General features: G+C 42.8%; 46 protein-coding genes and 2 tRNA genes. 29 read left to right on the top strand and 19 right to left on the bottom strand.

The features are described 5' to 3' along the window. Positions 1–315 precede the first annotated feature (315 nt). Entirely contained in the window at positions 316–2,328 is a 2,013-nt protein-coding gene (locus Q0993_RS03340) for a putative porin (protein WP_299529714.1), read from the bottom strand. Between the two features lie 234 nt (positions 2,329–2,562). On the opposite strand from Q0993_RS03340, the gene Q0993_RS03335 reads away from it, so the two are divergent. The 4 genes from Q0993_RS03335 (at position 2,563) to Q0993_RS03320 (ending at position 7,946) form a co-directional block, all read left to right on the top strand. Continuing rightward, positions 2,563–3,159 (top strand): ribonuclease HII, encoded by a 597-nt coding sequence (locus Q0993_RS03335; protein WP_299529712.1) that lies wholly within the window; start codon positions 2,563–2,565, stop codon positions 3,157–3,159. 28 nt (positions 3,160–3,187) lie between these two features. Then, a complete protein-coding gene (locus Q0993_RS03330; RefSeq protein WP_299529711.1) occupies positions 3,188–5,650 on the top strand; it encodes a ribonuclease HII in 2,463 nt (820 codons plus the stop codon). A 249-nt stretch (positions 5,651–5,899) separates the two neighbouring features. Further along, entirely contained in the window at positions 5,900–7,231 is a 1,332-nt protein-coding gene (locus Q0993_RS03325) for an OmpA family protein (protein ID WP_299529710.1), read from the top strand. 19 nt (positions 7,232–7,250) lie between these two features. Continuing rightward, positions 7,251–7,946: a hypothetical protein gene (locus Q0993_RS03320; protein ID WP_299529709.1), complete on the top strand. Its 696-nt coding sequence runs from the start codon at positions 7,251–7,253 to the stop codon at positions 7,944–7,946. Between the two features lie 34 nt (positions 7,947–7,980). Here the strand turns inward: Q0993_RS03320 and lipB are convergent, their stop codons facing one another. Further along, positions 7,981–8,697 (bottom strand): lipoyl(octanoyl) transferase LipB, encoded by a 717-nt coding sequence (gene lipB / locus Q0993_RS03315; RefSeq protein ID WP_299529708.1) that lies wholly within the window; start codon positions 8,695–8,697, stop codon positions 7,981–7,983. Positions 8,698–8,769: 72 nt separating this feature from the next. Next, a complete protein-coding gene (locus tag Q0993_RS03310) occupies positions 8,770–8,925 on the bottom strand; it encodes a YqaE/Pmp3 family membrane protein (protein WP_299529707.1) in 156 nt (51 codons plus the stop codon). On the opposite strand from Q0993_RS03310, the gene Q0993_RS03305 reads away from it, so the two are divergent. From Q0993_RS03305 to Q0993_RS03265, 9 genes are all read left to right on the top strand, one after another. Next, on the top strand, positions 8,897–10,081 hold the full coding sequence (locus Q0993_RS03305) for a LuxR C-terminal-related transcriptional regulator (RefSeq protein WP_299529706.1): 1,185 nt from the start codon (positions 8,897–8,899) through the stop codon (positions 10,079–10,081). The genes Q0993_RS03310 and Q0993_RS03305 overlap by 29 nt on opposite strands. A gap of 98 nt (positions 10,082–10,179) precedes the next feature. Then, complete coding sequence (locus Q0993_RS03300; RefSeq protein ID WP_299529705.1) at positions 10,180–10,725, top strand: thioredoxin family protein; 546 nt, start codon at positions 10,180–10,182, stop codon at positions 10,723–10,725. A gap of 110 nt (positions 10,726–10,835) precedes the next feature. Further along, complete coding sequence (locus tag Q0993_RS03295) at positions 10,836–11,570, top strand: SGNH/GDSL hydrolase family protein (protein WP_299529704.1); 735 nt, start codon at positions 10,836–10,838, stop codon at positions 11,568–11,570. Between the two features lie 38 nt (positions 11,571–11,608). Next, positions 11,609–13,300, top strand: coding sequence for a lysine--tRNA ligase (lysS, locus tag Q0993_RS03290; protein ID WP_299529703.1), 1,692 nt, complete (start codon positions 11,609–11,611; stop codon positions 13,298–13,300). A gap of 114 nt (positions 13,301–13,414) precedes the next feature. Then, positions 13,415–16,156 (top strand): PSD1 and planctomycete cytochrome C domain-containing protein, encoded by a 2,742-nt coding sequence (locus tag Q0993_RS03285; RefSeq protein WP_299529702.1) that lies wholly within the window; start codon positions 13,415–13,417, stop codon positions 16,154–16,156. A gap of 4 nt (positions 16,157–16,160) precedes the next feature. Beyond that, positions 16,161–17,672 carry a DUF1501 domain-containing protein gene (locus tag Q0993_RS03280; RefSeq protein ID WP_299529701.1) on the top strand — a complete coding sequence of 504 codons (1,512 nt, stop codon included), beginning with the start codon at positions 16,161–16,163 and terminating at the stop codon, positions 17,670–17,672. 84 nt (positions 17,673–17,756) lie between these two features. Continuing rightward, positions 17,757–18,632 (top strand): sugar phosphate isomerase/epimerase, encoded by an 876-nt coding sequence (locus Q0993_RS03275; RefSeq protein WP_299529700.1) that lies wholly within the window; start codon positions 17,757–17,759, stop codon positions 18,630–18,632. A gap of 12 nt (positions 18,633–18,644) precedes the next feature. Next, the gene (locus Q0993_RS03270; protein ID WP_299529699.1) at positions 18,645–20,039 is read left to right on the top strand and encodes a c-type cytochrome domain-containing protein; all 1,395 of its coding nucleotides are present in this window, start codon (positions 18,645–18,647) and stop codon (positions 20,037–20,039) included. Between the two features lie 101 nt (positions 20,040–20,140). Beyond that, on the top strand, positions 20,141–21,571 hold the full coding sequence (locus tag Q0993_RS03265) for a DASS family sodium-coupled anion symporter (RefSeq protein WP_299529698.1): 1,431 nt from the start codon (positions 20,141–20,143) through the stop codon (positions 21,569–21,571). Between the two features lie 56 nt (positions 21,572–21,627). On the opposite strand, the gene Q0993_RS03260 is transcribed toward Q0993_RS03265, so the two are convergent. Beyond that, positions 21,628–22,026, bottom strand: coding sequence for a hypothetical protein (locus tag Q0993_RS03260; protein WP_299529697.1), 399 nt, complete (start codon positions 22,024–22,026; stop codon positions 21,628–21,630). Between the two features lie 595 nt (positions 22,027–22,621). Here Q0993_RS03260 and Q0993_RS03255 point away from each other — a divergent pair. Together Q0993_RS03255 and Q0993_RS03250 are read left to right on the top strand one after the other, a co-directional pair. Then, positions 22,622–22,798, top strand: a complete 177-nt coding sequence (locus tag Q0993_RS03255) for a hypothetical protein (RefSeq protein WP_299529696.1) — start codon at positions 22,622–22,624, stop codon at positions 22,796–22,798. Positions 22,799–22,968: 170 nt separating this feature from the next. Then, positions 22,969–23,412 (top strand): Spy/CpxP family protein refolding chaperone, encoded by a 444-nt coding sequence (locus Q0993_RS03250; RefSeq protein ID WP_299529695.1) that lies wholly within the window; start codon positions 22,969–22,971, stop codon positions 23,410–23,412. A 70-nt stretch (positions 23,413–23,482) separates the two neighbouring features. Here the strand turns inward: Q0993_RS03250 and Q0993_RS03245 are convergent, their stop codons facing one another. After that, the gene (locus tag Q0993_RS03245; protein ID WP_299529694.1) at positions 23,483–25,219 is read right to left on the bottom strand and encodes an alkaline phosphatase D family protein; all 1,737 of its coding nucleotides are present in this window, start codon (positions 25,217–25,219) and stop codon (positions 23,483–23,485) included. 245 nt (positions 25,220–25,464) lie between these two features. On the opposite strand from Q0993_RS03245, the gene aqpZ reads away from it, so the two are divergent. Continuing rightward, positions 25,465–26,151 carry an aquaporin Z gene (aqpZ, locus tag Q0993_RS03240; protein ID WP_299529693.1) on the top strand — a complete coding sequence of 229 codons (687 nt, stop codon included), beginning with the start codon at positions 25,465–25,467 and terminating at the stop codon, positions 26,149–26,151. 124 nt (positions 26,152–26,275) lie between these two features. Here aqpZ and hemL read toward each other — a convergent pair whose 3' ends face one another. From hemL to Q0993_RS03220, 4 genes are read right to left on the bottom strand one after another with little or no spacing between them, the layout of a single operon-like run. After that, entirely contained in the window at positions 26,276–27,556 is a 1,281-nt protein-coding gene (gene hemL, locus Q0993_RS03235) for a glutamate-1-semialdehyde 2,1-aminomutase (RefSeq protein ID WP_299529692.1), read from the bottom strand. Further along, positions 27,556–28,395: a glucosaminidase domain-containing protein gene (locus Q0993_RS03230; protein ID WP_299529691.1), complete on the bottom strand. Its 840-nt coding sequence runs from the start codon at positions 28,393–28,395 to the stop codon at positions 27,556–27,558. Before Q0993_RS03230 ends, hemL begins: the two co-directional genes overlap by 1 nt. An 11-nt stretch (positions 28,396–28,406) precedes the next feature. Continuing rightward, positions 28,407–29,318, bottom strand: coding sequence for a 1-aminocyclopropane-1-carboxylate deaminase/D-cysteine desulfhydrase (locus Q0993_RS03225; protein ID WP_299529690.1), 912 nt, complete (start codon positions 29,316–29,318; stop codon positions 28,407–28,409). Between the two features lie 9 nt (positions 29,319–29,327). Continuing rightward, positions 29,328–29,660 carry a hypothetical protein gene (locus tag Q0993_RS03220; protein ID WP_299529689.1) on the bottom strand — a complete coding sequence of 111 codons (333 nt, stop codon included), beginning with the start codon at positions 29,658–29,660 and terminating at the stop codon, positions 29,328–29,330. Between the two features lie 207 nt (positions 29,661–29,867). Between Q0993_RS03220 and Q0993_RS03215 the strand changes: the two genes are divergently transcribed. The 4 genes from Q0993_RS03215 (at position 29,868) to Q0993_RS03200 (ending at position 33,823) form a co-directional block, all read left to right on the top strand. Further along, the gene (locus Q0993_RS03215) at positions 29,868–30,026 is read left to right on the top strand and encodes a DUF5522 domain-containing protein (RefSeq protein ID WP_299529688.1); all 159 of its coding nucleotides are present in this window, start codon (positions 29,868–29,870) and stop codon (positions 30,024–30,026) included. A gap of 79 nt (positions 30,027–30,105) precedes the next feature. Continuing rightward, positions 30,106–30,684: a DUF4136 domain-containing protein gene (locus Q0993_RS03210; protein ID WP_299529687.1), complete on the top strand. Its 579-nt coding sequence runs from the start codon at positions 30,106–30,108 to the stop codon at positions 30,682–30,684. A gap of 116 nt (positions 30,685–30,800) precedes the next feature. Further along, positions 30,801–32,552, top strand: coding sequence for an aromatic amino acid hydroxylase (locus Q0993_RS03205; RefSeq protein ID WP_299529716.1), 1,752 nt, complete (start codon positions 30,801–30,803; stop codon positions 32,550–32,552). A 2-nt stretch (positions 32,553–32,554) separates the two neighbouring features. Next, the gene (locus tag Q0993_RS03200; protein ID WP_299529686.1) at positions 32,555–33,823 is read left to right on the top strand and encodes an acetylxylan esterase; all 1,269 of its coding nucleotides are present in this window, start codon (positions 32,555–32,557) and stop codon (positions 33,821–33,823) included. A 2-nt stretch (positions 33,824–33,825) separates the two neighbouring features. Here the strand turns inward: Q0993_RS03200 and Q0993_RS03195 are convergent, their stop codons facing one another. From Q0993_RS03195 to Q0993_RS03185, 3 genes are all read right to left on the bottom strand, one after another. Next, a complete protein-coding gene (locus Q0993_RS03195) occupies positions 33,826–34,470 on the bottom strand; it encodes a DinB family protein (protein WP_299529685.1) in 645 nt (214 codons plus the stop codon). Positions 34,471–34,540: 70 nt separating this feature from the next. Then, the gene (locus Q0993_RS03190; protein WP_299529684.1) at positions 34,541–35,155 is read right to left on the bottom strand and encodes a DUF4230 domain-containing protein; all 615 of its coding nucleotides are present in this window, start codon (positions 35,153–35,155) and stop codon (positions 34,541–34,543) included. A gap of 28 nt (positions 35,156–35,183) precedes the next feature. Continuing rightward, positions 35,184–36,140 carry a GSCFA domain-containing protein gene (locus Q0993_RS03185; protein ID WP_299529683.1) on the bottom strand — a complete coding sequence of 319 codons (957 nt, stop codon included), beginning with the start codon at positions 36,138–36,140 and terminating at the stop codon, positions 35,184–35,186. Positions 36,141–36,373: 233 nt separating this feature from the next. Here Q0993_RS03185 and Q0993_RS03180 point away from each other — a divergent pair, with 233 nt between their 5' ends. After that, the gene (locus Q0993_RS03180) at positions 36,374–37,198 is read left to right on the top strand and encodes a prolyl oligopeptidase family serine peptidase (RefSeq protein WP_299529682.1); all 825 of its coding nucleotides are present in this window, start codon (positions 36,374–36,376) and stop codon (positions 37,196–37,198) included. A 21-nt stretch (positions 37,199–37,219) separates the two neighbouring features. On the opposite strand, the gene Q0993_RS03175 is transcribed toward Q0993_RS03180, so the two are convergent. Further along, on the bottom strand, positions 37,220–37,879 hold the full coding sequence (locus Q0993_RS03175) for a hypothetical protein (protein ID WP_299529681.1): 660 nt from the start codon (positions 37,877–37,879) through the stop codon (positions 37,220–37,222). A 1-nt stretch (position 37,880) separates the two neighbouring features. After that, entirely contained in the window at positions 37,881–40,520 is a 2,640-nt protein-coding gene (gene alaS / locus Q0993_RS03170) for an alanine--tRNA ligase (RefSeq protein WP_299529680.1), read from the bottom strand. A gap of 103 nt (positions 40,521–40,623) precedes the next feature. On the opposite strand from alaS, the gene Q0993_RS03165 reads away from it, so the two are divergent. From Q0993_RS03165 to Q0993_RS03145, 5 genes are read left to right on the top strand one after another with little or no spacing between them, the layout of a single operon-like run. Further along, on the top strand, positions 40,624–41,601 hold the full coding sequence (locus Q0993_RS03165; protein ID WP_299529679.1) for a M23 family metallopeptidase: 978 nt from the start codon (positions 40,624–40,626) through the stop codon (positions 41,599–41,601). Next, complete coding sequence (locus Q0993_RS03160) at positions 41,601–41,930, top strand: MerR family transcriptional regulator (RefSeq protein WP_299529678.1); 330 nt, start codon at positions 41,601–41,603, stop codon at positions 41,928–41,930. The genes Q0993_RS03165 and Q0993_RS03160 overlap by 1 nt, the downstream gene beginning before the upstream one ends. 22 nt (positions 41,931–41,952) lie before the next feature. Next, complete coding sequence (locus Q0993_RS03155; protein ID WP_299529677.1) at positions 41,953–42,552, top strand: LemA family protein; 600 nt, start codon at positions 41,953–41,955, stop codon at positions 42,550–42,552. Positions 42,553–42,556: 4 nt separating this feature from the next. Next, positions 42,557–42,994 carry a TPM domain-containing protein gene (locus tag Q0993_RS03150; RefSeq protein ID WP_299529676.1) on the top strand — a complete coding sequence of 146 codons (438 nt, stop codon included), beginning with the start codon at positions 42,557–42,559 and terminating at the stop codon, positions 42,992–42,994. After that, positions 42,975–43,784, top strand: a complete 810-nt coding sequence (locus Q0993_RS03145; RefSeq protein WP_299529675.1) for a YgcG family protein — start codon at positions 42,975–42,977, stop codon at positions 43,782–43,784. The genes Q0993_RS03150 and Q0993_RS03145 overlap by 20 nt, the downstream gene beginning before the upstream one ends. Before the next feature lie 163 nt (positions 43,785–43,947). On the opposite strand, the gene Q0993_RS03140 is transcribed toward Q0993_RS03145, so the two are convergent. After that, positions 43,948–45,780, bottom strand: a complete 1,833-nt coding sequence (locus Q0993_RS03140) for a metallophosphoesterase (protein WP_299529674.1) — start codon at positions 45,778–45,780, stop codon at positions 43,948–43,950. A gap of 147 nt (positions 45,781–45,927) precedes the next feature. Further along, entirely contained in the window at positions 45,928–47,232 is a 1,305-nt protein-coding gene (gene der, locus Q0993_RS03135) for a ribosome biogenesis GTPase Der (RefSeq protein ID WP_299529673.1), read from the bottom strand. A 78-nt stretch (positions 47,233–47,310) separates the two neighbouring features. On the opposite strand from der, the gene Q0993_RS03130 reads away from it, so the two are divergent. Then, complete coding sequence (locus tag Q0993_RS03130; RefSeq protein ID WP_299529672.1) at positions 47,311–47,802, top strand: GTP-binding protein; 492 nt, start codon at positions 47,311–47,313, stop codon at positions 47,800–47,802. 44 nt (positions 47,803–47,846) lie between these two features. Here the strand turns inward: Q0993_RS03130 and Q0993_RS03125 are convergent, their stop codons facing one another. The 3 genes from Q0993_RS03125 to Q0993_RS03115 form a co-directional block, all read right to left on the bottom strand. Continuing rightward, entirely contained in the window at positions 47,847–49,382 is a 1,536-nt protein-coding gene (locus Q0993_RS03125; protein WP_299529671.1) for a choice-of-anchor I family protein, read from the bottom strand. A gap of 128 nt (positions 49,383–49,510) precedes the next feature. Further along, on the bottom strand, positions 49,511–50,395 hold the full coding sequence (era, locus tag Q0993_RS03120; protein ID WP_299529670.1) for a GTPase Era: 885 nt from the start codon (positions 50,393–50,395) through the stop codon (positions 49,511–49,513). Next, complete coding sequence (locus tag Q0993_RS03115) at positions 50,382–51,749, bottom strand: sodium:alanine symporter family protein (RefSeq protein WP_299529669.1); 1,368 nt, start codon at positions 51,747–51,749, stop codon at positions 50,382–50,384. Before Q0993_RS03115 ends, era begins: the two co-directional genes overlap by 14 nt. Positions 51,750–51,976: 227 nt before the next feature. On the opposite strand from Q0993_RS03115, the gene Q0993_RS03110 reads away from it, so the two are divergent. After that, a tRNA-Met gene (locus Q0993_RS03110) sits at positions 51,977–52,049 on the top strand. A 41-nt stretch (positions 52,050–52,090) separates the two neighbouring features. Then, positions 52,091–52,164 (top strand) — tRNA-Arg (locus Q0993_RS03105). The last annotated feature ends 284 nt before the right edge of the window (positions 52,165–52,448 follow it).

Here is a 52,448-nt window from a genome sequence, read left to right as displayed (position 1 = left end):
ATCAAAGGCCTCGCTCCGCGTCTCCACAATATGTTAATGAACTTCATCAAAGCCCCGGGACTTACCCCCAAAGCGGCTGCAAATATAAACCGGTTTTTTTGTTTGTACAACCCCTAGGCAATTTTTTTTGAAAAGGTTAGGAATATTCATTTTATGAGGTCTAGGGCAAATGCCCAAAAAGCACCTGTTTAAAGCATGTAACGCTCTACTACCACCTTTCTAAATTGATAAAAATAACACTCAAGAAAATCCTATATACCCATGTTATAGTATAAGGCAATACTGGAAAAAGTATTGAAATTGGAAGAAATTCTTCTAAGAAAAGAAATTCCAGACCAAACCAAAACGAATTACAAAGTCCCGATAGGGATAGTTTGGAGCCGAATAAAAATCAAAGTTTCCTCCAAAAGAAGAGTTAAAATGCTCGGCTTTGAGATATATCCTGGTCTGCTTTACCCGGGCATTGATGAAAAAATCCAGTAGTGGATATCCTCCAAAACTTTCGGTATTTTGAATATAGAATTCCCCAAGGAGCGGATTATACCCATCCATGTTATACGCCGTGAAATACTTAAACGTAATACCCGTCTGCAAGTACATGGCCTTTTTAAACACATCGGAAGAGAAATACAAGGTATTCCTCGTTACCAACTGAGGAACATTGAGCACACTATTAGTTTGCGAAACATTCTGGTACATCACGGTATTGTTTAGTGCAAAACCTCCCAATCTAAATTCCTTGTTATATTTTATTTTCAAGTGGTTTACGCTATTACCTTCTTGAAAGGGCCTTATATTGCCTAATTCCATTCCTTCATCTACCGGAGTTCCCGAATCGGATGTGAAGTAGGTATAGTTATCCAAAGTGGTGTACTTGGCCGTTATATTGCCCCAAAACCCAGAATTAAAATTAACCTGAATGTTATTCACCCTTTGATTTTCAAATATGGCGGTATTCTGCCAGTTGTAATTCTCATATTCACTTTGATAAAGCAAAAAATTGAAGTTTGGCATCCTGGATGAGGAATGGATAGAAACCCTTAGATTATTATTTTCGTTAAACCGATAACTGGCAGAGGCATCTAGAATACTACCGGTCAAACTTCCAGATACGTTGTATTTCATATCTCCCTTTACCTGAAAACCTCCAATTTGTTTTTCATACTTGGCCCCAACTGCGATTTCCTCTCCTTTTAACTGATTATTAATTTGCTGTGTATCATTTATCAGGATACTATTAAAGAAGTAATTGTAATTGTACAGACTAATATTCCCTTGAAGCCGCCCCAGAATTGTATTGAAGAATTCCGCACTAAATTCATTAAACATGGTCTTAAGATTGGCCTTATCGTTGACATCGGAAAGAAAGGCATTCCCAAAGTAATCATTATTGGCCGTTTGTATGTACTGGTAATACTTGGTTTCATAATTGAATTTGTGACCAATGGTCAAAGACGTGGCTTCCACCATTGAAGAGTCTCGATTGCTTCTCAACAACTTATATTGATGATCCAAGAAATAACGTTTCCCCAATATCTTGTTGTTGGCATCGGTAAATCTGACATCAATCCTAGAACGATCCCTAAATTCATCGTCCTCACCACCGGTTTCAAATTGTTCCCTGTTCAGCAATCCCCCGTTCTCCTCCGTCTCTATATCCTGTGCAGCAATATGCGCCCGTAAGTTATATCGTCCATTTTCAGTGATGTAATTGGTAGTCGTCCTGAAGTTTCCAGACTCCGCCTGATCAAAAGCATACTTTCCCAAAGATCTAAAACCTTTATAGGCAATGGAAAAATTGAGTCTCCTGGAGGTATTAAAGGTTAGCATGGCATCCAAAAGTTGGCCTTGTTCAAAAGTTGTCTTGAAAAAGAGATCGGTCATGGGAGTAGGGACATCATAATACATAATGTCCTCCATCTCCATATAATTAAAGTGAAGCGCTTCCGCCCCCAACAAAGGATATAGGTTCCTACGATCAAAATCGACGCCCAATTTATTATAGGGTTGGCCTACATTGGAAAAAGGCATAAGTTCAAAATCGTCCTTTCTTAAATAATTATAGCGGTATTCCTTTTGTATGGTCAAAGTGGTATCCACAAAAGTGGTGTCCCGTGCGTATGAAATTATCTTATAATCCTTAATGGTCAATTCCTGGACAGGGGCTTCCATATTTTCGTTTCCCGGTTTTATCATCCTTTCCCCCAAACGAGAAGTATCCAGTTCCTTGGGCGGCGGAATGGAATCTTCCTGTCCATAGAAAGAGAGTCCGAAAAACAGTAAGAACAGGAGTGGAAAATATTTCATTAAATCCGATGACTGCCCCATCAAAGAAGCATTAAACAGGTCCCGTTATAAGCCGGGATTACTACAATGAACCATTTTGGCAACTGCATGAACCAGTATATCAAAACAAGTTTCGCGGACAAAGTTAATTTTTTTGTTCGTAATGAAATGTGAAAGTTTTCCCAGTCTGCGCGGGATAACCTTAAAGTCGGCACAAATAATTTTCCATTAAAATTTACTATACTTGTAGAGTACCTTGACCAAAACCTTTGTCCATTGTTAGAGCCCTTTTACCACGACATTGATGAAATCGGTACCGACGAAGCTGGTAGGGGTTGTCTGGCCGGTCCGGTTACCGCTGCCGCGATACTTCTTCCAGAGGGTTTCAAAAATGACGTTTTAAATGATTCCAAACAGCTTTCACATGGTAAGCGAAACACTTTGAGGCCAATCTTGGAAAAGGGTTGCATCTGCTATGGTGTGGCCCACATATATCCCGAAAAAATTGACGAAATCAATATTCTTAATGCTTCCATCTTGGCTATGCACAAAGCCATTGATTCATTGCCAGTTACACCAAAGTTCATCATAGTTGATGGGAATCGGTTCAAGGCTTATAAAAATATTCCGCACAAAAGCATCGTAAAAGGAGACAGCAAGTATATGAGCATTGCAGCGGCATCCATATTAGCCAAGACCTACAGGGACGCCTATATGGAAAAGTTGCATAAAGAATTTCCCATGTACAACTGGAAAAAGAACAAAGGTTATCCGACCCGTGAACATCGGCAAGCCATCCTTAAATACGGCACTACGAAATACCACAGAAAAAGTTTTAGGTTATTACCAGATCAATTGACCTTAGAGTTTTAAAAGTTTACTTTTACGGTAAAGTATTTTCATGAAGTCCAAAATCCTTATCCTTGGTTTTCTTTTTCTGATTTTCGGCTGCCAAAAAGAGAATAAAACCGCTTCGTCCTTTTTGGAACTTGTTCCTGTTAATCCGTCGCTGCTCATCAAAATTAATTCTTTTGATAGCTTTAAGGAAAGTCTTAAGAACAACGATTTCCTAAAACGTTTTGAGTCTTCAAAGACTTACAAGGGTATAGCCGAAATTGTAGATAATCTCAACTATGTCCAACCCCAAACTTCGGGTTTACTTGCTTTTTCAGAATCCATTGATAAGGAATGGGGGTATACTTTCATCACCGATTTTAGTCCGAATGTAATACACTTGGACAGCATAAAAAACAAGACGGTAGAGAGCTTTGCCCAAGGCAGGGAAGAGATAGATAGGTACACTATAGATGGAACTGTATTTTTTGCATCTCGCTTGGACGATAAAATAGCAATAAGTTCATCACAGGCAGTATTGGAGGATTTATTGGAGAATTTTGGAAAGGTCGAAATTCCCAAGGAACTGCAAAGGCTGTATAGAGCTTCGGGAGTTACAAAACCTGCTTCCCTTTTTATGGATATGGATGAAAACGCAGAGCTTCTTGAATCTATTTTGAAAGACAATCCTGGAATTGATATAACAAATTTTTCGGATTGGCTAGCCTTGGATATTGACCTGCAATTAGATCAAATCAATTTAAGGGGAATGAGTATGGTTCGGGATTCGACCCAAAACTACCTGGACCTTTTTAGGAATACTACTCCCTTGGTCAATACTATTCAAAATTTTGCTCCAAAAAATAGCGAGGCCATTCTGTCCTATACATTTAATGACTACCGGACGTTTGCCAAGAACAAACAGGGATATTTAGGATATTCCATACCCGAGGATTCCTTATTTACCACGGTAGAGGAAATTGGGCTTATCTATCTTAATTCCAAAAAAGCGGTACTGCTGAATACTTTTGGGTCCGAAACCATTGCGGAATTTTTAGGAGAGATGCAGGTAGGGTCCCTTGATTTTCAAGGCAACGAAATTCTGGAATTGGGCCAAAGTGATTTTTTAGAAAAATTGCTTTCTCCACTTGTCAAGGATTTTGATGCACATTATGTCACGGTTCTAGACAACGCCTTCATTTTTGCAGGGGAAAAAGAAATTTTACAAACTGTTATCCGAAGTTATAAAAACAACAACACCTTTAGAGACACCCCCGTCTATGAGACAGCTGTGGAAAATATTGCATCAGAATCCACGGTTTTATATATCTCTGATTCCAAGGGCATAAAGAATCTGCTGGATACTCATTTTTCGAAAACCTTCGTTCAGGATTTTGCCAAATCAAAGCTCCAATCCACGGTATATGCGGCGCAGGTGGTAGCCGATAAGGACATTTTTCATACGAACGCCGTTGTACGTAATATAACACCCAAAAGATCCAATAGGCGCATTTCCAAGTCGTTTTCTAAAAACCTGGAAAGTGAAATTGCCACAAATCCGCAATTTGTTGTCAATCATAATACCAAAACAAAGGAAATTGTTGTTCAAGATGAGGACAACACCCTACATCTTATTTCGAGGAACGGCCAGACACTTTGGAGCAAAAAATTGGATGGCCGTATCCAAGGCCAGGTGCATCAAGTAGATATTTATAAGAATGGTCGCCTACAGCTTGCTTTTACCACCAACAATCAATTTTTGATTTTGGATAGAAATGGAAAGGAGGTTAGGCCTTTTGTAAAATCATTTGAGGGTGGAAACTTGAGACCCCTTGCGGTCTTTGATTATGATGGAAATAAGGATTATCGATTTGTGGTGGTGCAAAACGAAAAAATCTTTATGTACAACAACAAAGGGGACATCGTAACCGGCTTCACCTATACCAGAGCTGAACATTCTGTTCTCAACGCTCCGAAGCATTTTAGAATAGGGAAAAAGGATTATTTGACATTTAAGCTTTCCGACGGCAGTCTAAAGATTTTAAGTCGTGTAGGTAAGGTCCGGGTAAAGGTGGATAAAAAGATAGATTTTTCGGAAAACGAAATATATGTGTACAAGAATAAGTTTATTGCCACGGATAAAAAGGGGATTTTGTACCAAATTGATGAAAGGGGAAAGACGACCGAGGCCAATCTGAATCTAAATGAGGATCACGGCCTGGATGCCACCAACAAAACCCTTGCGCTCATAAACAACAACGAACTCAGTATAAAGGGGAACAAGGTAGAACTAGATCTGGGTGTATATCTGCCCCCAAAAATCTTTTATATCTATGATAAGATATATGTTACCCTTACCGATATTCAAAACCAAAGGGTTTATCTTTTTGACAGTAACGCGAAGCCCATTCCCAATTTTCCGATTATAGGTACTTCTCCCATAGATTTAGGCGATGTGGACAATAACCGGAGATTGGAAGTTGTCGTAAAGGACCAGGACAATTCCTTTATCATGTACAGTATGAATTGATCACTTCAATCCCCATTTATACAGCATTTCCTACCAACCATACATATCTTTCTCTTTGGACAAGGATGGTTTTTAAATTTAAATGAACACAAAAAAATCCCCTGAATCTTCTCAATTTTAATGAAGCGTTAAAAATACGATATGCGGTACTGAAAAGTCCAGACCTAAAAATGCTCCGTAAGTATAAACGCACATCCAAGGTGAAGGATATTTTGTATTTTTAAAAGGCATCAATTTAGTACTAGAATTATGAAAAAATTAAGCAAAATCATCAAAATAGCAGCGACCTTTTTCCTTTTTTTAGGGTTTGCGCAAACCGCAAATGCCCAATTTCTGAAAAAACTTGGTAAACGCGCAGAGAGAGCGGCTGAAAGGGCCGTAGAGCGAAGGGTTGACAAAGAGACTACGGAAAAAACCGATCAGGTATTGGACAGTATCCTAGAACCAGGTTCCAAGGGAAGTGGTCAGGGAGGAAGCCCCATACCACAAAGTACGGAACCCAATTCGGGTTCCAATTCTGGTGGTACCAGTGATGGTAATCCAGGAATGGGGCAAACCGCCGAAAAATCGATTACCGTTTATAGCAAGTTCGATTTTGTCCCTGGGGACAAAATGCTATTTTTTGATGATTTCGCAAACGACTTCATTGGGGATTTTCCCTCAAAGTGGAACACCAATGCCGGAGGGGAAATTATCACTATGGGCGATTCTCCCCAAAAATGGCTCGAACTTAAGTCAGGATACAACATTTATTATGTGCCCGATGTACCAAAATTGCCGGAGGAATATACTATTGAATTTGATATAGGTGCCGTGGGCCTGGATAAACAAACCTCTTCAACTTCCCAACTTAGGATTACCCTAAGTGATGACGACAAATTTAAGGAGGGAACAAACTATGGTTTCGCCGAAATCCCCTTTTGTCAGTATGCCGCAATTGGGGTTACCGTTGAAAACAGAATCAATGGAAAAAGGGAAATACGCAGTACGGTCAAAGCTGATTTACGTGATGAAATCCTAGATATGCCACACGTATCGATAGCCGCCAACAAACAGCGCTTCAGGCTCTGGATCAATGAGGTGAAATATTTGGATGTACCCAGACTGTTACCCGCTGGAGCTGTGTTACATACCGTGAAATTTCACGTGAACAATCTTAAGGACGGGAAAGAAAGGGTCTTTATTACCAACCTTAAAGTGGCCGAGGGGGGTGTGGACCTACGCCGTAAGTTAATCTCAGAGGGCAAAATATCGACCAATGCAATTTTGTTCGAATCGGGTTCGGCCAATCTAAAACCGCAATCCATGGGGGTTATTCGGCAAATATCCCAAGTCCTTCAGCAGGAGACCGCCATGAAACTCAAAATTGTGGGGCATACCGATGCCGATGGTAACGATGCTTCCAATATGGAGCTTTCCAAAAAGAGGGCGGACGCCGTAAAAAGCGCCTTGGTATCCGTGTATAACGTTTCTTCCGATCGTTTAATGACCGAAGGCAAAGGTGAGACCGAGCCCGTAGGGGATAATGGCACTGTAGACGGAAAGGCCCAAAATAGGAGGGTAGAATTTATTAAGCAATAATTTATTACGTTACTTAGCTATGAAAAAGACCATATTAGGGTTGACCTTTGCTTTACTGTTTGGAACATATACGGTGGTATCCCAAGATAGCTGCAGTAAATACTATCCCCTAGTTGAGGGAACCACGTTTCAATATACCATGTACAATAAAAAGGGGAAGAGCGAGGGTGTTACCGACTATACGATTACCAATGTAGACAATTCCGGAGGTGAGACGCGTGCAACGATGTCCATGAAGTTTGCCGATAAAAAGGGAAAGGAAGTTTTTACCTCGGATTACACCTATACCTGTACCGGAAATGGGATTAAAATTGACTATAATTCCCTACTACCGGAGGCCATGACCAGTCAGTTCAAGGATATGGAATATGAAATAACCGGTACGGATATTGAGCTACCGAACAACTTAAGCGTAGGCCAAAGCTTGGATGATGCCAACGTAACCATGGCCATCAGCATGGCCGGTATGAGCATGAATATTGAGGTGAACATGATCAATCGTAAAGTGGAGAAAAAAGAAAACGTTACCACTCCTGCAGGCACTTTCGATTGTTATGTGCTTTATAATGATACCCAGTCCAAGACCATGGGCGCCACCCAGACCTTTCCATCCAGATTATGGGTGGCAGAAGACATCGGTATGGTCAAACAAGAAACCTATGATAGAAATGGAGCCGTCACCAATAGTATGGCACTTACGCAGTTGAGCAAGTAAAAGAAAACAATATCGATTTGATGAAAGGCCAGGCTTACACCCTGGCTTTTTGTTGGATTAATTCCGCTTCAAAGAGCGCCGCAAAATGCTTGAGCAATTTTGGTTTTACCTGCTCCATATCCACGTCGCTTTTTCCCAATTCCACATTTAAGGAAGTAACGGCCTTATCCTGTATACCACAGGGAATCATATGGTCAAAATAACCTAGATCCGCGTTTATATTCAATGCAAAACCATGCATGGTAACCCATCGGCTGGCTCTAACACCCATGGCGCAGATTTTACGAACATAAGGAGTACCTACATCCAACCATACCCCGGTCTCCCCTTCGGAACGTTCCCCCTTTAGCCCGTATTCGGCCAGGGTTAAAATGACCATTTCCTCCAAAAATCGAAGATACTTATGAATATCGGTAAAGAAGTTGTCCAAATCAAGGATGGGATAGCCCACAATCTGTCCGGGACCGTGATAGGTGATGTCACCTCCCCGATTTATCCTGTAGAACTTGGCTCCTTTTTCAGCCAGTTGTTTTTCGTCCACCAGCAAATTATCGATGTTCCCACTCTTGCCCAAGGTATACACATGGGGGTGCTCAACGAACAAAAAATGATTGGGGGTATTTAATGTGGTTCCTTGTCTTCTATTTTTGATTTTTAGGTCCACGATTTCTTGAAAAAGTGTTTCCTGATACTCCCAGGTCTTTTTATAATCCTGAAATCCCAAATCTTGTATTGCCACCTTTTTGTTCATACCGGCAAAGATACGATGATAACGTAACTTTTTCGTCTCCCTTGAATAGATCGGAACAGCCTAGGAGAACTTCTAATTAGGATTATTTAAAATCACAAGTGCTGCGATAACCCCGGGAACCCATCCACATAAGGTGAGTAAAAAGACAATAAGAATAGAGCCGCATCCCTGATCGATGACGGACAAAGGTGGGAATAAAATGGCCAATAAGACTCTAAAACAACCCATTTTCAAATTTCTTTTGATTGATGTACCTATAGGACGCAATTTTACGCCATTTGTTACGCAAAACCTGTATTTTTATTCTGTATTCGACGCATATTATATGTCAACAAAAACACTGTTTTTTTTACTATTTTTCATAATCCTTAAAAGCCAGGGGCAGTATCGTTTTGATGGACAAATAAACCTAGATGAAGGTAAGACGGTATATCTCTCCTACATTGAGGATTATAGAAAGCTTTCCAGAATCTATATAGATCAAATCATCCGGAAAACGGAGGTTGACTCATTAGGCAGGTTCAGTTTCAAGGGAACCAATCTTCCGGAAGAAAATCGAATTTATAGACTACATCTGGATGGTTGCGATGTGGAGTCCAAACCAAATCCTCACATACTTGGGGTCTGTGATTTTAGTCAGAGTGTACTCTTTATAGCAAACAACTCGGATACCCTAAACTTTTCAAAATCGCCCAATGGACAAACATTTTGTCAAATTGCTTCTACGAACCCTTCTTCCGACGACCTCTTACAAATAGAATCCCTGAAAGAGGAGATGATTGTCGATTTTAATGATTTTAATAGTGAAGCCAACAGAAAAATCAATTCGGAGAAATGGTTTACAAGCTTACAGGAATTTGGTTTACGTCTTAATGAGCCCTTGGCAGAACTTTTTATTTATGACTTCTTATCGGACAGAAGAAATGAAACTTATTCCTACTACTTAAAAGACCTCAACGACAACCTATATTATGACCATCTACTTGAACGTCTCAAAAAGGGATATCCCGAAACGGCATATACGCAGTTGTACGAAAATGAAATCCATCTGGACGAACAAATTGCTTCGGGCAAGGACACAGCTATTTTTACATGGAAATGGATTTTGGCCTTTATCCTAGCGCTTTCCTTGTTGCTGAACCTGTATTTGTTGTTCCAAAGAAAAAGATCTAGAGAAATAATAAAGAAGGGTATCTTGGAAAAACTCACGTTTCAGGAGCAGAAAATTGTACATGAAATTCTAAAGGAAAAGACCAACAAGGAAATCGCGACAGACCTTTTTATTAGTGTGAGCACTGTAAAAACACATATTAACAATCTGTACAAAAAACTGAATGTTTCCAAAAGAGAGGACATTAAGGGGTTATTCGAGAATCAAAATTAAAAATCCACCTGGGGTCTAGTCCCTATTTCCAACACCACTTCCTATTCATCTAATTATTTATGCATGATTTTCGAAATCTAAACTTTAAATCGAAATTCATGAAAACTAGTGTATTCTTATTTTTCACAGTGTTGGCTACCGGCCTCTTTGGTCAAAATCAAGAAGTCTTTCTTAAAGATGGAAGGCCATTCCTTTTGGGGAAAATTACGTTGGAAGCCTTCGAAAAGGAGCCCTACCGGAATTGGTATCAGAAATCGTACCTGGATTATGGCGTAGATGAGACGCTAATACGCCTTTTTAAGTTGAAACTGGCCGATTGTCGAATACAACTCTTTTTAGGCACCTGGTGCGGGGATAGCAAGCGTGAGGTACCCCGATTTATCAAAATCCTGAGAGAAGCCGATTTCCCTCTGGAAAATTTGGAAATCATTGCATTGGATCGTAGAAAAGAGTGGTACAAAAAAAGTCCCGGGGGAGAAGAAAAGGGTAAGAACATCAAAAAGGTGCCGACAATGCTTTTCCTAAAAAACGGAACAGAAATAAACAGAATTGTAGAAAGTCCTGTGGAGTCATTGGAAGAAGATATGGCACTCATTTTAAATGGGGACAAGTACGTGCCCAACTACGCCGTAAAAAAACAATAGCACCTTACCTCAATTATCTTTCAATAGTCCTTCTATATAGTAGTCTGGCACAAAACTAATTTTTCGGCGTATTTTTGCTATTTGTGCCGATGTCCAATTAAGAATACAAAATGTTGGGTAGACTATTGAAAGGTAATCTTCTTTTAATTGCATTTGTCGCGGTGCTTGGGCCTGCCTGTAGTACGGATGCCATGATGGATTCCGAAAGCATGGAACCCGAAAGGAACAGGCAATCCAGCGCATCCATAGGGTACCTTGCGTTAGGCGATAGCTACACGGCAGGAACCGGTATAGATCCCCAAAAAAGCTTCCCTAAACAACTACAACAGGCCTTGGCCCAAGAACTCAACAATGGGGTTACACTGCAAGTAGTCGCGAGGGCAGGATGGCGTACTGATAACCTAATTGATGCCTTGGCAGAGGAAACACCGGCAGATAGTTACGATTTGGTTACTTTATTGATCGGGGTGAACAATCAATTTCAAAATCGTCCCTTTGCGCAATACGAGGACGAATTTCCAAAACTTCTGGACAAGGCACTGAATTTGGTAGGCAACGACCCAGAGCGGGTAACGGTAATTTCCATCCCGGATTATTTCTTTACCCCATTTGGACAAGATCTTGGTTTTGAGAACATATCCGAGGAAATCGATAATTATAACAATTTCGCAAGCGCCATAGCCGAGCAGAATGGTATTCCATTTGTGGATATTACCGACATTTCCCGCAATGGTCTTGAAGATACTTCCCTGGTCGCAGGAGACAACCTTCATCTTTCCGAAAAGGCCTATCAAATGTTCCTGGATCGAATTGTTCCAGGTGTCGTGTCCAAATTGAAAGATTGACGCAAACAGTCTATATTTGCAGCCTTAACTACATACAAATGCAACTTTCGGAGCAAGAAATCATAAGAAGGGAGAAATTGGACAAGTTGAGGGAGATGGGTATAGACCCATATCCTGCCGCATTGTATCCTGTAAATGCTACCTCAAAATACATCAAAGAAGCGTATGAGGAAGGAAAAAAGGTAGTTATTTCCGGGCGATTGATGTCGCGCCGTATCCAAGGAAAAGCTTCTTTTGCGGAATTACAGGATAGCCTAGGCCGAATCCAAGTATACTTCAATCGCGATGAAATTTGCCCTGGGGAGGACAAGACCCTATACAACGAGGTGTACAAAAAGTTGTTGGACATAGGGGACATTATTGGTGTGGAAGGGGAACTTTTCACCACCAAAGTGGGGGAAAAAACGGTGATGGTAAAGGATTTCACGGTATTGAGCAAAGCATTGCGTCCCCTACCCTTACCAAAAAAAGATGCTGAGGGAAACACTTACGATGAATTTAACGATCCGGAATTACGTTATCGCCAACGCTACGTGGACCTAGTGGTAAATCCGTCCGTTAAGGAGACCTTCATCAAAAGAACCAAAATAACCAATAGTATTCGGGAATTTTATAACAACAAAGGGTATTTGGAAGTGGAAACCCCTATTCTACAGCCCATTCCGGGTGGAGCGGCCGCGCGTCCATTCCTTACCCATCACAATGCTTTGAATATTCCATTATACTTGCGCATCGCCAACGAGTTGTATTTAAAGCGCCTTATCGTAGGTGGTTTTGATGGAGTCTATGAATTTTCCAAGGACTTCAGGAACGAGGGGATGGACCGTACCCATAATCCGGAATTCACCGTAATGGAGCTTTACGTGGCCTACAAGGATTACAATTGGATGATGGATATTACGGAAGAATTGTTGGAAAAAGTAGCCTTGGACGCCAATGGCACTACAAAAGTAAAAGTGGGTGAAAAGCAAATTGAATTTAAGGCACCTTATCCCCGAGTTCCCATTTTGGAAGCCATCAAGATTCACACGGGTTTTGATGTTGCCGGGATGGATGAGACCCAATTGAGGGAAGTGGCCCAGAAATTGCAGATAGAGGTAGATGAAACCATGGGAGTAGGTAAATTGATCGATGAGATTTTTGGCTCAAACTGTGAGCATCATTATGTACAACCTACCTTTATTATCGATTATCCAAAGGAGATGAGCCCTTTGACCAAGGAGCATCGTAACAACCCGGCCTTAACGGAGCGCTTTGAGCTAATCATCAATGGCAAAGAAGTTGCCAACGCCTATTCTGAATTGAACGATCCCATTGATCAGCGCGAACGCTTTGAAGAGCAGCTAAGATTATCCGAAAAAGGGGACGATGAGGCCATGTTCATTGACCAGGATTTTCTAAGGGCCCTGGAATACGGTATGCCCCCCACCTCCGGTATCGGTATCGGTATTGACCGTTTGGTAATGCTCCTGACCGATAATTCCTCCATCCAGGAAGTGTTGTTCTTTCCGCAGATGCGGCCCGAGAAAAAGCAAGTAGAATTATCCGAGGAAGAAAAGACCATAGTAGCCCTTTTACAACCGGAAGGAAGTATGGATTTGAATGAGCTTAAATCCCAAGCCGGCCTTAGTGGCAAAAAATGGGACAGATCCATGAAAGCACTTTCCAAAAATGGAATCGTACAAGTCGTGGTGGAAGGCGAATCCAAAATCGTAACCCTTAAAGATTGAAATCCTGTCCTGGTTGAAAATCAGGTTTTAGTTGCACAGTGTTGCGTAATTTTAAAACCCGATTTTTCAAAATATGCCTATATTTATAAGCCTTTCCAAATCATTGGATTGTAAATGAAAAGGAAGATTTATATAGGAGCAGGTATTGGTATGGCCATGGGTGCCCTTGCCCTTCTTTGGAATTCGTTAAAGCCTACCGAAAAAGTTGACTTCAGCACACAGATAAAACCCATTCTCAATAACAAGTGCATTACTTGCCACGGAGGTGTTAAAAAAAATGGAGGGTTTAGCCTCTTATTCGAAGAGGAAGCCTTTGCCGTTACCGAATCCGGTAAGCCGGCCATTATTCCCGGGGATGCCTCAGGTAGCGAGTTCATAAAACGCTTGAAGGAAGAAGATCCCGAACTTCGCATGCCTTATGAGAAAGCCAAACTATCCGATGAGGAGATAGACCTCCTAACACGCTGGATAGACCAGGGAGCCAAATGGGGGGAACATTGGGCGTATTCGCTTCCCGAAAAAGTGGACGTCCCCACCTGGACCAACGAGGCGGGTTTTACCTTTGAAAAATCGTCCGAGTTTCTTCAGAACAACATTGATAATTTTGTCCTTGCCCGTTTGGAAAGTGAGCAAGTGGGCCCCAATCCCCCGGCCCAGAAAAGTGTTATTGCCCGAAGACTCGCCCTGGACCTTACCGGTTTACCTCCTAGTGGGAAACTGTTGCTAGAGTTCGAAAATGGGGCACTTTCCTATGAAGCTTTGGCGGATACCCTATTGGCACAAAAGTCCTACGGGGAAAAGTGGGCAACCTGGTGGTTGGACCTCGCCCGCTATGCGGATTCAAAAGGTTATGAAAAGGATATGGGCCGATCCATTTGGAAATATCGGGATTGGGTTATCGATGCCTTTAACGAAGATCTGCCCTATGACCAGTTTACTTTGGAACAATTGGCAGGGGACCTTTTACCTGATCCAAGTACTGACCAGTTAATCGCCACGGCCTTTCATCGAAACACCATGAACAATGATGAGGGCGGTACAGATGATGAGGAATATCGAATTGCCACCGTCATCGATAGGGTGAATACCACTTTTGAGGTCTGGCAGAGCACCACCATAGGCTGCGTACAGTGCCATGGCCATCCTTATGACCCGTTTAAGCATGAGGAGTATTTTAAGCTTATGGCCTTTTTCAACAACACTAGGGACGAAGACACCCCAAGTGAAGGCCCGGTACTCAAATTCTTTGATTCTGAGCAGCGGCAGGATGTAGACAAGGTACTCAATTGGATTTCGAAAAATGGCACTCCAAAACAGCACAAAACCTACAAAGACTTCATGCAGTTCACCGAACCGGTGTATAAATCGCACTTTTTTCAAGAAATTACCAATGGGTCCTACGATGACCATGCCTCCGTGGTACTTTGGGACGATGGCAACTGCATTCTGGAAAACGGTTACACCAACAATGCAGGCCATGTATATTTAAATTATCGTTCGCATTATGACGGGACCCGGATGATCATACGTGAAGGGGATGCCAACGGACCTATTTTAGGGCAGTTTACCATTAATAAAGCGAAGAACAATACAACCTCCCAATTTCCGATAAAGAAGATAGATCACAAGGCCAATCTCTATATTGAGATACAAAATAATTCAGCGGCTAAAGAGGCCAACATTATCAATATCTATTGGATTGCGTTTTTGGAGGATATGCCAGGACAGGACAAACCCGGATGGTATGGGATAAACAAGGCTTTTTTGAAAACCTTGAATACCAACACGGCTGTCACTGTACCTATTTTGGCCGAAAACCCATCCTATATGCAGCGTACCACCCAGGTTTTTGATCGGGGTAGCTGGCTATCCAAGACCGATACGGTTCAACCAAGTACTCCCGGAAGCCTAAGCGAATGGAACCCGGAATGGCCCAAAAATCGATTGGGCCTCTCCAAATGGATTGTTGACAAAAAAAATCCTTTGACCGCCCGTACATTGGTAAATAGGATATGGCACCAAATTTATGGCAGGGGCTTGGTGGCCACGATTGAGGATATCGGTTCACAGTCCGATGCCCCTTCCCATCCTGCCCTTTTGGATTGGCTCTCGCTTCGTTTCATGAACGAGCATAACTGGAGCATGAAGGCGTTGATAAAGGAAATTGTTCTTTCGGGTACTTATCGTCAAAGTTCAAAGAGTACCCCGGAAATGCATCAGAAAGATCCGCACAACGAATTGTATGCCAGAGGTCCCAGGGTTCGATTGGGGGCAGAGGCCATTCGCGATCAGGCATTGGCTGTTTCCGGACTTTTGAGTGAAAAAATGTACGGCCCCGGGGTAATGCCACCTCAACCCGATGGCGTCTGGCAAACCGTTTACAATGGGGCCCAATGGGAAGAAAGCAAAGGTGAGGACCGCTACAGAAGAGGGGTCTATACCTATTTGAAACGGACGAGCCCCTACCCTTCATTTTTAACCTTCGATGCCGGTAGTAGGGAGGTCTGTACCATTCGCCGAATCGTCACCAACACACCCCTACAGGCCTTAGTGACCCTAAACGATCCGGTGTATTTGGAAGCATCCTATGCGCTTGCCAAGAATACCAGGGTTGTGGATGACATCGATAAGAGTATCGCCCAAAGTTATAAAAGGGCTACCTATAGCGATATTTCGCCGAACAAATTGGAAGCATTAAAGGCATTGTACCAGGAATCATTATTGGAGTTCCAGGAAAATGAAGAGGCCAATACACTTTTTTTGCATTTTGATGATAAACCAACTCCAGAATTAAGTGCCTTGACCGTAGTGGCCAATGCCATTATGAATTTGGATGAATTTTTAACAAAAGCCTAGTTCCATGCAAGACCATGTCCAAAGATTGATCCAAGAAAAAGTTGTCCGGGAAACACAGGCCAAAACCCGAAGGCACTTTATAAAAAGTTGTACCCAGGGCATGGGAGGTTTGGCGTTAAGCTCCATTTTTATGGGATGCGACCCTTTGGAAAAACCCAAGGCCAAAAATCCTATGGCATTTTCCGAACGTGACCTGAACCCTTTGGCAACCTTGGCTCCCCCATTTGCCCCAAAGGTAAAGTCGGTCATTTATCTACACATGGCCGGAGCACCCTCGCAACTCGAAATGTTCGATTACAAACCACAACTCCAAAAATATCATGGGCAGGACTGTCCCCAGTCTTTGTTGGAAGGAAAGAAATTTGCCTTTATCAAGGGCACCCCAAAACTGATGGGGCCCCAGGCCGAATTCAAGCAAGAGGGCGAATCGGGTAATTGGGTCTCCAATTTTATGCCTCATTTTAAGAAAGTTGTGGATGAAGTCGCTTTTTTAAAAGCGGTACATACCGATCAATTCAATCATGGCCCCGCGCAGCTGTTTATGCATACAGGCAGTGCTCGATTAGGCAGGCCAAGTATCGGTGCTTGGGCCACCTACGGATTGGGCTCTCCAAATCAAAATCTTCCCGGTTTTGTGGTATTAACCTCCGGGGGCAATACCCCGGATGCCGGGAAAAGTGTTTGGGGTAGCGGATTCCTACCATCCGTTTACCAGGGTGTTCAATGTCGTTCCAAAGGAGATCCTGTACTCTATATAGAAGATCCGGAGGGTATGACCCGAGATCTAAAAAAAAGTACTATTGATGCTATTAACAAAATCAACAAGGAAGAATACACCAAGTATGCGGATCCGGAAATCTTGGCCCGCATCAACCAATATGAAATGGCCTACCGCATGCAAATCGCGGTACCAGAGGTGATGAATATCAATAATGAACCTGAAAATGTCCAACAGATGTACGGTGTTGAGCCGGGCAAGGAGTCCTTTGCCAACAACTGTCTCTTGGCACGTAAACTAGTGGAGGATGGGGTACGTTTTGTACAACTTTTTGATTGGGGATGGGATACCCACGGGAATGTTCGAGAGGGATCAATTGATTTAGGCCTACGTAATAAGTGTCGGGAAATAGACCGGCCCATTGCGGCATTGATCTTGGACCTTAAACAAAGAGGACTGCTGGATGAAACCCTGGTGGTCTGGGGCGGTGAGTTCGGCCGAACCCCTATGCAGGAAAACCGGGGCAATAAAAAAATGGCTTATAAGGGCCGAGATCATCATGGGGACGCCTTTACCATGTGGATGGCCGGAGGCGGTATCAAAAAAGGCGTTTGCCATGGCAAAACGGACGATATTGGGTTCTCCGGTATAGAAGGCCGGGTTTCCGTACATGATATCCATGCCACCATTCTACATCTACTGGGCTTTGATCACGAACAATTTACCTATGAATTTCAAGGGAGACATTTTCGATTGACCGATGTGGAGGGAGAACTTATCAAAGAGATTTTAGCATAAAGGATAGCAGGTTAACTATGGGAGAATTAGGATGCAAAAGGTAAGCCGGACCAACAAGCTCAAAATAAACAACCAAACCAACAAATGAAAATACGTTTTCTCCTTGCTCTTTTTTTTATAGCGCTTACCACACATCCACAACAGAAAAAACAGCTTGAATTCTTTCAGACCGACTGGGGAAGAAATGTTTCTTGGGATTCCTTTTGCGAACGTGCCAAGGCATCCGGTTACGATGGAATAGAGACTTGGTTTCCCTACACGGAAAAGAGTCGAACCGAATTAAAAGCGGCATTAAAAAACTATGGATTGAAAGTTGGATTTTTAAATGGTACGCGCAAATCTCTTCCTTTCGAAGAGAGCCTAAAATCCTACAGGGAACATTTCAAGATTTTGCTATCCTGGAAACCCGCCTATATCAACTGTCATACAGGCAGCGACTTTTATACTTTTGAGCAGAACAAGGCCTTTATCGATGTCGCCAATACCTTGGCCGAGGAAAGTGGCATCCCAATTTACCATGAGACACATAGGGGCCGGTTCAGTTTTAACCTTCCGGATACGAGGGCCTATTTAAAAGCAATCCCCAATCTGAAATTGACCTTGGACATCAGCCATTGGATGGTTGTCCATGAATCGCTCTTAGAAAATCAAAATACGGAATTAAAGGAGGTCATTGAGCGATCTCATCATATCCATGCCCGCATAGGGCACGCAGAGGGACCCCAAGTCAATGATCCGGAAGCCCCAGAATGGAAAAAGGCTTTGGACAGACACCTGGATATCTGGGAAAAGGTAATACGCAAAAAATGGGAAACAGAGGATATGTATACTATAACCACTGAGTTCGGCCCGGCCGACTACATGCCAACTTTACCCTATACCCGAGTTCCGGTAGCGGACCAATGGAAAGCAAACCTATATATGATGATGCAATTAAAAGAACGTTTGAATATTGATTAAGCAAAAGAACTTATGGACGTTCTAAAACAGGTACTGGGCAGACTTCACCCCCTAATTGTACATCTGCCGATAGGGTTTATTATTCTTGGGTTGTTGTTGCAGTGGTACGATCGAAAGCGGAAAGAATACGGCAAAGTTATTCCATTGGTGTATCTCTGGGGCGGAATCAGCGCAGCCTTGGCCTGTGTTACCGGGTATTTACAATACCTTGGTGAAGGCTATGCGTTTGATACCGTGAAGTGGCATTTATGGTCAGGCATCGCCACGGCCTTATTTGCCTTTTTGATGTATGCCAGGTTAAAAGAAATACGACAAGTCGATTTTTTGAGCAAGGTTCCCATCGTAGTATTATCGGCGTTCTTTTTTGTTTTGATTTCCTTTACTGGTCATAAAGGCGGCAACATTACGCACGGCGAGGATTATTTGGTAGAGCCCCTTCCCAATCACATAAAATCGGCGCTGGGTTTTGAGACCTTTGAAGAAAAGGTAATTGCCCTGAACGAGGAAAATTGGCAAGACGCTGTTATGTACGATGATATCATAAATCCTATTTTGAACAACAACTGTGTGAGTTGTCATGGGCCAAAAAAAACCAAGGGGGAATTGCAATTGCATAATCCAGAGGTAATCCTAAAAGGCGGGGAAAATGGGGAGATCATCGTTACCGGCAATTCGGAAACTAGCGAGTTGTATACCCGACTGGTGTTACCTAAGAACGATGAGGATCATATGCCTCCCAAGGATAAAAGGCAACCGACCCCGGAAGAAATCGAGTTGATCCGAGCTTGGTTGAACATTGGAAACCCTTTTGAGGGGACTATTGGAGATCTCGGTATTGAGAAGGAGCTGTTCCTATCGTTTTTCCCGAAAAAACATGACGCCGACTATCCCGATATACAAATTTCGGCCGCTTCGCAGGACACCATTAACGGTATAAAAAACAAAGGATTTCATGTGGAGAACATTAGCAAGGCATCCAATTTTCTGGAGGTTTCCTGCATTAATATGCCTTCCTTTACTGATTCCGATTTTGAATTCATACTCCCTATCCGGGAGCAAATTGCCATATTAGATCTTGGAGGAACCCAAATTACCGATGCGATTTTTGAAAAATTAGCGACCCTTCCCAACTTGACCGTATTGAAATTGGATGCCACCGCAATCACTGGGAAAGACATGGAATTGCTCGCTTCATTGGAACATCTCAAATCCATTAATTTTACAGGATCCCTTTTGGAGGAAATTTATCTACATAACTTAGTTGAATTCAAAAAATTGGAAGTCGCCTACGTCTTCGGCACCCAAATACAAGGAGAGGGTGTACGAACGCTTAACGAAGGTCAGATTATCATCGACTATGGGAATTATGAACTCCCGCCCATACCTTCGGATTCTATAATCTATTAAATCCTAAGTGGTTGTCTCCAAGGAAAAAGCAAGGTTCCGCTCAAATACAAATTTTCAAAACCAAAAGAAAAAACATAGTTTAGGGGCTTTAATCCACTTTCATGGAAATCAGTAGAAAACTCGGTCTTTTTTTAGGGCCAATTTTATTTTTTGGTGTAATCAATTTACCTTTTCAACTGGTTTCCCAACAGGGAGATGCCGTCATTGGCGTAGCGGTTTGGATGGTCATCTGGTGGATTACCGAATCGGTATCCATTTCGGTGACGGCCCTCCTGCCCTTGCTACTGTTCCCCTTGCTCAAGATAATGCCGATGGCCGATGTCGGGGCCAATTACGGTAGCCCTATAGTATTCCTTTTCTTTGGTGGCTTTGTTATGGCCTTGGCCCTGGAAAAGGTGAACTTACATAAACGTATTGCGCTGAATATTATTAAGGTAACGGGAACTACCCCAAACAAAGTGGTCCTGGGGTTTATGATCGCTACGGCATCCTTAAGTATGTGGATCAGCAATACGGCCAGTACTGTGGTGATGTTACCTATTGCCATGTCCGTAATTGGATTATTGATCAACGATGCCGATGGCTTTACCAAAAACGATCAGAATTTTGCCCTAAGTGTTATGCTGGGTATTGCCTTTTCTGCCAACGCGGGCGGTATTGCCACCGTAATCGGAACACCTCCCAATTCGGTGTTGATCGGGCTTTTGGAAAATGAATACAACATTGAAATATCCTTTTTGAAATGGATGATCATAGGGCTTCCCTTTTCATTCGTTATGATCGCTATTAGTTATTTGGTATTGGTGAAATGGATGTTTCCCAACAAACAGTTGAAATTTATGGCATCTCGGGAAGTTATCAATTCCGAACTTCAAAAACTGGGCCCTACAAGTGGCAAGGAAAAAATGGTTCTGGTCATTTTTGGGATTACCGTTTTTCTGTGGATTTTCAGAACGCTTATCAATAAAGTATTTCCCGCCCTGGGTCTTACGGACACCATTATCAGCATGTTCGCGGCCATCTCCCTTTTTGCTATACCCTATAATTTGAAAAAAGGTGATTTCTTAATCCATTGGAACGACACTTCAAGATTGGCCTGGGGTATTCTTATTCTCTTTGGTGGAGGATTGGCCTTGGCGAAAGGGATGTCCGTTAGTGGTATCGTGGATATGGTGGCCAGTGCCATAGCTGCCAGTGAAATTTCCATTTTGCTTACGGCGGCCCTACTTATTTTTTTGATGCTTTTTATGACCGAATTAATGAGCAACGTAGCTCTGGTAGCCGTTTTGGCCCCGGTAGTGGCCGGTATTGCCATAGGTCTGGAAATTCCTATTCTTTATTTGCTAATTCCGGTAACCATTGCAAGCAGTTGTGCCTTTATGCTTCCCATGGCCACTCCGCCCAACGCGATCGTCTTTGCAAGTGGGTACATAAGGGTACATCAAATGGCACGGGTAGGAATAGTGCTCAATCTTATTGCTGTTGGACTTTTAATTCTGATGTTCCAATTTGTATTGCCTTTTCTTTTTTGAAAAAGAAAGCCCTGGACAGATTGTTCAGGGCCCGTTCATCTATTTCTAATGCATTCTTATTTCCTCTGGTAGACGTTAAAATTTTCAGGTAAATATTCCGCCGTGTCGAAATCCATTTCAATTACATCACTGGAATCCATGTAATTGATCCCGTCTACCGAACTTGGATCGGCATAGGCATCAAAGTCAGCAGGGAGATAAACCCTTAACTCCTCTAGCTGTGGAAGCTCCTCTTCTTCCATATAAGAAACGGAATTCAGGTCAAAATATACGGTATACGGGTCGAAGCCTTCCGGTAAATAATCCGCTGTATCAAAACCGAGGTCAATCTCGATTTCTTCTTCGATATAGGTAATACTGTTAATGTCAAATTCTTGTTCTGGTCGGTTTGCCAACATCCCATTGGCAAATAATAGACCGATTGCGATACTTAAAGTTACTCTTTTAAAACTCATAACGATATGGTTAATTGTATGAAAGGATATAACGCGCTAAAAACCAATTATTGCCTGTTTTAAGCCCTGGACAGATTCCCAAAAAATATCCAGAAATTGGGTTGTCAATGGAAGGGCTTATTCTTTGCCAACCTCTTACCCCAGTCTAATTTTTTTTGCGTTCTTATCAATTTTACACCCTAATTTTTGCTAAATGGCGTTTATCCATTTTTGCGTTATTTTTTTGTTAATTTCCAAGATCTCCATTTCAAGTGGGTATTGTTTCGTCAATTCCGGAAAAAAGGGGCCGGCTGTTAGGCCAGCCCTTTTTTGACTAATTCAAATTAACTCTAAAAATGAAGATTCTCTGTCTATAAGACTACCCTCAATTCAAAGTGTTACGCTTTTATGAAAACTTTAAGTCTTTCTGGTTCTTCTAGACCAAAAGACTAAAAAACCCGATTAGAGGGGTGGAAACCGGATCATTTAAAAGTCAAGGTTTTGGCTACCACAGAATTTGGCCAATTCACCCATCAAGTTATGTATTTCACAACATTGGTTCTTTTGGCGGATTTCCTTTGGGTATCTTAGAGGAAGAATCAAAAAAACAATAATTATGTCCCCCAAAATCAAAAGTTTACTGTATTTTATCTGCTTCATGGTTTCTACCGCTATTTATTATGTTTACGAGCCAGAAGACTTGCAAAATCAAAAAGAGTCCGCGGAATTAGTTGAAGCCGATATAGAGAATTATACCCTTCAAGCTGAAATATTTGAGGATACCCAGAAATAATCAACCAAAATCAATATGTTTTATTCGAAGGTGTGGCCAAAATCCACACCTTTTTCTTTTCATATATCCGTATAGCCCAATTCGTTAAAAAAAACACAAACTTCAATGCAATCATTAAACCTCTCCGTAATCCTGAAGTCCTACTCCTGAAAATCATAAAATTTAAAGACATGAAAAAAATTGTAGTATTAGTAACGCTATTGACAGGAGTAACTGTTATGGCACAGGAGGGACGAAAAAATCATCATAGGGCGGCTATGAAAGATCTTACCCCGGAGCAAATAGCCACCTTGCACACCAAAAAAATGACCTTGGCCCTGGACCTTACCGAAGTGCAACAAAAACAGATCCAAGTATTGAGCCTAGAGAATGCCAAACTTCGGAAGGCCAAAATGGAAGAACGCAAGGCGAAGAGGGAAAGTGGTGAATCCAAGAAACCTACATCTGAGGAACGTTACACAATGCAACTGGAACGTTTGGACCATCAAATTGCCCATAAGGCCGAAATGAAAGCTATCCTTTCTCCGGAACAATATGAGAAATGGGAGAAATTACACTTTCACAAAAGAAAGCATCGCGGAAAAGAAAAGCATGAAGGAAAGAGGGGAAAATAATAATATCTGTTTTTACAACACAAGAAATGCCTAAAAATCCAGGGTTTTTAGGCATTCTCTATCTATACCACTAAGCAATGTACATTTTGGTGCTCCCTTCCATTACAGAATAGGAAGGAGATGCAATAGTGTTCACAAAACGATAGGAAGCCGTAGCCGAGCCCTCGGAGAATTCGGCCAACACATAACCTCGTTGTGAAGCATCAAAATAATTTAGGTTATCAATCAAAAGGGTAAAAGCTTGCTCTATTCCTTGGATGGTTGCCGGATCGTCACCAAAAATTCCTTCAAAACCAGGAGAGGTTACCGAAGCACATGCGAATTCCTCCCCGATGCTGTTTCCTGAGGCATCCCTAAGGGTGTTGTTCCACGCATTATGGGTATCCCCGGCCAGTACCACCGTATTCTTGCCATTCAAAATTGCGTACAAACGCTCACGTTCTATGGGGTATCCGTCCCAAGCGTCCAGGTTATAGGGTACCACAAAGGCCAATCGCGCCAATTCTGCCTCGGTCAAGGTGGGATCACCGGCCAGTGCCCTACCTTTTAAGACAGAAAGTTCGCCAATGGCAGTCTGCAATGCACCCAAGGTCTCTTGAGCGGTATCGCCCCCGGCAACTTGGCCAATCAAAATCAATAGTTCTGCAGGAACCGTCATAGCACCCATTAGTACCTGCTGACCCAAAACCTGCCATTTGGCACTATTGCTCCCCACGGCACCAGCTACCCAAGTAAGTTGTTCGGGACCTAATAGGTTTCTATCGGGATTTAAAAGGGCACCCTGGAAACTGGCGGCGTCGAAACTTCCGTCTAGGTTAAAGAAATCCGAGAAACTCAATTGTTTGTCACGACCGATGATACGGGTATCCAACATCACCAAATTAACCAAGCTGCCGAATTCGAAATTGCGATAAATTATGGTACCGTCGTCTGTGCGAATGGGCAGGTACTCTCCATGTACTTTTATCGCCCTACCTTTCCGTTCCTCATAGGATCCTTCCGAATCATCGTGGTTCTCCGCTCCGTCCATATAGGCATCGTTAGTGATTTCATGATCGTCCCAGACAACTATAAACGGCTTCTTTTGATGGGCCAATTGTAGGCCCTCATCCGTACGATATTGACGATAACGCAAGCGGTAGTCTTCCAAACTGAGGATTTCGTTTGTTGGGTCGTGTACCCGATTTAGGGATTCGGTAGTATCATTGGTACCATAACCACCTTCGCCATATTCATAGATATAGTCGCCCAGATGTATAATGACATCTGCGTCGCTCTTTGCCATGGCATCATATACATTGAAGAGGCCCGCAGGAAAATTGGAACAGGAACAAACCGCCAATTTCACACTGGAAAGGGATTCCCCGGCTGATGGCAGGGTAATGGTTTCACCAATAGCCGATTCTTCTTCCAAGTCTTCATGTATAAACCGATAATAATATTTACTATTGGAAGGTAGTCCGGTAACATCGACCACCACGGTAAAATCATCCTCCTTGGTAGTCGTTTCCATACCTTCCTGGATGATTTGGGCAAAACCATAATCCGTGGCTACTTGCCATTTTATGGGGATAGCATTAGCTACTTCCCCAGAAGTTGGTGTAAACCGGGTCCAGAGAATGACCGCCTCGGCAGTAGGGTCAAAACTACCCACCCCGTGCAGAAAACGTGGTATCCTATCCGGTGGATTTCCATCCCCGTGAAAATCCTTGACACAGGCCAACATTTGAGAGCTTAGGATAACACCCCCGGAGGCAATTACTGATTTGGCCAAAAAGGCCCTTCTAGATAATGGTTTACGTTCCATATTTGTTTTTGTTTTAAAGGTATTTGCGGAACGTACGCTTTGGGTTAAACCAAGATTATTTAAAGGGTATGCTTTTGGAGTCAGCGTTAAGAAAAAGCAAAGAAACGGGCACTTTGGTGGTTACCTGTTTGCTTCTTAGGCAACGGGATTAACTTATTCGCACCAAATCTTAGAGGCTTGTCCACAATTTTACTATATTTCTATATAAATCAACATAAGACAATAACCATTAACACCTGAGAATTATGAAAAAATTAGTTGCAGAATTTATCGGAACCGCGTGGTTGGTATTGGGAGGCTGTGGAAGTGCCGTTTTGGCCGCCGCATATCCAGAATTGGGGATAGGGTTTGTAGGCGTTGCCTTTGCTTTTGGCCTAACCGTTTTAACGATGGCCTATGCCATCGGACACATTTCGGGATGTCATCTTAATCCGGCCGTTTCCATTGGACTTTGGATAGGAGGCCGTTTTGACAAAAAGGAACTACTCCCATATATTATTGCTCAGGTTTTGGGCGGATTGGCCGGGGCCGGTATCCTTTACCTCATTGCCAGTGGAAAACCTGGGTTTGAGCTGGGCGGTTTTGCCGCCAATGGCTATGGCGAACACTCTCCCGGAGGATACGGTATGGTCGCAGCCCTGGTGACCGAAATCGTTATGACCTTTATGTTTTTGATCATTATTTTGGGAGCAACACATTCCAAAGCGGCCCATGGATTTGCAGGATTGGCCATCGGTTTGGGGCTTACGCTTATCCACTTGATAAGTATTCCGGTAACCAATACCTCTGTAAATCCGGCAAGAAGTACAAGTCAGGCTTTATTTGTGGGCGACTGGGCTATTGGTCAACTATGGCTATTTTGGGTAGCCCCTATTTTAGGTGCCCTTTTAGCCGGATTGGTCTATAAGTTCATTTCGCCCGAACGGGAATAGCATGGAATGATCATTGCATTCATCTGACTTGGAAAAAGAGATTGGATCAGGAATTAGAGCAAGGTTTATGCCCTAAATAGGGCAAATTCAAAACAGGCTACTCTTTGTACCCTTTTTTTGAAATTTATAATTCCAAAACGTCCAAGGCTGCAATGGTGTCGTCCAAGTCGCCATAGCTTAAGGCATCGTTTAAAAAATAGCTCTCAAATGCACTAGGGGGTAAGTAAATCCCCTTTTGTAACATTCCGTGGAAGTACTTTTTAAATGTCTCGTTGTTTCCTTTGGCCGAAGTTTCAAAGTCATGTACCGGTGTATCAGTAAAATGTAAGGAGATCATGCTTCCAAAGCGGTTAATTTGATAGGGAATCCCTTTTTTCCGCAATACATTGTCAAACCCCTCATGTAAATGTTCCGTCTTGTCCGCCAGGCTTTCGAAAATTTCGGGATGTTCATTGAGTTGGGTAAGCATGGCCAATCCTGCACTCATGGCTAAGGGGTTCCCACTTAGGGTCCCTGCTTGATATACAGGGCCCTCCGGGGCTAAGTGCGCCATAATTTCCTCACGAGCGGCAAAGGCCCCTACTGGGAGTCCTCCACCAATTACCTTTCCGAACATCACCATATCCGCATTGATGCCCAGGGCTTCCTGCGCCCCTCCTTTGGCCAAACGGAATCCAGTCATGACCTCATCGAATAAAAGTAATATGCCCTCTCTATTGCACAGTTCCCGGAGACCTTCCAAAAAACCCTTCCGCGGTACGATACAGCCCATATTACCAGCCACAGGCTCGATGATAATTGCCGCAATTTCGCCTTTATTCGCCTGGACCAATGCCTTAACACTTTCCAAATTGTTGTATGGGGCCAATAACGTATCCCTAGCCGTACCCTGTGTTACCCCGGGACTGTTTGGCCTACCAAAGGTAACCGCCCCACTCCCGGCCTGAATCAAAAAAGAATCCGAATGCCCATGGTAACATCCTGCAAATTTGATGATCTTATCCTTACCGGTATAACCCCTTGCCAGGCGAATAGCACTCATACATGCCTCCGTACCGCTATTTACAAAGCGGATCTTATCTATGTTGGGCACCATGGATATCGCCAATTTGGCCAGTTTGGTTTCTATCTCTGTAGGCATTCCAAAAGAAGTCCCCTTTTTGGCCTTATCGATTACCGCATCCACAACGGGAGCATAGGCATGACCCAGAATCAATGGACCCCATGAGGCGATATAATCAATCAACCGATTCCCATCCTCGTCATATAAATAGGCACCTTTGGCCTTCTCCACAAAAATGGGCTCTCCTCCAACTGCCTTAAAGGCCCGTACGGGTGAATTTACCCCTCCAGGAATATACTTCTTTGCTTCTGCGAACAAGGCACTGCTCCTTTGATATAGCATTATTTATTAATTTGTGTAGAATTTATAAAGAGCTCCTGGCCTATGGAGATGGTATTGCCAATAATACCGTTCCATCGTTTCAATTCGTCGACGGAGACTAGATACCTTCGTGATATGGAATATAGCGTATCCCCTTTTTTGACAATGTAGATACTTCTTTCGGGTATTGCGGCCATATCTTTTTTACCATATCCCTCGCGGATAACCACCTTATCATATTTATAGAGTCGATGCTGTTCTATGAGCTGAATCAGTTTTTGAGGGTAACGTTTGTCCGTCGCATAACCCGCCTGCTTTAAGCCCTTTGCCCAACGTTTATAATCGTTAATTGGTAAATTGAACAAAAAGGCATAACGCGAACGATTCGCCAAAAAAATGCTGTGATCCCGGTAGGAATACATGGGATGATTGTATTTGCGGAAGCATTCGCCCCGCTCATCGTCATCATGAAAGTCATAATCCCCTTTCCAGCCTGTGTGGCATTTTATCCCGAAGTGATTATTCGTCTTTTTGGCGAGCTCGCCCCTACCAAAGCCGCTTTCCAGAAGTCCTTGTGCCAAAGTGATACTTGCCGGTATTCCGTAGGCCTTCATCTCAAACTGGGCAATTTCCGAAAATGTTTCGATATATTCGGAGATGGAAGAAATTTCAAATCGCACAAATTTCCCGGTATCCTCGGGCAAAGGGTACAATCCATTGTCCTCTTTATGAGCCTTTTTTATCCTTACAGATTCCTTTCCCCGGTCTTTTTGCCTATCCCCATAGGTAGTACGCTTTTTGGCCTTGCAACCTACAAACAAAATACTTAGAACAATGACCCATACCCCTTTTCTAATCATATAAATTCAATTTAATCATAAGTAGTGATCAAAGGCCAGTTTTTTTGTTTCAACCATTGGTTCATCCCCTTTACGCCTTGCAGTCCACCCGTATGTATGGCCAAAATCTTCGTTCCCGGTTCAAAGTATTTATTTTGTACCATATCCAGCAATCCGAACATCATTTTTCCAGTATAAATAGGATCAAGGAGAATTTGAGTATGGCGGTAAAAATCATTAACAAAGTCCACAAGGGTCTTGGAAACCTTGGCATACCCTCCAAAATGATACTTCGTTTGCAAAATCCAATTTTCTCTGCGCGTAAATTTACGAATATCTTCCTGTAAAAAATCGCCCTTCAATGCGGGAAAGCCCAAAATTTGTTGATGGGTACGAGCTGCATTACTAATCCCGGCCAGGGTTCCCCCCGTTCCAACAGCGCAACATAGTACATCAAAATCATCGTCCCCAATCGTCAAAATCTCTTCGCAGCCTTTTATGGCCCATGTATTGGTCCCTCCCTCCGGTAACAAATAGTAAGATCCAAATTCGTTTTCCAATTGGCCTTGGAAAAAATCACTGTTCTTATTTCTATACGTATCCCTCGATACAAATTTAAATTGCATTCCGTGCTCCTGGGCCAATTTTAGGGTAGGGTTTAGCTTCCATTTTTCATCCAGTTCCTCGCCCCGAATAATCCCTATGGTGCCGAAACCGTGCACTTTCCCGGCATAGGCAGTTGCGGCGATATGATTGGAATAGGCTCCACCAAAGGTAAGTAAGGTATCAAAACCTTTCTCCTTGGCATTGATCAAGTTATACTTCAACTTTCTGTATTTATTACCTGAAATGAGCGGATGTATACGATCTTCCCTTTTTATGTGGAGAGACACTTCGTTTTTAGTAAGGAGAGGGAGGTGTATTGACTGATTTTCCACGAACACACCAAAGGCTTATGTACGAAAAAGATAATTCATGAAACTGAATGGCTTTCTACCATTCAGATAATCGAGGTCCTTCTCATTGTGATACGCCTCACGCTCAAAACTCATATTTTGATAGGCCCTATAAGTATTCAGGTAAAGCAAGGTCCGCAAAAGCCACTCAAGGATATAGAGGATGTAAAAGGGAATAATCAAGAGTTCAAGCTGCTGCCTTAAGTGTATTTTCTCATGATTGATAAGGACCACATCCTTTTTAAGACCTTCGTGCTTCAAAAAGATAAAAGGCCAAAAGGAGAGCCCCACATAGTTCTTGTAGAAAAGGTGTTTAAAGACTAAAATCATAGATCAGCTTTAAAACGGTCGACTACAAAGATAATTGTTAAAAACATGTACTTCTCGTTAAAGTGGATTTATTGCCAACAATTGCCGAAAAATGGTTAAAAAGCTCCCAATGCCTGTTAAATTTGGGGGTTCTGGCGGTTAAAAGCCTTTTATTCACAAAAAAATCACGTATTTTTATAAAAGGCTACCGCATCAGTCGAGACTAGAATGAAGGAGATTATTCCGTTGGAGGAAGGTGATTATTACCTCTCCGAAGAAGGTTACAAAGTATTTACAGAGCAATATCATCTGAAAAGGGGGTATTGTTGCGAAAGTGGTTGTAGACATTGTCCCTACGGTTATGACCCAAAAACTAATTCACAATAATATTGCTGTTATTCGGCATGATTTTTGAGAATGTTTTTAAAGTTAATAGCCTCAGTTTGGAATAATTAAAATCTTTGTTATGAAAAAAATTAAAACACTGGCAATCCCCTTATTTGTATTGTTATTCTTAAGTTCCTGTTCTTCGGTTCAGGTTTTGTCAGACTACGATCAGGAAACTAACTTCAACGAATACAAGTCCTATGCTTTTTATAAGACCGGAATAGATCAGGCGCAAATATCCGATTTGGATAAAAAACGTATCCTCAAGGCGATTCAAGATGAAATGAACAATCGGGGATTCGTAAAATCGGGCAAACCTGATTTACTGGTAAGTATTTTCACCAAGGAAAAAGAGGAAGTAGATGTGTTCAACAACAACTGGGGCTGGGGCGCCTGGGGTTGGGGCTGGGGTTGGAACCCCTGGATTTGGGGACCTGGATGGGGCCCTGGCTGGGGTGGTAGCCAAGTTAGCACAAGAACGGAAGGCTCACTCTATATAGATCTAATCGACGCGGGAACGCGGGAATTGGTATGGCAAGGAAGAGGCGTTGGTAACTTAAACAACATTAAGGATATCAGGAAAAAAGAAGAGCGCATCAAGGAATTTGTTTCCGAAATATTACAACAATATCCACCCGATGCCGTAGCCGTAAACTAATACGACAATCTTATAGAACCCTTCTCTTTTGAGAAGGGTTTTTTTTGTCAAAAATCTTGGATTCCAAAAAGTTCACCACCCTATTTTGTAACTTTAAGGAAAATAGTTTTGCTCTTATGGCCTACGAAAGCAACTCCATCCTGGATAAGCTGCCCAAACATTTAAAGCAGTACATAAAACCGCAGAATTATGAGAACTATACGGCCATAGATCAAGCGGTATGGCGGTATGTAATGCGCAAAAATGTAGACTACCTAAGCAAAGTTGCACATACCTCCTACGTAGACGGACTCAAAAAAACCGGGATATCCATAGATTCCATTCCAAATATGTACGGTATGAACCGAATCCTAAAAGATCTCGGTTGGGCCGCAGTGGCCGTCGATGGATTTATTCCACCTTCGGCATTTATGGAATTCCAGGCCTACAACGTATTGGTAATAGCATCGGATATCAGACAATTGGGGCATATTGAATATACACCGGCCCCGGATATCATCCATGAAGGGGCAGGGCATGCCCCTATCATTGCCAATCCTGAGTACGCTGAATATCTACGACGTTTTGGGGAAATTGGGTGCAAGGCCATATCCAGTGCCAAGGACTTTGAATTGTATGAAGCGGTACGTCATCTTTCTATCATCAAAGAGGCACCGGGAACACCAAAAAGCACTATTGATAAAGCTGAGGCACATATTTCACAATTGCAGCAAAATATGGGTGACCCCAGCGAAATTGCCTTGATACGAAATCTGCATTGGTGGACCGTGGAATACGGACTTATTGGAACTGTAAAAAACCCTAAGATTTATGGCGCAGGACTGCTTTCCTCTATTGGTGAGAGTGCATGGTGCCTTACCGATAAGGTAAAGAAAATCCCTTATTCGATTGATGCGGCCCATACCTCGTTTGACATTACCCAACCCCAGCCCCAACTCTTTGTTACCCCGGATTTTGCCTATTTGAGCCAAGTGCTGGAGGAATTTGCGAACACCATGGCCCTACGAACCGGAGGGCTTAGAGGTGTTCAAAAATTAATCGATTCCAAGGAACTGGGAACTGTGGAGCTCAGTACAGGCCTTCAAATATCCGGGAATTTTGTCGAGGTTATTGCCCATGACGGAAAACCCATATACCTACAGACCTATGGGAAAACTGCCCTATCCTATCGAGAAAAGGAATTGGTAGGGCACGGTACGTTAAATCATCCCAATGGTTTTGGCACACCCATCGGCAAGTTAAAAGGGATTAACCTGGCGATTGAGGACATGAGTCCTAGAGATCTTAAGGCCTATAACATTTTTGAAGGAGAGGAAGTTTCCTTGGATTTTGAAGGAGATGTGAAGATTACCGGTAAGATTATCACGGGCACCAGGAATCTTCAAGGTAAAATACTATTGATCACTTTTGAAAATTGTACGGTAACCTACCAAGGGGACATTCTTTTCGAATCCCGGAAGAACCATTACAATATGGCCATAGGGTGCGAAATAGTATCTGCTTTTAATGGTCCTGCCGACCTTGAAAGTTTTGACCTGATTACACATACCGTTTCCTCCACTACCCTAAAACCTCAAATGTCCAAGGAGTTCAAAATACTGGAACAGTATTACGAGCAAATACGTCATTTTAGAGAGGGAATAAACAGAACCATTTCCCGAAATAAGGTATTCAAGGAACTTAAGGAGAATTATCCCGAGGACTGGTTATTGTCCGTGGAGCTTTATGAATTGGCCAAATCTAACGGTGATACAGGGTTCGCCCAAGAAATCTTGGTACATTTGGAAGATTTAAAACAAAACGACCCCAAGATAGGTCATTTGATCGATGACGGTTTGGGGCTGGTGGATAAAACTTTGATTCTCTAAGTATGAAAATAAAACTATCCTTTTCCATTATCCTTCTCTTCATGACACATCTATCCTCCGCACAATTTGAACCGAATTATGACGAAGCCCAGGTTCCCATATTTCCAGTCCCAGATCTTATGACGACCTTTTCGGGAGAGACCGTCGAAAATAGGGAGGATTGGAAAGCAAGACGGCGACCCGAACTTTTGCGTTTTTTTGAGGAAAACGTTTATGGAAAAGTCCCCGGGACATTGGACCATGTTTCATTTGAAATTGTGGAACAAAACAAGAATGCTTTTGGAGGAAAAGCGCATCGCAAGCAAATTGAAGTCACTCTGCAAAAAGGCAATCGCTCACTCGGTTTCCACATGCTATTATACCTCCCCAAAGATAGGGATAGGGCACCTTTATTTTTGGGTTATAATTTTTTTGGAAACCACACTACTACGACAGACCCAAAAGTGCTTATTTCCGAAGCCTGGACCATGAACAACGAGAAGTTGGGCATTACCGGAAACCAAGCGACAGAAACTTCTAGAGGTGTCCGAACCAATCGATGGGCCATTAACAAAATTCTGGACAAAGGATTTGGACTGGCCGTTGTTTATTATGGCGAAGTAGATCCGGACAAAAATGATTTTTCGGACGGATTACATGCCCTGTTCTACAAAGATGGGCAAGAGCAACCCAAAGCGGATGAATGGGGAAGCTTGGCAGCATGGGCATTTGGACTGAGCAGGGCCCTTGATTTTCTAGAAAAGGAGGACCAAGTAGATGCTTCAAAAGTTATCGCTTTCGGGCATTCCCGATTAGGGAAGGCTGCATTATGGGCTGCTGCTACTGACCAGCGTTTTGCCGGGGCCATCAGCAACAACTCAGGTTGTGGTGGGGCTGCATTGTCCAAACGGAAATTTGGGGAAACCGTGGGCCGTATCAATACCAGTTTTCCGCATTGGTTCAGTGATAATTTCGAGAAATACAATGAAAATGAAGAGGCCTTACCCGTGGATCAACACCAATTGTTGGCACTTATTGCCCCCAGGCCCCTATATGTGGCAAGTGCGGTAGAAGACCAATGGGCCGATCCCAAGGGTGAATTTCTTTCGGCCCAATATACCTTTCCCGTATACGGTCTCTTTGGTAAGAAAGGAATCACTTCACAAGAAATGCCCGAGGTGAACCGCCCCATTCATAATACGGTGGCCTATCATATTAGAACCGGTGTACATGATGTAACCGACTACGATTGGGAACAGTACCTTATATGGGCCAAAAAATTTATAGAGTAGAACTAGATTGCCCTGCCTTTGATATATCGCATCTGTCCGTTATGATTTGATTCGTGCTCCACTACGTGGAACCATTTGCAATAATTATTGGTTGGTTGGTTACCAAAGAATTCGGAAGTTTCCATCAACCAACTGTCATCCCTTTTTTTTAACTCTGCTTTTGAAAATTCGCGAACCTCGTTCAATTTATCCAAATAGAAGGATAAGGGTTTGCCCTTAAGCACATTGCGACCTGCACGGCCTAGATTACTTGCCGCGCTCCAGACATCTTCTTCAACTCCAAAATCCAATTTACTCTTGGGGATTCCGGCGAACGTATCGATTTGGTAATAGCGTTCCGTAGCGGCCAAGTGCATTAACAAAGCACCAATAGTATTTGAATTTTCATCCAATAAAAAATCCAGTTGTTTTTGTGAAATGCCCTCTACATCCCTTAAGACTACAAATCGCATCCAGTCCATCATGGATATCAAGATGCTAATTTGTTCTGCATAACCTTCCCTCTTTCCAAACTCATGGATATTTTCATTGGTCAAAAATGTGCCGCTTGAGGCAAAATTCACTTTAGGGACAAACAAGCCTGCGCCTAACAGTGAGGATGTTCGTAAAAAGTTCCGCCTATCTTTTAATGGCCCAATTCTTTCCATAGCTTCTCACTTTGTTTTCAAGTTAGGAACAAACCCAAGTATTTTGTCTCTATTTCTGGAAATTTTAACATCAATCCTTGAGAAGGAAGCTGGACAGGTCTTGATCAATTATTTTATCTTTATAAGCCATTGACCAGCCCATGGAATTGGTCAAAATATAAAATTTTTGAAGTTCACTGACCAATCGGTTTCGAGCGTTGGTTTTTAGGGACGAAGCTTCTATCTTTTCCAATAAGGCACTCTTTACGTTCACCTTAATGGTATTGTAATCCGAGGCATTGAATTGATTGAAGTAATCGGCCGTCACGTCATAATATTCAAAATCAGGGTTGATCTTTATCTCCGGCTCGGGAATCGCTCTGATATGAAGGGTTTTATCGGCACTATTTACTTCAAAATCGACTTTGGACAGATCATAGGCTACGGTTACCTCGGCATTTACCACAACCAATGCCCTTTTATCAGCTGTAATAAGGGAACCGAACAATTCTTGGGAATCCTTATAGCTATAGACCTCGGCAAAATGTCCCTCGGTTACGATAAGCTTGGAGACATTATCGATTTGTTGTTGTATAAGCATGGAACTTTCCTGAAGAATGGATTTTTCCTGCCGCTCTTCGCTACAAGATCGGATGATAAGGACCAGTGCCAAGGTAATAATGACGCCGATTAGTATTTTTTTCATCTTACAACGTGTTGACCCTCCATGAAGTTCAAAACTCCATAAACGGATATCCTTTTTGAAGATACGTAATTTTCTCCCGCAGTGATTTTTCGAATTTCTGATGGGATTCCGAATCGGGATAAAAAGGTCGGTGCGTCAATCCTTTTTGAATTATATCCACTTTTCCCATGGTAGAAAAGGCTTCTTCCCGAATCCAGGTTTGCATGAATTTTTCCCAAATATAATCAATGGCCAATGGGTTGAGATGAATCATATCCGTTTCATAGAAGCGGTAGTCCCTTAATTCGTCCATCATAAGTTCATAGGCCGGGAAATAACTACTTTGGGTAGCCAATGAAGAAGTCTCCAGCCATTTATGGATGCCCGCTATTAAATGCGCCTTGCTCCGTTGGTTTTCAACAAATCCGTCCTTAAGATGACGAACCGGGGAAACCGTAAAAATAACCTGGGCCTTTTTATTGGTTGATCGGATATGGTTCATAACCGACTCCAAGTTCTTTACAATGGCCTCAATGGCAAGGAGTTCCTTATCAAATTCCTTTTGCGGAATCTTATGGCAATTGGCCACAAGGGTATTGGTCTTCCTATGCCGATAAACCCAAGCAGTACCCAAAGTAAAAATGATATGTGTGGATTTTTCCAATTGCATTTCCATACGTTTAAGACCCTGATTCAACTCCAGAATCAATTTTTCCCGCGATACCTTACTTAAATCGGAATGGGCGGCAAAACAATACCAGCGATCATTATGAAAAAAAACATCCCTATCCGTAAAAACTACTTGATCTATTGCTCTCGAAATCAAGTTTTCAATAGCTGTAGGGTGAAACAAAATACCTAACGGATTTTGAAGATTTTGGAACTTAAAATAATCTAGCTTCTTACCCATATTCCTGACAAAACATGATCCCATGAGCACCAACTGGCTATGATAATCAATTTTAGTCTTTGCTGGACTCAAGGGAATTTGGGTTTGCAACTTCATGGCGATAGAAACGGTTCATTACAAAATACAAACTTAACCCTCTTTTTATGGAAACCGTTAAATCGCGACCCTTTTTCAATTGACGTGCCAATAGTACGTTACTAGGGATATGGACTACACCCGAGTGGAACTTTACGGCTTTACTCCAATAGCTCATTAATTTATTAGTATATTAGGAGTTGATTCCGAAAAATCAGTGTTTTTAGATTCTGATTTTCAATATTTTATAAATAATGAGCGGTAAATCAAAAATCATCCTATCAGTTGTTGCATTCGTTTTATGCACCGTAGGATGCAGCGATAGTTTTTTGGAAACGCCGGAACCGGAGGTCGTTGTGGATAACACACCACAACTGGATATTGATGCGGCTAGAAAGGCTTTTTCAGAGCTTCCTTTTAAAACCGGAGTAAACGATTTTGAATTAGATGTCCTGTTCAACAAAAAATGGGCATTTCGATTAATTGTTCCTGAGGTCGAAGACGACGAATTGGTACCTCTTTTCATCGATTTGCACGGAGGCGCGCTCACTCTTAGACCCGATGTGCATACAAGAGGGAGCTGTACACTTGCGCCGGCATTGGAAAGTACCGATACCAAAGCATATACCCTAATTCCCAACTCCCAAGGTTTTCTATGGTTTGCCTCCTTCAATGAGACCCAAGTAGTAAATCTAGTAAAGTTCGCCATAGAAAATCTAAATATAGACCCCGAAAGAGTGGTGGTATTCGGTTATAGCGATGGGGGTTTCGGAAGCTGGTTTTTTGCCGATACCCATCCGGAACTTTTTTCGGCATCTATAGCTATAGCACAGGCCTATGGATTAATAACTGATGATGAAGGAATAAAACGAACGGAAGTTCCAGTATATGTGATACATGGCGAGGTAGATGAGCTATTCCCGTACACCAATACCGAGTCATTGGTAGAGCTTGCCCGAAATGCCGGGAGTGAGGTAGAACTGGTAATGGCCGCGGAATTGGGACACTTTAGGCCCTGTGATTATGTCCCCTACATTGAGGATGCCATCGAATGGGTAAAAACCTCCGTCTGGGAATAATGCGGAAGTCGTTAGCGCGGGTTATATACAGTCCGTGATACGCTGCAAAAAAGCTTCATATTCCTTTTCCAGACTGGAATCCATTTGACGAATAAAATCCAAAACCCGCAATAAAAGTTCTATTTCCTGATTCTGCAAAGCATTGCTGGCCTTGTCCATTTCATTGGTTACCAATCGCTGCAGATTATAAATGCCCTGAAGTCCATAGAGGCAGTCGTAACCGAATTCGTTGACAATTCCGGTAGTTTTGGAGGTTTCCCAGGCAATACTGGAAAGCTCGGCAAGTTCTAGATTAATAAACACATCCCCTTCATACTCAAACAATCTGTCCTTTGTGTGAGTGGAATCTGTTATACGGAAAAAGCCAGGGAATTGTTTTTGAAATGTTTTCATCTGTTCGGCTGCCACCAATACGCCATCTTCATCGCCTGAATCAAAGTCTTTATATGTTTCGATAGCCTTAACAATACGCTGGTTGTTTTTCCTTGTCTTTACAAGCTCCCATAAATTATTTTTAATTTCAATCTTAATCTTTGCTATCGCGATATTTTTGTTTTCGTCAATTTTTTTGGACGCATTCCAGTCGTTGAACCAGATAGCCAAATTGATTCCGACAAATATCAATAGCACCTCCCCTACAATATATTTCCAATTGAGACTACTAAGTTTAGGCCGTTTCATGTTAAGCTATATAATTTTTGGCTTGCTCCAAGGCCAGATGTATTCCTTCTGGATTTTTTCCTCCGGCTGTGGCAAAAAAAGGTTGTCCGCCTCCACCACCTTGGATGAGTTTCCCCAGTTCGCGAACAATTGTCCCTGCATTCAATTCCCTTTCCGCTGCCAGTTCCTTGGATATAAAACAAGAGAGCAAGGCTTTCCCATTCTGTTCCGTCCCAAAAAGCAAGAACAGGTCGGTTCGGTTGTTTCCCATCTCAAAGGAAAGGTCTTTTATACTAGCGGCATCCAAATCCAACTTCTTGGCCAGAAATTGAATCCCGTTTACTTCCTCCAACTCATTTAGCAAGTCCCTCTTGAGGTTCTTTGCCTTGTCCTTTAACAAGTGTTCTACCTCCTTTTTTAATTTGGTGTTTTCGCTTTGTAATGATTCCAGTGCCTTAACCGGGTCTTGAGGATTGTTCAAAAGGTTTTTGAGTTCGATAAGCACACCTTCGTTTTTGGCATAAAAATCCTTTACGGCATCTGAAGTTATGGCTTCAATACGCCGAATTCCAGCGGCTATGGCACCTTCGGAAACAATTTTAAAATGCCAGATATCACCTGTATTTTGTACATGGGTTCCACCACATAGCTCTATGGACTGCCCAAAACGGATGGTGCGGACGGTATCACCATACTTTTCACCGAACAATGCCATGGCCCCTTCTTCCAAGGCTTGGGAGATGGGCACATTTCTGTTTTCCTGTAATGGCAATTGTCCATCGATTCGACCACGTACAAAATCCTCTACTGATTTTATTTCTTCTTCTGTCAACTTTGCAAAGTGCGAAAAATCGAACCGGAGGTATTTGGAATGTACGGCCGAGCCCTTTTGTTCCACATGAGAGCCTACTATTTCACGTAGTGCTTGATGCAATAAGTGTGTCGCAGTATGATTTGCAGCGGTACGCTGCCGTTGTTTCTTATCGACTACTGCCTTAAAGGTGGCTTCAGGGTGTCTCGGCAGACTTTTGGCAAAATGGACAATTTCATTGTTCTCTTTTTTGGTGTCTACAATGTACACCACATCCCCATTGGGCATCTCCAAATACCCTTTATCCCCCACTTGGCCACCTCCCTCGGGATAAAATGGGGTTCTGTTGAAGACCAATTGATAATGCTCGCCGTCCTTTTTGGAAGCAACCTTCCTATATTTGGTCAATTCTACATCCGCTTCCAAAGTGTCATAGCCCACAAATTCCTGTTCCACATTACTGGATAAAACTTCCCAATCGCCCATGGAAATCTGAGAGGCCGATTTAGAACGCTGTTTTTGCTCCTGCATCGCTTCCTCAAACTCCCTTTCATCCAAGGAATAACCTTTTTCCTGAAGAATCAGGGCCGTAAGGTCTATGGGAAAGCCATAGGTATCATACAACTCAAAAGCCTTGCGACCATCCACTGTTTTGTTTTTTGAAGCCTGGACAACACCTTCCAACAGCACTAGGCCCTGTTCCAAAGTGTTCAGGAAAGAATGTTCTTCCTCTCGTACCACATTCTCGATCAGTTGCCGTTGTTGCTTCAGTTCCGGGAATGCCTCGCCCATAACACCGACCAGGACTTTTACCAAACGGAACATAAAAGGTTCCTTTGTTCCCAAGAAGGTAAATCCATAACGTATGGCCCTTCTCAATATTCTCCGAATAACATATCCAGCACCCGTATTGCTGGGGAGCTGCCCATCCGCAATGGAAAAGGCCACGGCCCTGATATGGTCGGCAACTACTCTTATGGCGATATCTATCTCTTCCTTTAGCCCATATTTTGTAAGGGTAATCGTTTCTATTTCCCGAATAATCGGGGTAAAAATATCGGTATCATAGTTGGATGTAACTCCCTGCAATACCATACATAAACGTTCAAAACCCATCCCGGTATCCACATGCTTTGCAGGCAGGGGCTCCAAAGTTCCATTGGCCTTACGGTTGTATTGCATAAAAACTAGGTTCCAGATTTCGACTACCTGGGGATGGTCTTGGTTAACCAAGGACGCCCCGGAAACTTTGGCCTTTTCTTCCGAAGGACGTATGTCCACATGTATTTCGGAGCAGGGGCCACAGGGACCCTGATCGCCCATTTCCCAAAAGTTATCCTTCTTGTCGCCCATAATAATGCGATCTTCGGGAACAATAGCTTTCCAATGGGTAAAGGCTTCCTTGTCCATTTCCAGGTTATCGGCGTCCTTACTCCCCTCAAAAACCGAGACATACAGACTTTCCTTATCTATTTTAAGAACATCCGTCAGCAATTCCCATGACCATTGTATCGCTTCTTTTTTAAAATATCCACCGTTATCGGAACCATTGGCATCCCCAAAACTCCAATTCCCCAACATTTCGAACATGGTGTGATGATAGGTGTCCTTACCCACCTCTTCAAGATCATTGTGCTTGCCGCTCACTCGAAGACACTTTTGAGAATCGGCCACCCTTACATTTTCCGCCTTGCGATTGCCCAGGAAAAACTCCTTGAATTGATTCATCCCGGCGTTGGTGAACATCAGGGTAGGATCATCTTTGATGACCATGGGGGCAGAAGGAACAATGGTATGGTCCTTGCCTTTGAAAAAATTCAAAAATTGTTTCCTAATTTCTTTGGAAGTCATTGAAAATGGTAAGGTTTTACAAATTTTAACGGTTTGTACAAAACAATTTTTATATTTGTTTGTTCTGTTAAAAGAAAGCACAAAAATAGGATAAAATCCATTCATGTCTAAGGTAAAGTATTATTACGACCCGGACACTTTGTCCTACCGAAAGATAGAACCCAAAAAATCCAAGCGGTATTGGAATATTGCGTTTTTCTTCCTGGGATCACTTTTTTTTGGTCTCTTATGCCTCGTTTTGTTATTGAACACCAATTTGATAAATACACCCCGCGAACTATCCCTACAACGTGAGGTAAAAAACTATGAGCTTCAGTTTGAGCTTTTGAACAAAAAAATGGAGCAAATAGAAGAGGTATTGACCAATATTGCCGATCGCGACAATAATATTTATCGCTTATATTTTGAGGCCAATCCCATTCCTGAGGAACAAAGAAGGGCAGGTTTCGGCGGGGTAAACCGATACAAATCCCTGGAGGGCTTCAATAATTCGGAAATGATCATTGCCACCACCAAGCGATTGGACATCATTAAAAAACAGATGGCCATACAATCCAAGTCTCTGGATGAGATTACCAAATTGGCTAAGGAAAAGGAAAAACTACTGGCCTCCATCCCTGCCATACAGCCCATTAACAATGAAAATCTTACCCGAATGGCCTCTGGTTTTGGTTGGCGTTCGGATCCCTTTACCAAGGCCAGAAAAATGCATAGGGGCATGGATTTTACCGCTCCAAGAGGAACACCAATTTACGCCACGGGAGACGGTAAGGTAATCCGGGCGGATAATAGATCCTCAGGCTACGGAAAGCATATCCGTATAGAACATGGATATGAGTATATGACCCTTTATGCCCATTTAAGCAGGTACAATGTAAAGCGAGGACAAAAGGTCAAACGCGGAGACCTCATCGGCTTTGTAGGCAATACGGGACGCTCGGAAGCGCCCCATTTGCATTATGAGGTCTGGAAGGACGATGAACGTATAAACCCCATAAACTTTTACTACGGAAGTTTGTCGGCGGAAGAATTCGAGAATATGCTCAAATATGCCACTCAAGAAAATCAATCCTTGGATTAATGTATGTAGAACTGCCTGAAAAACGATACTACGGCATTGGTGAAGTAGCCAGGGCGTTTGGGGTAAATACCTCATTGATACGTTTTTGGGAAAAGGAATTCGATGCGCTTAAGCCCAAAAAAAATGCCAAGGGCAATCGAAAGTTCACCCCCCAGGATATCAATAACCTACGCCTTATTTACCACTTGGTCAAGGAACGGGGATTTACCTTGGAAGGTGCCAAAACACATCTGAGGGAAAGCAGACAAAAGACCTTAAGCAATTTTGAAATTATCCAGAAATTGGAACGGATAAAAGCCGAGCTTTCCAAGATAAAAGAGCAACTATAAATCAACCTTAAATAACACTACCATGAAAAAGGGATTAATTATTTTAATTATTCTTGGGGTCATAGCCATTGGCCTCTACCAATGGGCCGTAGGATTTAACAACACGGCCGTAGAATTGGAAGCGGATGCCAAGACCGCTTGGTCCAATGTAGAAAGTGCATACCAGCGCAGAAACGACCTCATCGGAAATTTGGTCAAAACCGTTCAGGGCGCGGCAGATTTTGAGCGGGGTACCTTGACCGATGTTATTGAAGCTCGCGCCAAGGCCACCTCCACCACCATTGATGTGGATAACATCACCCCCCAAAGTATGGCCGCCTTCCAAGAGGCCCAAAGTGGACTTACCGGAGCCCTGAGCAAACTAATGGTCGTAGTGGAGCGTTACCCGGAACTTAAGGCGAATCAAAACTTCTTGGAGCTGCAGACCCAGCTGGAGGGAACGGAGAATAGAATCAATGTGGAGCGTAATAGATTTAATGACAAGGTAAACCTATATGACATTCACACCACTAAGTTCCCTGGGAAACTATTGGCCGGACTCTTCGGTTTTGAGGAGATGTCCCGTTACCAAGCCGATCCAGGTTCCGAACAGGCCCCGAACGTAGAGTTTGATTTTAACTGATCTTATGTCCAAGGTAGAGGATTTTTTAACCGCCGAGGAAGAGCAGGAAGTAGTTTCCGCCATATTGGAGGCCGAAAAAAACACCTCTGGGGAAATCCGTGTACATATCGAAGCCCATACGGAGTTGGATTATCTTGATCGTGCCAAGGAGGTCTTCCACCTACTTAAGATGGACAATACCAAGGAAGGTAACGGAGTGTTGATCTATATTGCCGTTAACGATAGAAATTTTGCCATTTATGGGGATAAAGGCATAGATAAGGTAGTCCCTGATGGGTTTTGGGAAAGCACGCGTGATGCCATTCAAAAAGCATTCAAGGAAGGGAATTTTAAACAGGGTATTGTGGATGGCGTTTTAAAGGCAGGCAAGGAATTGGAATCCCACTTCCCATGGCAGCACGGGGACGTGAACGAATTAAGTGATGAAATTTCTAAAGGTTAGTCTTCTTTTACCTATTTGTCTTTGTTGTTTCGGGCTGAGCTTTGCACAGTTCCAGATTCCCGAAAAACCGGCTTCAATCCGTGATCAAACCAGTGTATATGATTACATTGGCCTGCTTTCTCAAAATCAGGAATCAAATCTTAAAAGAAAACTCATTCAGTATGCCGATAGTACTTCCACCCAAATTGTTTTGGCAATCATAAGTTCTACGGAGGGAGAGAACATTAACTACTTGGGCGCAAATTGGTTGACGGATTGGGGAATTGGTCAAAAAGGGAAGGACAATGGCATCCTTATCCTTTTGGCCAAAGATGATCGAAGGATTGGTATAAACACGGGGTACGGTGTTGAAAGCATCCTTACCGATGCAATGTCCCGTCGCATCATCGAAAACGTGATCGTACCGCGTTTTAAACAAGAGGATTATTACGGTGGACTCAACAATGGAGTTGATGCCATTTTTCAAGTATTGAACGGCGAGTTTACAGAAGACCGTACTTTTGACAATGAAGAGCGTCTTCCTTTAGGTTCCTTGCTCCCAGTTATCATTTTCTTCATCATTTTAATCATCCTCTCACGCAGGAATAAAAAAGGAGGAGGGGGACGTGGCGGAAGACGTTCAGGTCTGGATATTTGGGATATTATTATCCTAAGTAATATGGGACGTGGCGGTTTTGGAAGCGGATCCCGTGGTGGCTTCGGAGGAGGTGGAAGTTTCGGTGGCGGTGGCTTCGGAGGTGGCTTTGGAGGCGGCATGGGCGGCGGCGGCGGTGCCTCTGGGGGTTGGTAGTTTTGGCCTTAAGTTCTTGGATTAAACCTGTTAATTTAAATATGGCCCCTGTAAGTTTCCGGGAATATAAGGACGTAAATCCTGTCTTTTAGCTGTCAGTTACGGCTCGCCCATAGTTTAAAATGAGTTAGCCCTGTTCGTCATAATCTGACCTGTGGCACAATCATTCCCTAAATAGCATCCCTGATCCAGGGATATCTTCAGTACTATTCCAAGCAGGAAACCAAAAGTGGGTCGTGGCATTTTCATCCCCACTATCAAAATCATAATAGCCTAATCCGAGTCTAAGGTTAGACCAGTTCTCTCCTCCGTTCATTTTCCTAACATATTCCAAAGGGAAAGCGATTTCCATAGTAGCTCCTTTTTCGGCCCTTTTTTCTTCGAAGTCCACCTTAAACGGTAAACTCTTTTCGTTATAGACTGGATTTTCCTTTTTAAAGGTTCTCAAGTAAGCTATCCAGTCCTTCCCTCTTCCCTCGCCACCATTGAATGCGCTAAGATGTTGGGGACGGGCGTCCAATCCCAGGATAAGGGCGTCCTGATTCCCAAAAGACCCTTCTTCGTCAATGAAAAGACTATCGTCCGTGAGTCTGATTCCTACATAAAAATAATCTTCATCATAAGCCGTAGCAAATTGCAAGGAGAAATCATCTGCACCATCAAAATCAAAAGGCGAACCCTTTACATTTTCCAGGGGTATCCATTGCATTTTATCCCATTCTTTTAAGTTTCCATCTACTTTAATCTTAGAGGTCTCCTTAACCTTGTATTTGAAAAATGGGGCATACTCCAAAACAGAAGAAAAACTTACGTTGGGCTGGGAGTCAAACTCATAGGTAATATCTGCCTTAATCTGCAAGGGAGTCAAATCCGTAAGTGCACTTTTTTCCACATTGGTAAGGTTGAGTTCAAAAGTCTCCACATCATTGGGGTTTACCTCCAATGAAGTCCGTTCCAATTGATAAAACAGCTTATCGTGATTGTAACCAGTAAGCTCTGCCTGCATTTTGGTATCACTCTGATTAGTAACCTTAATTGTGGCCACCATATTCCCGGGGTTGGCCTCATCCAGATAAATCGGGGTGATTTGAACAGGGAAAGGACGGTTACGGACCAAATCCACCAAGGCTTCGGTAACTACATTTTCATCCCATATTCCTTCAAGGAACAAGTTGGCCAAAACAGGGCCTTCCTCAGTCATAGTTACCCAAACCACATGGTCAAACTCACCATAGGCCTTTCCTCTTAACCTGCTTCCTCCTCCTGTAGTGGCCAAGGCAATATATTTTCCGTTATTTTGATCGGTTTTCCAATAGCGGTGGTAATGCCCCGCAAATACGTTATGGTTTCTTTGGGCCAAAAGACGTTCAACATCCTGCCATCGTTTGGTGTCTTCCTGTACCCACAATGGCTGGTGCAAAAATACCAGGGTCCATTTTACATCGGTATTTTCTTCCAACGCCTTTTTGATATATTCATATTGCTCATCATCTATGGTACCACGGCCTGCTCCACGAATATTGTCTTCGGAATTCAAGCAAAGAAAAAGGACATCCTTGTACACAAAATGATAGTGGGCCACCCCAAAAAGTTCTTTCCATTTGTCTTCCATCACCTTATTGGTAATGTCATGGTTGCCCGGTACATAAAAGAAAGGCGCCTCCAGCAAATCAATAAAACCCATAAATTCTTTCCATTCGGCATTTAATTGCACAGTGTCTTTGGTGTAGCCTTCTATTAAATCGCCCACGCTCATAACAAACTCTGGTTGCAACAGGTTCAGTTTTTTAATGCCTATTGGGAAAACCCCGGGGCGATGCCCCCCGGTTCTGTCCGTAACTATGGCAAATTGAAATTGCCCTGGGGCAGCATTCCATTCCGTATGGTTCCAGGGCTTCTGTTGGGTGGGAATATCAATATAAATGGTAGGTTTTTCTTGGGCAATACTTCCCCCGGAAGCTATCAACAGGAGCAACAAGCACGTAAAACGACACATAATTAGTTTTTTGAAAGGTGATAAAAAATCGTCAATAAATGCAATTTTCTAAATTAAGATAGGGTTAAAAATTCAACTTTAAAGAGCTATCTCAATTTTAGGCAGCAAAACCCAACAAAGACCGTTTTCCATCAAAACTGGACAAAGCTATTTCTTCCTCATAAAAATGGACATAGGAACCCCTGTAAAATTAAAATGGTCACGCAATTTGTTCTCCAAGAACCGCTTATAAGGCTCACGCACATACTGGGGAAGGTTACAAAAGAAGGCAAATTGGGGATAGGACGTGGGTAACTGTGTAATGAACTTTACCTTTACGTATTTTCCTTTATAGGCCGGTGGTGGCGTATTCTGAATAATAGGTAACATTATATCGTTCAACTTACGGGTAGGGATACGTTTGGAACGATTTTTATATACCTCTACTGCAGTTTCAATGGCCTTAAAGATACGTTGCTTGGTCAATACTGAAATGAAGAGCACGGGTACATCTGTAAAAGGTTCCATGGCTTGTTTAATCTTTTGGATATATTGTTTTATGGTATGGGTTTCCTTATCACTGACCAAATCCCATTTGTTGACCAAAATCACAATACCCTTGTTGTTCCGTTGTGCCAGCCAAAAAATATTTTCTACTTGACCATCAAACCCACGGGTGGCATCGAATAAAAGCAGGCAGACATCACAATGCTCAATAGCCCTTACCGAACGCATTACGGAATAAAACTCCAAATCTTCCTTTACCTTGGCCTTCCTTCGTATACCTGCGGTATCCACCAAATTGAACTCAAACCCAAAACGATTGTATTTGGTATCAATACTATCCCTAGTGGTCCCTGCAATATCGGTAACAATGTAACGTTCCTCTCCGATCAGAGCGTTAATAAATGACGATTTTCCCGCGTTTGGCCTGCCTACCACCGCAAATCTGGGCAAATCATCCTCCTCCATTTCCTTTTCGGGCAATACTTTGACCAAATCGTCCAATAGCTCACCGGTTCCACTTCCGTTGATACTGGAAATGGGATAATATTCACCCAATCCCAGGGCATAGAATTCCACGGCATCAGCGGCCCTTTTGGCATTATCCACTTTGTTAACCGTTAAAAAGACCGGTTTTTCCATTCTTCGAAGAAGTTTTGCCACATCCTCATCCATTCCCGTAACCCCGGATTCCACATCTACCATAAAAATAATGGCATCTGCTTCGTCTATGGCCAATTCTACCTGTCTATCGATTTCCTTCTCAAAAATATCATCACTTCCCACAACGTAACCCCCGGTATCTATTAGGGAAAATTCCCTTCCATTCCAATCGCTCTTTCCATAATGACGGTCACGGGTAACCCCGCTAACGGCATCTACAATGGCCTCTCGGCGCTGTATGAGACGGTTAAAAAAAGTCGATTTACCCACGTTGGGTCTTCCTACAATGGCAACAATTGCGCTCATTCCTTGGTAATTTGCGGCAAAAGTACCACTAAAATCTGAAGAAAAAGCACTATCTTTTAGTTGCTTAAGTCGGTTGTTTTGAAGGCACTACCCAATGATATCGTCCTAAGGCCCAGGTTCCAGTTAGAGTTACCCAATGAGAAAGAAACCCTCCTGGAGGCATTTGAGCAGGCCAAAAAAAATCCCTTTTTGTTGAAAAGGATAGATGACCATGTGTTTATCAAGTTTAACAAGAGGCACATCCATTTTTGGTCACCTCAACTGCACTTGGAAATCAATGAGATAGATGCAAAAAACAGTAAACTCTATGGACTTTTTGGACCCAACCCTACCTTATGGACTTTTTTTATGTTCCTCCATTTCGGAGTGGGGACCTTCTTTATCATTTTTGGAATCTGGGCCTATTCCTACGCTTCACTGGGCCGGCCCTATGGATTACAAATGGGCATTATGATCGTTATGGTAATCCTATGGTTTGTGCTCTATGCCTTTGGAAGGATGGGGAAACGCAAAGGTAAGCCCCAAATGCATGAATTGTATCGATTTATGATGGAGACCCTGACCGATTGATTTACAATCGGTCAAAAATCATCCATCCCAATCAATTAATTACACTAATTTTCGTAAAAAGTAACGGTGCCGCTCACCTCATTGCTCACAACCAATACATCCTTCCCTGAAGGGCTATACTCTGCGGGGATAGCCAATACTCCTTCCGGACCAACATCGCCGGCCGTGGAAAGGATATCTATAAATACAGGAGCGTATGGATTGGTGATATCGTATATCATCACCTGATTATTTCGTTCCAGACCAACGAAGAGAATGAACTTTTCACCGACCTTTAAAACCTCTACCGCTTCAGGTTCGGCCCCTTTGTCGTCGCTTCTTCCATCTTCCCCGTTAAATACATCCGGGGTAAGGCTTAAAGTCTGCATAGCGATATCATTACCACTATCAAATACCAATTGGCCGTTACCTGTCCAAATAGTAAAGGAACGTGCACCATAACTGTACAACTCCTCAAAATAACCATCCCCATCGGAATCGCCCAAGGTAGTGGTGATCTTCAATCTACCCAATACGGCCTCATCCTGTAGCGTAGCGGCATCCGGAAAGACGTTGGGATCCAGCATTATATCCCCAATACGCTCTTCTTCTATAAATCCTGGAGTGCCTTCATATTCCCTAGCGTCCCCTTCATTGGCCGATATAATGTACTCTGTACCATTGATTTTTGCATATGCAATCGCATCAGGTTGATAGATTCCGAATACCGGGTAATTGGCCAATTCTGTTTTACCATCCCTGTCGCTGGGATCTATTTCATTACCAGGTACGGAGTAATCCTTAAATCCTAAGGGATATATGGCCTCCACCTGTTTGCTTTCCAAATTTACCCTGGCCACCCCATTGTTTTCCTGTAGGGCGATCCAGGCCGTTTTTGAGTCTTCGGAAATGGCCACATATTCAGGCTCCACATCCATGGCGAGGGTCGCATTGGGCCCAAACACTCGGAATCCACCTTCAGCGAGCGTGTGTACATCCATATTGAATTTATCAAACCCTATAGTTTCTACTGTACCTTCGGCGACATTTACGATACTTACCGAGCCACATGGATCGTTGGTATAATCGTCGTTCGGTTCTCCTTCATTGGCAGAAACAATGTACTTCCCATCCGGTGAGAAAGTCAGCATATCGGGTAAAGCACCAACGGTGAAAGAATTTAGATAATCCTGAGTTTCTGTATCAAAAAGCTTAATTGTTCCATGGTCTTGTTTTACTTCGGCTTCCACGGCTACCGCCAACATGCCGTTCTTTACCGCTACACTATTTGGGGCACCGGAACCGCCCAATTCAATGGATGCCAGTTGCATGGGTGCATCAAGATCCGAGATATCGTAGACCGATATCCCATTGGTCTCCACATTGACCGTAAACAGTTTCTTGGTCATGGGGTCATATGCCGAAATCTCAGCAGACCCTTCACCCCCTAATTGAATGGTGTTTTTATATGTAAAGTTGACCTCCATCATAGGGTCATCATCATCATGTCCACCCGGGTCACCGAGAAAATCGTCCAATTTATCACAAGAAATAATTGAGAAAAGTAGTCCCAAGGAAAGGATTCTAGTAAAAAGCTTCATCTTAAGTTGGTTTTTTAGTTGACGACAAGATGAAGTTTTCAATACAATTAAAGGTTAGCTAAAACCTAAGTTATCGTTAGCTAAAGAATAGGAAAAGGTTAGGGAATGGAAATGAAAATGTTAATCGTCTACGAATTGTAGCCAAACCGTCTAAGTTGTCTGGTATCATTGCGCCAATTCTTATTCACTTTCACATACAGTTCTAGATGGACCTGTTTGCCAAAGAACTTTTCCAAATCCTTACGGGCCTCCACACCAACACGTTTTAGGGCGTTGCCTTTATGACCAATGACAATGCCCTTTTGGGAATCGCGTTCTACCATAATTACGGAACGCATACGAATGATATCCTCATCCTCCAGGAACTCCTCGGTCTCTATTTCCACGGAATACGGAATTTCCTTCTTATAGTGTATCAATATTTTTTCGCGAATGGCCTCATTGACAAAAAACCGCTCTGGCTTGTCGGTCAATTGATCTTTGGGATAGTAGGGGGGGGCCTCAGGCAACAATTCGATTATCCGATCAAAAACTTCCTTTACGTTAAAGTTTTGGAGTGCCGAAATAGGGTGTATCTCTACCTTGGGCAATAAGTGTTGCCAATATTGCACTTGCTCTTCCAATAGCTCTTGAGAGGCTCCATCAATTTTGTTCAACAGCAAAAGAACAGGGATTTTACTATTCTTTATCTTATCCAAAAATCGTTCATCCTTTAAGACTTTTTCTCCAATTTCTACCATGTACAACAAAACATCTGCATCCTCAAAAGCGGATTTTACAAAATCCATCATACTGGATTGTAATTCATAGGAGGGTTTAATGATTCCTGGGGTATCCGAAAGGACCAACTGAAAATCATCGCCGTTTACAATACCCAAGATACGATGCCGGGTGGTCTGTGCCTTGGAAGTTATGATGGACAATTTTTCGCCCACAAAGGCATTCATCAAGGTGGATTTTCCCACGTTGGGATTTCCTATGATATTAACAAATCCAGATTTATGCCCTGCCATGTTCCTTTTTTTCGAAATACATCTTCATTTGCTGGTTTACCTTTGGGGCAAGGTAAAGTACGGCGATCATATTGGGGATACACATTAAGGCATACGCCAAATCGATCAAATTGATCACCAAGTCTACCGATGCTACTGCGGCAAAGGTAATTGTAGCCACATAGTAGATGTTAAAAAATTTTCCGATCTTGGCATTGGTCAGAAAGGAAAGGCATTTTGTCCCATAGTAGGAATACGTGAACAGTGTGGATAGGGCGAAGGCGGAAACGATAAACATCAAAAGAATGTCGCCATAGCCAAAAAGTGATTTTTCAAAGGCAATGAGGGTCATCAGAATCCCATTGTTCTCCGCTTCCAAATAAGCCCCACTTAATATGATGACTATAGCCGTGAGGGTACATACAATAATGGTATCGATAAATGGCCCGAGCATGGATACCAAGCCCTCTTGTATGGGTTCCTTGGTCTTGGATTGGCCATGGTACATAGGAGCACTCCCCAGGCCGGCCTCATTGGAAAAGACGGCACGCCGTACACCCAGAATCACCAAGCCCCAAAACCCTCCGGCCATGGCTGTTTTTAGATTAAATGCTTCACCAAATATCAATTGAAAAGAGGGTAGAATGTCCGAGGGATTCAGGGCCATAATAACGAGTACGGCCAAAAAATAAAGCAATACCATAAAAGGAACTATGGCGGTAGCGACTTTTGCAATCTTTTGAAGTCCCCCGAAAATCACAAAAGAGGTGATAATAGAAAGCACAATTCCTATAATCAGTTTCCAATTAAACTCCCCCAAATTGAATATGGATTCATTGGGATCTACCACATTCCAAAAGGTTTGTGTGAATTGGTTTACCGTAAAAACGCCCAAAAATCCTACCAAGCCGGCAAGGCAGAAGAAAATAGCCAGGGGCTTGGCCTTACTCCCCATACCTTGGGTAATATAATACATAGGACCTCCCTGCAACCTTCCATCGCTATCGGTGTCCCGGAACATAATCGCCAGACTACAGGAATAGAATTTGATGCACATTCCGATAATCGCCGTAACCCATATCCAAAAAACGACACCGGGCCCGCCCATATAAATGGCAATGGCCACTCCAGAAATATTACCCAAGCCCACGGTTGCGGCCACAGCGGAAGATAATGCTTGTAAGTGACTTACTTCCCCTGGGTCATTAGGATCATCATATTTACCGGCAGTAATACCTATGGCATGCCTAAAATAACGGTACGGTCTAAATCTGGAATAAAAGGCTAAAAAGACACCGCCTCCTATTACCAAAAATAGCATGATCCATTCCGTATATGAGATAAGGATGGCCAGAAAATCGTTAATTGCTTCCATGGGTGCGTAAAGTTCCGAAGGTATGGATTTTCTTAATCTTCATCGGGAGTGTTTGGGAAATAATTCTTTTTTTGGTAGGATTTGATAATACTAAAAAACCGTTGTATCTTTGCCGTCCATATCGCGGGGTAGAGCAGTATCCTTCGACTTGGCTCAGGACGGGGTATCTACTCTTACTGGGTAATAGATTGAAACAAAGTGCTTTCAATGCACTATTTAAAATACATCGCGGGGTAGAGCAGTAGGTAGCTCGTCGGGCTCATAACCCGAAGGTCGCTGGTTCGAGTCCAGTCCCCGCTACTAAGAAGCCCCAGGGAAACTTGGAGCTTTTTTGTTTCTAGGGTCGCGTAGCTCAGCTGGATAGAGCATCTGCCTTCTAAGCAGACGGTCACAGGTTCGAATCCTGTCGCGATCACTAATACTCATAGGGTCTCAGAAGAATTAAGACTTCTGAGACTTTTTTATTTGCAAACAATTTGCAAACGCATGAAATTTTCTAAAATTTTAACACTTTTTGATTCGATTAGAGTCAATTTTTATGGATTTTTCTTTGATACGCAATCTTCTTCTATCTTAGGACAAATTCAATAAACATCTGGTCCCAAATCCTTACCGTAACTTTTGCGCATGGTCCCTGTCCGGTTTTTTTAGTGTTCGGGAAGATAAGCGTATGGAAAAAATCGGATAGGGCGCAACCTA

This window comes from Ulvibacterium sp. (genome assembly GCF_028285715.1).
In the GTDB taxonomy this organism is placed as follows: domain Bacteria; phylum Bacteroidota; class Bacteroidia; order Flavobacteriales; family Flavobacteriaceae; genus Ulvibacterium.
Note: the sequence above shows the minus strand (reverse complement) of the source record. Positions and strands in the feature narration are given on the sequence as shown.

Excerpts from the sequence above, each read along its gene's own strand:
- era (WP_299529670.1), bottom strand. The coding sequence starts at position 50,395 with ATGGCAGGGCATAAATCTGGATTTGTTAATATCATAGGAAATCCCAAC.
- Q0993_RS03160 (WP_299529678.1), top strand. The coding sequence starts at position 41,601 with ATGTATGTAGAACTGCCTGAAAAACGATACTACGGCATTGGTGAAGTA.
- lysS (WP_299529703.1), top strand. The coding sequence starts at position 11,609 with ATGCAACTTTCGGAGCAAGAAATCATAAGAAGGGAGAAATTGGACAAG.
- Q0993_RS03210 (WP_299529687.1), top strand. The coding sequence starts at position 30,106 with ATGAAAAAAATTAAAACACTGGCAATCCCCTTATTTGTATTGTTATTC.
- Q0993_RS03310 (WP_299529707.1), bottom strand. The coding sequence starts at position 8,925 with ATGGGTTGTTTTAGAGTCTTATTGGCCATTTTATTCCCACCTTTGTCC.
- Q0993_RS03145 (WP_299529675.1), top strand. The coding sequence starts at position 42,975 with ATGAAATTTCTAAAGGTTAGTCTTCTTTTACCTATTTGTCTTTGTTGT.
- Q0993_RS03220 (WP_299529689.1), bottom strand. The coding sequence starts at position 29,660 with ATGATTTTAGTCTTTAAACACCTTTTCTACAAGAACTATGTGGGGCTC.
- Q0993_RS03200 (WP_299529686.1), top strand. The coding sequence starts at position 32,555 with ATGAAAATAAAACTATCCTTTTCCATTATCCTTCTCTTCATGACACAT.
- Q0993_RS03190 (WP_299529684.1), bottom strand. The coding sequence starts at position 35,155 with ATGAAAAAAATACTAATCGGCGTCATTATTACCTTGGCACTGGTCCTT.
- Q0993_RS03215 (WP_299529688.1), top strand. The coding sequence starts at position 29,868 with ATGAAGGAGATTATTCCGTTGGAGGAAGGTGATTATTACCTCTCCGAA.
- Q0993_RS03230 (WP_299529691.1), bottom strand. The coding sequence starts at position 28,395 with ATGATTAGAAAAGGGGTATGGGTCATTGTTCTAAGTATTTTGTTTGTA.
- Q0993_RS03255 (WP_299529696.1), top strand. The coding sequence starts at position 22,622 with ATGTCCCCCAAAATCAAAAGTTTACTGTATTTTATCTGCTTCATGGTT.
- Q0993_RS03320 (WP_299529709.1), top strand. The coding sequence starts at position 7,251 with ATGAAAAAGACCATATTAGGGTTGACCTTTGCTTTACTGTTTGGAACA.
- alaS (WP_299529680.1), bottom strand. The coding sequence starts at position 40,520 with ATGACTTCCAAAGAAATTAGGAAACAATTTTTGAATTTTTTCAAAGGC.
- aqpZ (WP_299529693.1), top strand. The coding sequence starts at position 25,465 with ATGAAAAAATTAGTTGCAGAATTTATCGGAACCGCGTGGTTGGTATTG.
- Q0993_RS03250 (WP_299529695.1), top strand. The coding sequence starts at position 22,969 with ATGAAAAAAATTGTAGTATTAGTAACGCTATTGACAGGAGTAACTGTT.
- Q0993_RS03295 (WP_299529704.1), top strand. The coding sequence starts at position 10,836 with ATGTTGGGTAGACTATTGAAAGGTAATCTTCTTTTAATTGCATTTGTC.
- Q0993_RS03115 (WP_299529669.1), bottom strand. The coding sequence starts at position 51,749 with ATGGAAGCAATTAACGATTTTCTGGCCATCCTTATCTCATATACGGAA.
- Q0993_RS03260 (WP_299529697.1), bottom strand. The coding sequence starts at position 22,026 with ATGAGTTTTAAAAGAGTAACTTTAAGTATCGCAATCGGTCTATTATTT.
- Q0993_RS03140 (WP_299529674.1), bottom strand. The coding sequence starts at position 45,780 with ATGTGTCGTTTTACGTGCTTGTTGCTCCTGTTGATAGCTTCCGGGGGA.
- Q0993_RS03155 (WP_299529677.1), top strand. The coding sequence starts at position 41,953 with ATGAAAAAGGGATTAATTATTTTAATTATTCTTGGGGTCATAGCCATT.
- Q0993_RS03165 (WP_299529679.1), top strand. The coding sequence starts at position 40,624 with ATGTCTAAGGTAAAGTATTATTACGACCCGGACACTTTGTCCTACCGA.
- Q0993_RS03305 (WP_299529706.1), top strand. The coding sequence starts at position 8,897 with ATGGCCAATAAGACTCTAAAACAACCCATTTTCAAATTTCTTTTGATT.
- Q0993_RS03270 (WP_299529699.1), top strand. The coding sequence starts at position 18,645 with ATGGACGTTCTAAAACAGGTACTGGGCAGACTTCACCCCCTAATTGTA.
- Q0993_RS03125 (WP_299529671.1), bottom strand. The coding sequence starts at position 49,382 with ATGAAGCTTTTTACTAGAATCCTTTCCTTGGGACTACTTTTCTCAATT.
- der (WP_299529673.1), bottom strand. The coding sequence starts at position 47,232 with ATGAGCGCAATTGTTGCCATTGTAGGAAGACCCAACGTGGGTAAATCG.
- Q0993_RS03330 (WP_299529711.1), top strand. The coding sequence starts at position 3,188 with ATGAAGTCCAAAATCCTTATCCTTGGTTTTCTTTTTCTGATTTTCGGC.
- Q0993_RS03180 (WP_299529682.1), top strand. The coding sequence starts at position 36,374 with ATGAGCGGTAAATCAAAAATCATCCTATCAGTTGTTGCATTCGTTTTA.
- Q0993_RS03300 (WP_299529705.1), top strand. The coding sequence starts at position 10,180 with ATGAAAACTAGTGTATTCTTATTTTTCACAGTGTTGGCTACCGGCCTC.
- Q0993_RS03325 (WP_299529710.1), top strand. The coding sequence starts at position 5,900 with ATGAAAAAATTAAGCAAAATCATCAAAATAGCAGCGACCTTTTTCCTT.
- Q0993_RS03280 (WP_299529701.1), top strand. The coding sequence starts at position 16,161 with ATGCAAGACCATGTCCAAAGATTGATCCAAGAAAAAGTTGTCCGGGAA.
- Q0993_RS03150 (WP_299529676.1), top strand. The coding sequence starts at position 42,557 with ATGTCCAAGGTAGAGGATTTTTTAACCGCCGAGGAAGAGCAGGAAGTA.
- Q0993_RS03175 (WP_299529681.1), bottom strand. The coding sequence starts at position 37,879 with ATGAAACGGCCTAAACTTAGTAGTCTCAATTGGAAATATATTGTAGGG.
- lipB (WP_299529708.1), bottom strand. The coding sequence starts at position 8,697 with ATGAACAAAAAGGTGGCAATACAAGATTTGGGATTTCAGGATTATAAA.
- Q0993_RS03245 (WP_299529694.1), bottom strand. The coding sequence starts at position 25,219 with ATGGAACGTAAACCATTATCTAGAAGGGCCTTTTTGGCCAAATCAGTA.
- hemL (WP_299529692.1), bottom strand. The coding sequence starts at position 27,556 with ATGCTATATCAAAGGAGCAGTGCCTTGTTCGCAGAAGCAAAGAAGTAT.
- Q0993_RS03265 (WP_299529698.1), top strand. The coding sequence starts at position 20,141 with ATGGAAATCAGTAGAAAACTCGGTCTTTTTTTAGGGCCAATTTTATTT.
- Q0993_RS03205 (WP_299529716.1), top strand. The coding sequence starts at position 30,801 with ATGGCCTACGAAAGCAACTCCATCCTGGATAAGCTGCCCAAACATTTA.
- Q0993_RS03275 (WP_299529700.1), top strand. The coding sequence starts at position 17,757 with ATGAAAATACGTTTTCTCCTTGCTCTTTTTTTTATAGCGCTTACCACA.
- Q0993_RS03340 (WP_299529714.1), bottom strand. The coding sequence starts at position 2,328 with ATGGGGCAGTCATCGGATTTAATGAAATATTTTCCACTCCTGTTCTTA.
- Q0993_RS03285 (WP_299529702.1), top strand. The coding sequence starts at position 13,415 with ATGAAAAGGAAGATTTATATAGGAGCAGGTATTGGTATGGCCATGGGT.
- Q0993_RS03185 (WP_299529683.1), bottom strand. The coding sequence starts at position 36,140 with ATGAAGTTGCAAACCCAAATTCCCTTGAGTCCAGCAAAGACTAAAATT.
- Q0993_RS03195 (WP_299529685.1), bottom strand. The coding sequence starts at position 34,470 with ATGGAAAGAATTGGGCCATTAAAAGATAGGCGGAACTTTTTACGAACA.